At 69.1% G+C, this 57671-nt stretch carries 40 protein-coding genes, 3 pseudogenes and 1 riboswitch (1 of these 44 running past the window's edge); of the genes and pseudogenes, 14 read left to right on the plus strand and 29 right to left on the minus strand.

All coding sequences use genetic code 11. From position 1 onward, the window contains the following. Together ADL12_RS18570 and ADL12_RS18575 are read right to left on the minus strand one after the other, a co-directional pair. Positions 1 to 1584: hypothetical protein (locus ADL12_RS18570; protein WP_159053193.1), on the minus strand; the 1584-nt coding region annotated here is incomplete at its 3' end. 1202 nt (positions 1585 to 2786) lie between these two features. Further along, positions 2787 to 3370 (minus strand): annotated as a pseudogene (locus ADL12_RS18575) (thymidine kinase); the annotation flags it as partial. A gap of 132 nt (positions 3371 to 3502) precedes the next feature. Here ADL12_RS18575 and ADL12_RS52740 point away from each other — a divergent pair. Next, positions 3503 to 3601, plus strand: a pseudogene (locus ADL12_RS52740) (NUDIX domain-containing protein); the annotation flags it as partial. Between the two features lie 470 nt (positions 3602 to 4071). After that, positions 4072 to 4434: a helix-turn-helix domain-containing protein gene (locus tag ADL12_RS50535; protein WP_107119959.1), complete on the plus strand. Its 363-nt coding sequence runs from the start codon at positions 4072 to 4074 to the stop codon at positions 4432 to 4434. Positions 4435 to 4491: 57 nt separating this feature from the next. Here ADL12_RS50535 and ADL12_RS18580 read toward each other — a convergent pair whose 3' ends face one another. Then, positions 4492 to 11472 carry a polymorphic toxin-type HINT domain-containing protein gene (locus tag ADL12_RS18580; RefSeq protein WP_079052120.1) on the minus strand — a complete coding sequence of 2327 codons (6981 nt, stop codon included), beginning with the start codon at positions 11470 to 11472 and terminating at the stop codon, positions 4492 to 4494. 109 nt (positions 11473 to 11581) lie between these two features. Further along, complete coding sequence (locus tag ADL12_RS18585) at positions 11582 to 15193, minus strand: LamG-like jellyroll fold domain-containing protein (protein WP_425265114.1); 3612 nt, start codon at positions 15191 to 15193, stop codon at positions 11582 to 11584. A 386-nt stretch (positions 15194 to 15579) separates the two neighbouring features. On the opposite strand from ADL12_RS18585, the gene ADL12_RS18590 reads away from it, so the two are divergent. Further along, complete coding sequence (locus ADL12_RS18590; RefSeq protein ID WP_244187940.1) at positions 15580 to 16029, plus strand: low molecular weight phosphatase family protein; 450 nt, start codon at positions 15580 to 15582, stop codon at positions 16027 to 16029. A gap of 20 nt (positions 16030 to 16049) precedes the next feature. Beyond that, positions 16050 to 16632 (plus strand): annotated as a pseudogene (locus ADL12_RS50540) (FAD-dependent oxidoreductase). 1019 nt (positions 16633 to 17651) lie between these two features. Here ADL12_RS50540 and ADL12_RS18600 read toward each other — a convergent pair. After that, a complete protein-coding gene (locus tag ADL12_RS18600; RefSeq protein WP_062703784.1) occupies positions 17652 to 18980 on the minus strand; it encodes a class I SAM-dependent RNA methyltransferase in 1329 nt (442 codons plus the stop codon). A gap of 144 nt (positions 18981 to 19124) precedes the next feature. Beyond that, complete coding sequence (locus tag ADL12_RS18605) at positions 19125 to 21173, minus strand: APC family permease (protein WP_062703785.1); 2049 nt, start codon at positions 21171 to 21173, stop codon at positions 19125 to 19127. Between the two features lie 640 nt (positions 21174 to 21813). On the opposite strand from ADL12_RS18605, the gene ADL12_RS18615 reads away from it, so the two are divergent. Both ADL12_RS18615 and ADL12_RS18620 read left to right on the plus strand, forming a co-directional pair. Then, positions 21814 to 22485 (plus strand): potassium channel family protein, encoded by a 672-nt coding sequence (locus ADL12_RS18615; RefSeq protein ID WP_062703787.1) that lies wholly within the window; start codon positions 21814 to 21816, stop codon positions 22483 to 22485. Then, positions 22485 to 23162 (plus strand): potassium channel family protein, encoded by a 678-nt coding sequence (locus ADL12_RS18620; RefSeq protein WP_062703788.1) that lies wholly within the window; start codon positions 22485 to 22487, stop codon positions 23160 to 23162. Before ADL12_RS18615 ends, ADL12_RS18620 begins: the two co-directional genes overlap by 1 nt. Positions 23163 to 23317: 155 nt before the next feature. Here the strand turns inward: ADL12_RS18620 and ADL12_RS18625 are convergent, their stop codons facing one another. From ADL12_RS18625 to ADL12_RS18660, 8 genes are all read right to left on the minus strand, one after another. Then, positions 23318 to 24043, minus strand: coding sequence for a DUF3159 domain-containing protein (locus ADL12_RS18625; RefSeq protein ID WP_062703789.1), 726 nt, complete (start codon positions 24041 to 24043; stop codon positions 23318 to 23320). A gap of 3 nt (positions 24044 to 24046) precedes the next feature. After that, entirely contained in the window at positions 24047 to 24445 is a 399-nt protein-coding gene (locus ADL12_RS18630; RefSeq protein WP_062703790.1) for an OB-fold nucleic acid binding domain-containing protein, read from the minus strand. Positions 24446 to 24523: 78 nt separating this feature from the next. Then, on the minus strand, positions 24524 to 25240 hold the full coding sequence (locus ADL12_RS18635; RefSeq protein ID WP_062703791.1) for a response regulator: 717 nt from the start codon (positions 25238 to 25240) through the stop codon (positions 24524 to 24526). Further along, a complete protein-coding gene (locus tag ADL12_RS18640) occupies positions 25234 to 27588 on the minus strand; it encodes a sensor histidine kinase (protein WP_062703792.1) in 2355 nt (784 codons plus the stop codon). The genes ADL12_RS18635 and ADL12_RS18640 overlap by 7 nt, the downstream gene beginning before the upstream one ends. Positions 27589 to 27727: 139 nt before the next feature. Continuing rightward, a complete protein-coding gene (locus tag ADL12_RS18645) occupies positions 27728 to 28894 on the minus strand; it encodes an alginate lyase family protein (RefSeq protein WP_062703793.1) in 1167 nt (388 codons plus the stop codon). Between the two features lie 159 nt (positions 28895 to 29053). Next, positions 29054 to 29812, minus strand: a complete 759-nt coding sequence (locus ADL12_RS18650) for a DUF3710 domain-containing protein (RefSeq protein ID WP_062703794.1) — start codon at positions 29810 to 29812, stop codon at positions 29054 to 29056. A 1-nt stretch (position 29813) separates the two neighbouring features. Beyond that, positions 29814 to 30374 (minus strand): dUTP diphosphatase, encoded by a 561-nt coding sequence (gene dut / locus ADL12_RS18655; RefSeq protein WP_062703795.1) that lies wholly within the window; start codon positions 30372 to 30374, stop codon positions 29814 to 29816. Continuing rightward, positions 30371 to 30955 carry a PaaI family thioesterase gene (locus tag ADL12_RS18660; RefSeq protein WP_062703796.1) on the minus strand — a complete coding sequence of 195 codons (585 nt, stop codon included), beginning with the start codon at positions 30953 to 30955 and terminating at the stop codon, positions 30371 to 30373. The genes dut and ADL12_RS18660 overlap by 4 nt, the downstream gene beginning before the upstream one ends. 58 nt (positions 30956 to 31013) lie before the next feature. Here ADL12_RS18660 and ADL12_RS18665 point away from each other — a divergent pair, with 58 nt between their 5' ends. After that, positions 31014 to 31475 (plus strand): DUF3093 domain-containing protein, encoded by a 462-nt coding sequence (locus ADL12_RS18665; RefSeq protein WP_062703797.1) that lies wholly within the window; start codon positions 31014 to 31016, stop codon positions 31473 to 31475. A gap of 120 nt (positions 31476 to 31595) precedes the next feature. Here the strand turns inward: ADL12_RS18665 and ADL12_RS18670 are convergent, their stop codons facing one another. The 4 genes from ADL12_RS18670 to ADL12_RS18685 form a co-directional block, all read right to left on the minus strand. Next, positions 31596 to 32519, minus strand: a complete 924-nt coding sequence (locus ADL12_RS18670) for a hypothetical protein (protein ID WP_062703798.1) — start codon at positions 32517 to 32519, stop codon at positions 31596 to 31598. 13 nt (positions 32520 to 32532) lie between these two features. Next, on the minus strand, positions 32533 to 32829 hold the full coding sequence (locus tag ADL12_RS18675; protein ID WP_005481602.1) for a DUF4193 domain-containing protein: 297 nt from the start codon (positions 32827 to 32829) through the stop codon (positions 32533 to 32535). A 405-nt stretch (positions 32830 to 33234) separates the two neighbouring features. Then, complete coding sequence (locus ADL12_RS18680) at positions 33235 to 34482, minus strand: sensor histidine kinase (protein WP_062703799.1); 1248 nt, start codon at positions 34480 to 34482, stop codon at positions 33235 to 33237. Positions 34483 to 34488: 6 nt separating this feature from the next. After that, positions 34489 to 35142 (minus strand): response regulator transcription factor, encoded by a 654-nt coding sequence (locus ADL12_RS18685; protein ID WP_007385219.1) that lies wholly within the window; start codon positions 35140 to 35142, stop codon positions 34489 to 34491. 416 nt (positions 35143 to 35558) lie between these two features. Here ADL12_RS18685 and ADL12_RS54995 point away from each other — a divergent pair, with 416 nt between their 5' ends. Continuing rightward, positions 35559 to 35732: a hypothetical protein gene (locus ADL12_RS54995; RefSeq protein WP_164904867.1), complete on the plus strand. Its 174-nt coding sequence runs from the start codon at positions 35559 to 35561 to the stop codon at positions 35730 to 35732. Positions 35733 to 35808: 76 nt separating this feature from the next. Here ADL12_RS54995 and ADL12_RS18690 read toward each other — a convergent pair whose 3' ends face one another. Next, complete coding sequence (locus ADL12_RS18690; protein WP_062703800.1) at positions 35809 to 36624, minus strand: inositol monophosphatase family protein; 816 nt, start codon at positions 36622 to 36624, stop codon at positions 35809 to 35811. A gap of 8 nt (positions 36625 to 36632) precedes the next feature. Next, a complete protein-coding gene (locus ADL12_RS18695; RefSeq protein ID WP_062703801.1) occupies positions 36633 to 37760 on the minus strand; it encodes a ferrochelatase in 1128 nt (375 codons plus the stop codon). A gap of 204 nt (positions 37761 to 37964) precedes the next feature. Between ADL12_RS18695 and ADL12_RS18700 the strand changes: the two genes are divergently transcribed. From ADL12_RS18700 to sepH, 3 genes are all read left to right on the plus strand, one after another. Next, positions 37965 to 39203: an MFS transporter gene (locus ADL12_RS18700; RefSeq protein WP_062703802.1), complete on the plus strand. Its 1239-nt coding sequence runs from the start codon at positions 37965 to 37967 to the stop codon at positions 39201 to 39203. Then, entirely contained in the window at positions 39163 to 40482 is a 1320-nt protein-coding gene (locus ADL12_RS18705) for a D-arabinono-1,4-lactone oxidase (RefSeq protein ID WP_062703803.1), read from the plus strand. Before ADL12_RS18700 ends, ADL12_RS18705 begins: the two co-directional genes overlap by 41 nt. A 463-nt stretch (positions 40483 to 40945) precedes the next feature. After that, entirely contained in the window at positions 40946 to 41983 is a 1038-nt protein-coding gene (sepH, locus tag ADL12_RS18710) for a septation protein SepH (RefSeq protein ID WP_062703804.1), read from the plus strand. A 107-nt stretch (positions 41984 to 42090) separates the two neighbouring features. Here the strand turns inward: sepH and ADL12_RS18715 are convergent, their stop codons facing one another. Next, positions 42091 to 42942, minus strand: coding sequence for a sulfurtransferase (locus ADL12_RS18715; RefSeq protein WP_208614564.1), 852 nt, complete (start codon positions 42940 to 42942; stop codon positions 42091 to 42093). A 296-nt stretch (positions 42943 to 43238) separates the two neighbouring features. Between ADL12_RS18715 and ADL12_RS18720 the strand changes: the two genes are divergently transcribed. Further along, positions 43239 to 44042, plus strand: coding sequence for a VOC family protein (locus tag ADL12_RS18720; RefSeq protein ID WP_062703806.1), 804 nt, complete (start codon positions 43239 to 43241; stop codon positions 44040 to 44042). Between the two features lie 56 nt (positions 44043 to 44098). Here ADL12_RS18720 and ADL12_RS18725 read toward each other — a convergent pair whose 3' ends face one another. From ADL12_RS18725 to ADL12_RS18740, 4 genes are all read right to left on the minus strand, one after another. After that, complete coding sequence (locus tag ADL12_RS18725; RefSeq protein ID WP_062703807.1) at positions 44099 to 44746, minus strand: thymidine kinase; 648 nt, start codon at positions 44744 to 44746, stop codon at positions 44099 to 44101. Positions 44747 to 44815: 69 nt separating this feature from the next. Next, a complete protein-coding gene (locus ADL12_RS18730) occupies positions 44816 to 46009 on the minus strand; it encodes an alkaline phosphatase family protein (RefSeq protein ID WP_062703808.1) in 1194 nt (397 codons plus the stop codon). 1 nt (position 46010) lies between these two features. After that, complete coding sequence (locus tag ADL12_RS18735; protein WP_062703809.1) at positions 46011 to 46598, minus strand: DUF5998 family protein; 588 nt, start codon at positions 46596 to 46598, stop codon at positions 46011 to 46013. Positions 46599 to 46650: 52 nt separating this feature from the next. Then, on the minus strand, positions 46651 to 49497 hold the full coding sequence (locus ADL12_RS18740) for a bifunctional acetate--CoA ligase family protein/GNAT family N-acetyltransferase (RefSeq protein WP_062703810.1): 2847 nt from the start codon (positions 49495 to 49497) through the stop codon (positions 46651 to 46653). Between the two features lie 178 nt (positions 49498 to 49675). On the opposite strand from ADL12_RS18740, the gene ADL12_RS18745 reads away from it, so the two are divergent. Then, complete coding sequence (locus ADL12_RS18745; RefSeq protein ID WP_062703811.1) at positions 49676 to 49957, plus strand: HPr family phosphocarrier protein; 282 nt, start codon at positions 49676 to 49678, stop codon at positions 49955 to 49957. Between the two features lie 168 nt (positions 49958 to 50125). Here the strand turns inward: ADL12_RS18745 and ADL12_RS18750 are convergent, their stop codons facing one another. The 4 genes from ADL12_RS18750 to ADL12_RS18765 all read right to left on the minus strand — a co-directional run bounded on the left by ADL12_RS18750 (position 50126) and on the right by ADL12_RS18765 (position 54983). Further along, a complete protein-coding gene (locus ADL12_RS18750; RefSeq protein ID WP_062703812.1) occupies positions 50126 to 50821 on the minus strand; it encodes a GntR family transcriptional regulator in 696 nt (231 codons plus the stop codon). A gap of 211 nt (positions 50822 to 51032) precedes the next feature. Then, positions 51033 to 51818 carry a M23 family metallopeptidase gene (locus ADL12_RS18755; protein ID WP_062703813.1) on the minus strand — a complete coding sequence of 262 codons (786 nt, stop codon included), beginning with the start codon at positions 51816 to 51818 and terminating at the stop codon, positions 51033 to 51035. A gap of 13 nt (positions 51819 to 51831) precedes the next feature. Next, positions 51832 to 52026, minus strand: a riboswitch (cyclic di-AMP (ydaO/yuaA leader). 213 nt (positions 52027 to 52239) lie between these two features. Further along, the gene (locus tag ADL12_RS18760) at positions 52240 to 53628 is read right to left on the minus strand and encodes a M16 family metallopeptidase (protein WP_062703814.1); all 1389 of its coding nucleotides are present in this window, start codon (positions 53626 to 53628) and stop codon (positions 52240 to 52242) included. Next, positions 53625 to 54983 carry a M16 family metallopeptidase gene (locus tag ADL12_RS18765; protein WP_062703840.1) on the minus strand — a complete coding sequence of 453 codons (1359 nt, stop codon included), beginning with the start codon at positions 54981 to 54983 and terminating at the stop codon, positions 53625 to 53627. The genes ADL12_RS18760 and ADL12_RS18765 overlap by 4 nt, the downstream gene beginning before the upstream one ends. Before the next feature lie 475 nt (positions 54984 to 55458). Between ADL12_RS18765 and ADL12_RS18770 the strand changes: the two genes are divergently transcribed. Further along, positions 55459 to 57671, plus strand: the 5' portion of a protein-coding gene (locus ADL12_RS18770) for a DNA gyrase/topoisomerase IV subunit A (RefSeq protein ID WP_062703815.1). The gene runs 244 nt beyond the window's last position; the window shows 2213 of its 2457 coding nt (coding positions 1-2213); the start codon lies at positions 55459 to 55461; its stop codon lies off the right edge, out of view.

A 57671-nucleotide genomic window follows, 5' to 3' on the forward strand; every position in this document is an offset into this window, starting at 1 on the left:
CACGACGACTCGGCTGCCAATTAGGAATTGCGAATGATCGCTCCGTAGGGAATCGACAGCGAGGTCGTCCGTCGGGAGGCACCAGCACCACACCGCACGCCCGGTGCTGCGCATACGGTCGATGACCTCGCCTGGGTGCCGACGGTCAGGTTGATCGTTGTAGTTGTTCGTGCCACGGTCACCCGTGAGCTGGCCGTTGATCACCAGCGGGTAGGCGCTGCGTGCCGCAAGTTCCCGGGTAGCCGCGCCCGGCTCTCCCTTCGCCACCTCTTCGAGTGCAGCTTGGGCGAGCTCCTCCGTTCCGCGGAACGTGGCCTCCCAGTCCTTGGCCAGCTCGCCCGGGAACGCCGACTTCAGGTACTTCCGCATCCGTTCCCGCTTACGGGAGTCCTCTTCGGAGACGGAGCGCATGACCAGGGAGGAGGCCACGTCGAGCAGCAGCTTGGTTGTGATGTTCTTGCGGGTGCTCTGTCCGGTGATCGCGATCCGAACGGCGGAGTGGATCGACTGATCACGTTCGGCGAAGAGCCGAACGATCGCCGCCGCTCGGACGGACGGATCGGCGTTGAATCCAGCGGCCTTCGCCTGGTCAGGGGTGAGGGCGCCACGAAGCCAGTCGGCTTTGGCCGGAGTGATCAGTTTCCGCCGCTCGATCTCGTCCACCACGGCGTCGGCGAGGGCCTCGTTTTCCGCGGCCTCACCCCACGGCTTGGGGGAGTCTACGTGCCGGAGTGCGACCAACGACTTCACGGCAACGCCGAAGTCGGTAGTAGTGCCATCGTGTGGCTCGAAACCAACGAGCAGCAGCGCCGGGAGCCGTTCGCAGCGCACGGTGACCGCCACCTCGGGGTCGACCTGTGCCGGGTCGCCCGCGGTCGTGATCGCCTCGTTCAGCTTGCGGATGTGGGCGCGCAGCTTCGCCGTGTCCCGAATGTAGGGGACGTCGGCGGACCTGAGATCGAGCAGGTCGTGGGCGCACGTCACGCGGCTCGACCCCTCGACGGTGACCGGAACCGTCACCCCGGGTGTGTTGTCCTCGTGCTGGAAGGCCGTAGCGGCGAGCCACACCTCCGTCATCACGCCCTGGTGACGGAGGGACTCTCGCCAGTCGTTGTGGTCGAGCACGTACTCCTTGGCCAGTTGTGCCGCCCACGCGAGGTGTTCCTGGTTAGCGAGCCGTTGTACGAGTTCCGGGCGCTTCCCGGACGCCGCGATCGGCTCGGCCAGCGGGCGAAAGCGCGTGCTCTCGCCAGTACCGATCAGGTTCGACGCCGGGTGCCGCCGCGACGGACCGATCCGCGGGTTCCGCGGGTCCGGGATGATATGGCGCGCCCATACGTCAGCCCGGATGGCCAGGATCACGCCGCCGGGCACCCGCAGCCGCTCGGGGGACTCCGCCGCCCTGCGAGCGATGGATGGGTCGACGACAGCTTGCGCAAGGGCCATTGCGGCGGACTCGCCCATGGCGAAGTGCTCGATGAGTTTGTCGGCCAGCTTCCGTGTCGCGGCCGCCAACGCAGGCATCGGCAAGGCTTCGACGGGGCGGGGCAACACCGTCTCGCCCGAGGTGGATGATGACTCCATCAGATGGTCTCCGATCTTCGTCCCGGTGTCCGTCCGGGAACGCACCCGGACGCCGTGGTCGTCCAGGGAGATCGGTCACGCTGTTTCCCGTTCTCCCCCTCGGCTCGCCCGGGTAGGACCCGATGTGTCCGAGACGGCATCAGCACGCTCGACCGCATTTCCGAGACGTACCGGCGCCGACCGCCGGCGTTGCCGCCCACCGCCCCCATGGCGAAGGTGAGGAGCTTGAGTCCGCTGATGTGACTGCGCGAAAGACGCTAGCAGCGAGGTCGACATCTCATCAGAATTCCTCTTTTCTATGCCCGTTGACACTAGAACTGTGCTAAGGCGTGCGCTCGAGCAGGGCTTCGCCCAGTCACGGGCCGACTCATCGAAGGCGTCAGCCCAGGACGGCCGACTTCATCACCATGCGCGAGGGATCAGCAGCCCGTCGGTTCCGCCCCCGGCGCGAGCGGCGCCAACCGAGACCGTCCCTCCACCCTCACCGTGGCACAAATACGCAGGTCAGCGCCGTGCGCACGACCAGCCATGTTTTGTGGCTCCTGTCGGGGACTCGAACCTACGGCCAAGCCCACTACGGCAAGTCATAAGTCGCCGCCACGGTGACCCGCCCTCCGCAAAACCGCTGGTCGCCCCCGTTCCCATCTGTTGGGTACCCCGCCGAGGGTTCGAACCTGCGCAACGCCCGTCTTCTGGCACCCCGGCACGCTTCGAGCTCAGAGCGAAACGGTCGCCGTCACCACCAACGACCCACCCCCGACCGGCGACGATCCGGCTTCCCATGTTTTGCGGCTCCCGCCCAGGACTCGAACCTGCGGCCAAGCGCCATCGGCCTACCGCTTCAACTGGACGACCGTCTGGATCACCAGCTGCCCACCCCCAACCGGCGGCTTCCCTCGTTCCCATGTTCTGGGTCCCCCGCCGGGGATTCGAACCTGCGCGGTCACCGGGATGGCGTTCCCGCACCGGCACCCCGGCGGGCACCGAGCTCAAAGCGAAACGGCCCGCGTCACCACCAACGACCCACCGGTGACCAGCGACGATCCGGCTTCCCATGTTTTGCGGCTCCTGCCAAGGACTCCAACCTGCGGCCAAGCCCCCTTCCCGAACCCACGGCCCAGAGCCTCCCGCTCCCCCATGGCCAGCCCGGCCGACAAGCAAGTCGACGCACTTCTCGCCGGCCAGAGGTCAACTGGCGGTGACGGCAGCACGTCCGGCGACAGCGCCGCTGCCCGCGCCGTGGCGCTCGTCATCCGCCGGCGGTGATGACGCCGACAGGGCACCTCGTACCCGACCTCCGCCGCCGATAGAGACACGTCGCCCACGACGACCTGCTCCCCCTCGACGACCATCTCCCCATCACCGTGCGCGCATTGTGCGTGGCCCGAGCACCGCACCAGCACATCGCCTCGACCTGCAAAGTCTCCAGGCGATCGGCAAGTTCGATCAGACGCTGGGAGCCAGGAAAAAGCCTCGTCCGGAAGTCAGTGGTGATGCCGAACGCGAAGACGTCCAGCTCCAAGTCATCCACGATCCGGGCCAGTTGATCAATCTGCCCGGACAGCAGGAACTGGGCCTCGTCCACAATCACATAGTCGACCCGGCCACCCCGAGACAACTCCTCCACCACATATCCGTACGGATCCAGCCCCGGCCCAGCCTCCACCGCGTCGGTCACCAGCCCCAGACGCGACGACAACTTGCCCTCACCCGCACGGTCATCACGCGTAAAGATCAGACCCTGCAGACCACTCGCCGTTCGATTATGTTCGATTTGTAGCGCCAAAGTCGTTTTGCTTGACCATCCACCATCTACTGATCTTTCAGAATGAGGCCAGCTGGCCCGGGATGGTGGCGGGTGTGCCGCAAGTCGTGCACCCGCTTGCCGAGCGGTGACGCGAAATCCTCTGGGCTGACGTATTTGTACGAGGAGACCGGCGTGACCGTGAAGCCCGAGGTGCTGAACGTAGCCCATGTCATCCACAGCGCCTGGGGCGCCGAACGGCTTCCTCACGGCCTTCGCCACCCGTAGCTTGACAGCGGTCCTGAAGTGTCCCTCGATGGCTAGGGCCGACCGCGGGCCCAACAGATGACATCCAATGCTGCAGCAGTCCTGCCGGGTAAGACATCGAAGCTCCCGGCGGACACGTGTGATCTTGGTCGAGAACCCATCTACCAGGAGCTTCGTCGTTGCGCAGGACAGTCCAACTCGCAGTCAGGGACCGCCAGCTTGAAAAGGGCTCACTGACAGGTCGAAGCCGATCAGAGACGTGACCTTCCGTGAGGACGCTGTTGCATCCGGCCCCGGAACGCACCCCGGACGCTGGCAGCCTTGACCAAAACCGCCGAGGCCGCCGATCACTACCGGACTCAACCTCATCGCGCCCACCAGCCGAGCAAGATCGCTCCTTGCGATGCCCCACACCCGACCCCACCCTGCAAGTCGAACACTGCCCGCAATCTCCGTCACATTAGTAGGCTGTGAGGATGACTAATCAGCCTAGTTTTTCGAGTATCTTGCGTGGCCTGATGGAGACCCGTGGACTGTCACCCCGGGCAGTCAGCCGAGCCTCAGCGCGTGCCGAATCGACCATTCTGCAATTGCTCCATGAGCGCATTAAACCAACACCGGAAATAGTGAAAGACATCGCACCGGCACTGCAGATGCCAGAAGCCGATTTGCTCACAATCGCCGGCCTCCCAGCGACGCCTATCTCAAACCACCCCGAACCCTACCGCAATACGGCCGAAATTGGCGAGCTGGTCTCGATCGCTGGCTCGCTAACGACCGCGCAAGTCCGGCAATTGCTTGAGCTAGCCCGCAAGATCAAGAACGACGACCACAGTTGAACACTCTACTGCTCCCGCTCGCCCAGTTGGGCGAGCGGGAGCAGTAGGAAGTGGGACTCACTTAAAAGCGAAAGGATCCCAGCTCGCTCCACCCGTGTTGAAGCCATTTCCATTCAGAGCATCTCGCGCCACCGACTCCATCCCAGACCCATTAGGCCTGTAGTGGCCAGAGAAGTTGTCGAGCCTAACAATGGACCCGTTCGATACGTCGAATGTTCCCGCCATCGCCACAGGCTTTCCTCCGGAGAGGCTCGTGTGCCCGGGAAACACGCCGCTGTCATAGACGCTCTCATGAAACGCCCTCACTGAACCTCCCGGCATCACCACGTAATGGTAATTGCCGTCCTGGAGGTTACCTCCCCTAGTCAACATTGCGCCCGCGGGCAGGGGGTCCTGCGGAGTCGTATCCGTACCGCGACGCCCGGCGACATATGTTCTGGTCATACCTGTGCTTGGTCCGCAGGTATTGTGCACAAGTACAGGCGTCCGGCCAGCCAGCACGTAGTACGTGTGGAGGTCGTCGACGGTGAGGTTGTAGGTGCGGGCGTGCTTGGTGAAGGGTTTGTTGGCGGTGACGATGACAGTGTCGCCGTCGTCGGTGCGCAGGGTCATTCCCGGTTCGAGGTTATCTGCTTCGACCCAGCGCCTCTCTGAAGGTGACCAGAAGGGGTGCTCGTGGGTTGCCGTCAGTTTTTCAATGCCATCCTCGGTGGCGATGGACAGCGTGTTGAAGTGCTTGTCATCTTCGGTGCGGATGAGCCGGGTGACCTCTCTGGGGCCGGTTTCCCCAGTCTTTGGATCCGTTGCAAGGACTTTGTCGCCAACCTTGATGTCCTTGATGGCCTTTGTCTTCCCGTCGGCAAGCAGCACGTCCGTGTCGCCAAGGAAGCAATTGCAGCCGTACGAACCTCCCCCTACACCCAGAGCTATCAACTCAAGAGCCTGGCGCATGGAGCTGGCAGTGAATTCCTCCCAAGTCGCCTCTGATGCGCATGCCTTTGCGTGTTCGAGGCAGTATGTCGCCGCTATTCGCTTCGCACCGTCCACATCATCGTGGCCAAGCAAGTAGCTATATGCCGCCCGGCACCCAGCTCGCCCATAACAGGCCATGGACAGTCGGTCGCCCTCTCCCACCTCGGTTGCCCAGAAGTCGCCAGCTCCCGATGTTCCGCTGCCGTAGGCGTAGAAGTAACTCAGCAGGGCGTCGCGATCATCTGTCTGCGGTCCAATCTCCAACAAACGCTTTTCAACTGACTCGCCGCAGCCACTGTTGCAGGGGTAGTACGGGCGCGGCTTGCTGTAGTCGACGGCTTCGTTGGGACGTCCGTTGCCTGGTGTTCCGTCAGGCCGCGTGGGGCAGGCCGGATACTCACCACCGCAGGCGAGGCCGAGGCCGCTGGGGTCGCTGAACGTGAGGGGGTTGTTGGCGCTGTAGCCGTAGCCGTTGAGTGTTTGGGGTTTGTCGGTCTCGAGGAGTGGGTCGACGCTGATGAATTGGCCGATGGCGGGGTCGTATTGGCGTGCGCCGATGTGGGTGAGGCCTGTGGTGATGTCGTTGGTTTTACCGAGGAATCCCTTGTCGTCGGGCCAGGGATTTCCGGTGGGCTTACCACGCTCGGCGCCGAAGGGGCTCAGGTAGCGCTTGCTCGGGGTTTGGGTGTTGTCGGCGGTGATGGCCAGGGACTGGGTGCCGTGGTGGTCGCCGGCGAGGTAGGTCAGCTTGTTGGCGCCGGTTGCGTTGGAGCGGACTGCAGCCGACCCGTAGTAGCGCTGGGCCCACAAGGTGCCATTTGCCCTGAGGTGCAGTTCCGTTGTACCGGCGTAGAGGACACGTTCTCCGCCCTGGGCGGTGCGGACGAGGATGGAGCCGTCAGGGCCGTAGAGATAGTCGGTGGCTTTGCCGTCTTCAGTTAGCTTGGCGAGCTTGCCCTCTTCGGACCAGACAAGCTCCTGCGTCTTGTTCGGGCCGGGGCGCCTGGTGGTGTTGCCGGTGTCGTCGTAGCTGTAGGTGCGGTCGGGGTTGGTGCAGTCGGCTTTGGTACTGGTGCCGGTGAGAGCGTGCGGCTGGGTTGCTTTCTCGTGGCAGTAGGTGGTGTTGGTGTTGCCGGTGGCCTTGTGTGTGGTCTCCAGGCGACGCTGGCCCGCGCTGGTGTACTCATACGAGGTCCAGTACGGGGCCGGCCCGGACAGGCTGGCGGCGCTGCGGGGATCGGAGCACTTCTGCGAGCTGGGGGTCCAGGCTTCGGTCAGGCGGCGGTGGCCGTCGTAGGTGAAGCACTGGGTTTCCGCGCCGCCGCCGAGGGTGGAGGTGTCGGCGATGGAGGTGACGTTGCCGGCCTGGTCGTAGCTGTAGTTGAGGTCCTGCAGCGGGCTCGGGTGAGCCTGGGCGTGGATGTAGCTGCGGGTGACGCGCCCGGTGCCTTCTTCGAATGTGTTCGCGAGGTAGCTCTTCTTGGTTTCCTCGTTGTTGGCGGTGCCCAGGGTTCGCAGGTCGGCCTGGCCGAGCGCGGTGTAGTGGGTGTCGAGGATGTAGCCGGTGCTGCCGCCGAGTGTGGTGGGCTGACCGAGGCCGTTGTAGCCGTACTCGACGATTTCGGAAGGCAGTCCACCCAGGGCGGGTTCCTCAGTGTTCTGGAGGGTTCCGTCGATGTTGTAGTAGCTGGTGTATTCCAACGTCTGCGGGGCTCCTGCCTCGACGAAGGAGTCGTTGGCGGGCAGGTCCAGCTTGGTGGCGGTGGGTCGGTTGAGGCTGTCGTAGGCGGTGACTGTCTGGGTGTAGGCCTGGCCCGCCTTGCCGCCGACGTAGCGCGTGGAGGTGGCCGGCTGTCCCTTGCCGTTGGGGACGGTGTCGTAGGTGTAGTTGGTGAGCTGGGTGGCGTCCGACTTTGAGCCCGCCCAGGTGCCCTCGATGCGGCCGATGGCGTCGTAGTCGGTCACGACCGACTTGCCCTCGGCGTTAGTGGTCTTAATGGCCTGGTCGAGAATGTTGTAGTCGGTGTCCGTGGCGCCCGTATCCGGATCCGTGGCTTTGTCCAGTCGCCCGTACAAATCGTAGGTGTAGCCCCACTCGGCCTTGTCGGGGCCCGTGATCGTCTGCGGCTTGCCGTCCAACGTGAAGCCGAACTTCGTGGAGGTATAGGTGGCACCGAGACCGTCGCCGTAGTCGCTGTCGGCAGGGTTCTTGCCCGCATACTCGCGGGTTTCTACGGTGCGCCCGAGGGCGTCAGTGATGGTCCGGGCGGCCGATCCTCCCTCGAGCGCCGAGGTGGCGGTGGAGTCCCCGGTGTAACTGGTGGACGTGGACCACTTCTTGACGCCCATGACCAGCAGGCTGCTGGTGACCGGGCGGCCTGCGCCGTCGAAGACAGTCTCGGTCTGGTTGGGGGCCTTGCCGTAGGCGGCGCGGGCATACTTGCCGTTGGGCGTGCTGAGGATGTCGAAGATGTCCGCGTGCGTCTCGTAGGCCAGACCGCGGGTGTCGTAGCGGGTGTCCGTCAGTAGCCGGCCGCCCTGTGGGGTCGGGGACTGGGTCTGCAGCGGCCGCAGCAGCGCGTCATAGATTGCGTAGCTGGTGTTGTAGGTGGTGCCGTCCTTCTTCAGGGCCGAGCTCGACACCCAGGACTGGCTCTTGTTGTCGATGTGGTAGGCGAACTTGCTGTTGGGGCTCTGGGTGCCGCTGTCCCGGTTGGGCAACCACACGTCGGTGAGACGGCCGAGAGCGTCGTAGGCGAGTTGCGTCTTCTTCGTGTTCGCGTCGAAGCTGCGCAGCACCAGACCACGGCGCGCATCAAGGTAGCTGATGCCCTTGAAGCCCTTGGCGTCCGTTGAAATGGTCTTCGTCAACGGGCCGGCAGTGGCGGGCGTGTAGGCGGTGGTGGCGGGAGGGATGGTGCTGTCGGCGCCGCTCACACTGGTAGTACGGCCGAGTTCGTCGTACGCGGTGGCGGAGACCTTCTGCCAGGTGACCGCGGCGGTCGAGCTGTAGGCCTTGGCGCGACCGGTCCAGGTGGCCAGGCCCTTGGTCGGCTTCATCGTCGAGGAGTACGCGAGGTTGTCGTACGCGGTGGCGGTGTCCGACAGGACATCGCCACGCTCGGCGTCGACCGCCGGCAGGGCGAGGTCCGCGTTAGCCACGGCGCAGGGCTTGCCGACGGTGCGTGAGCGCGAGACCAGGCTGGTCAGCCCCGCCTCGTCGTTGCGGGCATACCAGGTGACCTGGCAGGTTTCGTCTCCGGTCTTGGCGTCGTCACCGCGGTCTTCGACCTTGTTCGCCATCCCGTAGTCGTCGTAACTGGTGGCCACAGTGTGGGCGCGCCACTTCTTCGCGGCGGTCAGATAGGTGTGGGTGGTGGTCTGTTTGGTGCGGACGTAGCGGGCTGCGTGGTCGGCCGCATCGGGCACGGTTTGGCGTGCGGTCTCCTTGGACCACGGCTCGTTCACCTGCGCGCTGATGGCGGTAGCACCGTCGTAAGTGACCTGCTGGCGCAGTTGGCCGGCGTACTGGTCGCTGTCGGCGATCCCGGCGACGCCGAGGGAAGGCGCCGCGAGAGGAGCGAGGGTGACAGAGCGGGTGGTGCCGTCCTTCTTCTTGTCGCCGTCCATGCCCTGCATGAACAGCGACACAGCCTTGGAGCGGGTGGTGCTTTCGGCACCCGTGTACGCAGTCACCTGCCGGTAGCCGCGCCAGTCCGACCAGGTCCGCTCGTCCTTGGGGGTGAACGGGTCGTCGCTGTGATGCCAGGCCGCACCAGAGTAGTCGTAATGGTGCTCGACTGCCTCGTTCTGCGCGGTCGGGTCGGCCACGGTGACGGCCAGGACGCGGTACTTGTGGAACCAGTCCACCGATGCGTTCTCGGCGCCGTTGATGTTCCAGTACTGCGGATAGCAGGAGCGGGTGTTGGTGTCCTCCGGTGCGGTAAGGACTTCGCTGCGCTTGCACTCCGGGGACGACAAGTTGACCGTTGTGATGGCCCCGGTCTCCGAAGTGACGGTGGAGATGCGGTGCCGCTTCATCGGCAGGATGTGATCCGTGCCGTCCACCCGGTTCGGCCGCAACTGGTACGTGAACGAGATCGGGTTGACCGTGATATCAGTGCCGGCCTTGGCCGTCCGTTTGATCGATTCCAGGACCAGCACGTGGTCGGAGGTGTCCCCGATGTCGCCTGCGTCCTTGTAGTCCTGGCCCAGCGTCCAGGAGTCCACCGGGTCGTAGGCCTTCGCGGTGGCGTTCCAGGAGTAGGTGTTGATGCCTGTCAGCCGCTTGCGGGAGAAGAAGGACGGGCCGGATGCGTTGCACTCGGTGTCACCATCCGAGCAGATCGCGTCGAACGGGACGTCCGGCCAGTTCTTGGCCGTGTCCTTGGTCAGCTCGGCGCAGGCGCCGACGGTGCAGCGTTCGGCGTGGTCGAGGGTGACCCTTGCGTCGGCGTCGTCGGTGAACAGGGCGCCCTTGCGCAGCCCGTACTTGATTTCCTTGAGGTAGCCGCCGCGGGTGTAGGAGGCGTTGGCCGTGGTCGCCTTGTTCTTCTTGTAGTGGTTGGATTCCTTCGTGTACCAGTAGGTGGAGACGTTGCCGCTCGTGTCCTCGACGGAGTCGAGGTTCCACCGCCAGGCCTGGGTCAGCGCCCGGTCGGCGAACGCGTCGCCCTTCTCATAGCCCGGCTCGCCACTGTCGTCGCCGAACACCGGCACGGTCCAGGCGGAGTTGGTACGCTGGTCCGTCGCGCCGTCAAGCTTGTTCAGGCCGAAGACGTACTTGATGCCGTCCCCGGTGATGACGGTCCAGTACTCGCCGTCCTTGCCGGTGTCGCCCTCGTCCCCGTTGTCAGCCCCGGTGGAGCGGGTCACCTTGGAGGCGTCATCACCGGAAAGACGCCACACACTGTCGCTCACCTTGATCAGACGGTTTGACTTGCCGTCCAGGACCAGCTGGGCGTTGTCGTATTTCCAGCAGCGGTCGTACGTGTCCGCGTGGCCGTCCTTGTCGCAACGGCCGTAGCTGCGTTCGATGTAGGAGTCCGAGATGCTGAAGCCCTCGCCGACCGCGCTGCCCTGGTTGTTGGTGGTGGCGGTGCGTCCGTCGATGCTGCCAGAGTCATACGACAACGACACGCCAGGAGCGGGCCCAGCCGCCGCGGGCGGCAGGGTGAAGTCGTAGGACCAGGTGAACGAGCCGGAGCTGCCGCCCGCCTGCCAGGCTGCCGAGTTTGACAGGGCGGTGGCGGAGTAGTCGCCCGTGCCCTTCGGATTCTGGCCACTCACGGCCGCGGCGGTCACCGCCAGCACCATCGCATCCGAACCGGCTGACGCCTGCTGCGACGACTTGCCTACTTCGGCTGCGGGGAGTGTCACCTGCGCCGAGACACGCTGCTCAACGACATCATTGGCCGACTTCAGCGGGGTCTGCTCGCGGCATTCGGGCTTCTCTGGCGTGGTGAGGACGCACGCGGGCAGCTGCACCAGGTGCAGGCGCTCGGCCCAGCCGCCGCCCACTGCGGAGGCGAACTGACCGTAGCCGACCTGAATGTTGGCCGGGCCTGCTTCGTCGGCGGTGGCGGTCAGCAGGACGCCGATGAGGCCGGCCTTGCGGGCGGCCTTCTGGTCCAGGACGGTGATGCGGGCCTGACCGTCGGCAGCCTGTGCCTTCTTGCTCGTCTTGGGATTCAGGGTGACCGGCATGCCGCTCGGTGTGGCCTTGATCGCCTGGGCGCCGGCCAGGTCGAGGGTGGCGGTGCCCTGCTTGGGCCAGGTGGCCTTCTGCTCCTGGCGAGCCTCGTCTCCTTGGGCATCATTGGCCCTGCGGTCCTTGGCGACCTTGGCGCGGGCCTCCTTGGCACCCAGCTCGTCCATCACCTTGACCTTGGTGACACGCTGCTCAGGCAGGTCCGGCTTGCCCAGCCCCTTGTCCTCGGCCACCGCCACGGTGGTCTGGCCCACCGGGGCCAGCAACGCGGCCGCCAACGTGGTCACCACCAGGGTGCGGCCCCAGCGCCAACTCTCCACTCTTCGGCGCCTTGAGGTGCCTATGCCAAACGCCATCAGATCTGCCCCGCCCAGTTCATGAAGAAGGAAAGTGACTCAAGTCGTGTACGCGGCCTACAGCGGCCATGGGGTGGGCCGGGCTTTCGCCCGGCCCACATGTCGCAGGTCAGTCGCCGACGTGGGCGTCGATCTGCTCGGAGCTGGCCATCGCACCGGCCCACAGCCGCACATCGGAGATCCGGGCCGGTAGGTGGTGCTTCAAGGTGCCGCCGTCGAAGGCCGCACCGATGGCGAAGTCGCCGGTGCCGAGCTTGACGCTGTAGGCGGTGTCGTCGCCGTTTTGGTTGTGCCCCAGGTAGAGGCTGATCGTGCCGTGCAGCGAGTCGTAGATTCCGGTGAGCCTGACAGGACTGTCCAGGGCGGCTACCTCGTCGGAGACCACGGAGCTGAACGTGCCGTCCGCGTTGAGCCGGCCGAAGTGCCACCGGCCCGAGGGGGTGACCTTTTGGATGTCCTCGCCGGTGTCTGGATCGGGGACGGTTTCGGTCTTCTTGTCGGTCATCTTGAACCACAGGCCCCAGGCGGCGCCGTCCGTGGTGCGCTGGCCGAGGACTTGACCGATGTAGCCGACGTCCTTGGTGGCGAGCTGCGCGCTGTTCAGCCTGACCGAGGTGGACACGGTGAACGCCGCATGGTCATACACCAGCGGGCCAGGCGCAGTTGCCGCGCCGTCGACGCCGTTCAGCACGATCTCCCCACCGCTCAGTGAGGCTCCGCCCTGCAGGGTCAGGTTCTTGCCGTAGCCGGAGGTGGAGTCCGCCACGGTGGTGCCGCTGCCGCGCGAGGCGTCCCAGTCCGCCACCAGCTCCACGCCGGCGAATTGGGCCGAGGTCTGCAGTTTCGCCTCGTCGTCGATGAGTTCGCTGGACAGGGCCCGCTGCCAAATCGCGACCTCGTCGATGGAGCCAGGGAAGTAGTTGGTGTAGCTGGTGCCACTGGCGCTCTGGAGGCGGCCGAACTGCAGTGGCCCGTCGGAGGCAATCGTCTTGGACACCGCCACCGGGTCGCTCTGTCGGCGGGCGTCCACGTAGAACGCCAGCTGCCCGGCGTCCGGGTCGTAGGTGGCCGCGAGATGGGTCCAGACGTTGGGCTGAGCCTCGTACACCGAGTACCTGCCGGTGAAGCTGGTGGAGTCGGCGTTGCGTACGCCGAAGTACCACTTCTTCTGTGAGGCGATGTACCACAGCGCGAACGGGTTGCCGTCCGAACCCTTCTGCCCCAGCACTGCCGCGTCCTTCGCCATCGAGTCCAGGCGCACCCAGGCGGAGATCGTGTAGGCGGCGCGGGGCTCGAAGACAGGGCCGTTGGTGGCGGCATTTCCGGTGCTGCCGTTGAGGGCGAGGCCCTTGTCGGTGATCACGTCCGTCAGCGGAAGCCCTTCTGCGTCATGCGTGATCTGCCCGCGCCGGCCCCGGTCGTCACGGACCGCACCGCCCGCCAGCGTCGCGTTGTGCCGCGTGGTGCCGCTGGCCGTCCCCGTGTCGATCGCCGCACCGCTGGCTTCGTCAAATCGCCAGCGCCCGAGGGGCCCTTCACCCGAGTTGACCAGGAAATCCACGGTACTCTGCGCGCCGGGCCTCCCCTCTTCTACGTTGTCGACGGCCCGGACGTAGATGCGGTACGTACCTGAGCGCGGTGGTGTGAACGTGGCAGATTTCAATGTGGTGCGGGTCCAGGCGGCCGCAGACGACATCTTGTACTCGTACTCGTAGGCGCCCACGTTCGTGTCCCCGCTGCCCGGTGCGAAGGTGAACGTCGCCTTCTGTCCGGGGCCTCCCTTGGCCGCGCAACTGTCCGGCAGGCACGGGGTGTAGGGGGCACCGAGGGTGACCTGGGGGGCCTTGGGGGCGGTCTTGTCGACTTTGAAGTAGCAGCCGGTGGTCGATGGGCCGGACAGGTGGCTCTTGCCGCCGTTGTAGTACGACTGCACCCACGCCCGGTATCGGTACAGCTTGGCCTCGGACAGTGTCGACCAGGTGATCGTTTGCTTCTTGCCGTCGCCGGCATACGCGTCGCCCGAGGGCCGCACGTCACCATTGCCGGCAGTCGTGTCCGACCAGGTCTTGTCGGTGTTCTGCTGATCCAGATCGAAGAAGATCTTCAGCTGGGCCTCCCGCTCACCACCTGGCTTGGTCTGCGTGGTGGCCGCCAGGGCGGGGTTCGGAGAGGAGACGATCGCCGGGTCGGATGCGTCTGTCTCGCACACCGTGCCCGTCCCGGTGACCAGGCCGACACCGGTGGGCTTGTCCGGCAGACCGACGAAGTTCACCTCGAGGACCGCATCGTTGCGGAATCGCTTCCACGCCGAGGTGTCCGTCTCGTCGTGCGCCTTGATCATCAAGGTGAGGTTCTTGAACTTGCCTGCCGCGAAGTCCCGCACGGTCGGGGTCAGGTTCTCGTTGGACTCCGCGGGGTTGTCGTTGAACTCGATCGGCGCGTCCGGAGAATCCGGATCACACAACGAGCCCCGGCCCGCCGACACATGCTGGTCCCCCATCGTGTCCCAGCCGCCGGGACGTGAACTCCAGGTGGTGGCGGAGGAGATGTTGTCGCTGGTGCGGATCAAGTCCACCCAGCGCGGGTCGCACTGGAACGCCCAGGGTTCGGTCACCCGGAACGTGGCGTCCAAAACCTTCTTGCCTTTCAGCGCGGCCGGGGAGAACTCGAAGTAGAGCCGCTGCACATAGCCTGGCCCGCAGTAGTAGTTGTTCCAGGTGCCGCATTTGCCCGCGCCCTTGCCCAGGTTGTCCTCGCCGTTGCCCCAGGCATAGTCCTCGTAGCCGTCCGAGCGCAGCAGAGTGCGCTCGGATTCACTCCACGTGATGCTGGGGTCGATGAACAGCGGGTACGCCGACGCGGACGTGCCGGTCAGCATCTTGGTGTCCGGCACGATCTCCAGGGAGCCCTCGTCGACCTGCACGTCCATGGGGGACACCGCATCACCCTGGCCGGGCTCCAGTCCCTTGCCCGACGGGGCTGCTTCCGACGGGTCCGACGGTTGGTCGGTCTCGGCCAACGCGCTCTTGGCCGCCGCGGTCGGGGGCTGACGGGCGTCTTGGCCGGCCGAGTCCCACATCTGGGCCCGCGGCGCCTTGAACACCGCCTGGCCATCGCCGTCCACGGCGGCCAGATTGCCTGCCGCGCCCTCCCGCACGTTCAGGCCCGCGGTCTTCAGCCCGAAGGTGAGCTTCTTCAGTTCCTCACTCGCCGCGGCTTGGGGGGTCTTCACCACCAGCACATGCTGGAAGCTCTCCACCGTCGCGGTCACCTTCAGGTCGACGCCCGGGAGGATTTCGGGGTAGAGGGCGCTGGCGCCATCCAGCTGCGGTGCGGGCAGCTTGCCCGGCCACTTCAGCTCCAACGAGCGGCCCCGGCTGGCGATCCGCGCCAGCGGATCACCATCGCCACCGCCGGAGAACACCATCTGCGGTGCCGCCGCCTTCGGGGCCACCGAACCATCCCCGCGCTTTTCCAGCGTCGCGTCCGGCGCTTGCCAGCCCCCACCGGGCTTGGCCACCCGCACCGGAACCGAGGACTCGCGCAGCGTGAATGAAAACCCGTCAGGGTTGGCGAGGACAGTCGTGCGCTCAGAGCGCTCGCTGGCCACCTCGACCTGTGTGCCGGAGGCCTGCGCCTCGGCCAGCGCCTTTTGCCCCTCCGAGAGCCCCGGAGCTTCCACCGCCGTGGCCGCCCCAGCCGAGCTGACCGGCACCACCACTGCGGAGACGAGTACCGCAAATACAGCAGCACCCTCCCAAACTCCACGTCTGGCACGTCTTCCACTCAGACGCCCCACAAGATCCGTCCGCCCCACGAGCTGAACCCCGTCCCCCGAGTCACAACATCTTCAAAGAGTGAAAGCGATTGAATGCACATGACTGACCACCGTCAAGGGTTGCGTCCACTTACAGCCGAACTCTCAGACCCGGAAGACCACACGACAACAGAGTGTTCAAGGAAACAACGGCAGGTCAGCTACCCAGCAGAACCGACATATTCAGGGGTAATTCAAGCCACCATTGACCCACTCTCACGGGAGGCGAACCGACCTCCGCCCGGCGCACCGAACGCACAGTCTGCGCACAGAATGGTCACAAGCCGCCGATGTCGACGTCAGGTCGCCTATGCACCGTCCCCGACCAGCGGACGGCGACTCCGCGTGGGCGACGCGACCCTCGGTCGCGCCACCTGGTCTGCCACATCGTCGACTTCCAGCGGCGTGCCGGTCTCGACGGCATGGACGAGACCGAGTATGCCCGCACCGACGGCGCGGCCGTGAACCCGACCGCCGTCGAGGCCATGCGCGAGGTCGACATCGACATCTCCGCCGAAGTCCCGAAGATCCCGACCGTGGACACGGTCAGGGAGTCGGACGTCTGCATCACCATGGGCTGTGGCGACACCTGCCCGGTCTTCCCCGGCAACCGGTACCTGGACTGGCAGCTGGAGGACCCGGCGGGCCAGGGCGTCGAGGCCGTGCGCCCGTTCCGCGACGAGATCAAGGTGCTGGTCGAAGGCCTCATCAAGGAGATCGCACCGGGGCTCCAGGCATGAGCACGACCACCGACACAGCCATGGAACCGGCCGCTAACATCCGCAACGTCATCATCATCGGCTCAGGGCCGACGGGCTACACCGTCGCGCTCTCCGCGGCTCTCGCGCCAACCTCAAGCCTCTCGTCCTCGTCGGCGCGATCTTCGTCGGCGGTTCGCTGACGACCACTACCGAGGTCGAGAACTTTCCCGGCTTCCCCGAGGGTGTCCAAAACCTCGAACTCATGGAGACATGCGCGCCCAGGCCGAACGCTTCGCCGACGACAAGATCTCCTTCGCCTTCGACGGTAAAATCGCTGAGAGCAAGGAGATGGGCGGCATACTCGGGGGCGTCGCCCTGCGCGACGTCTTCACCAGCAAGACCCGCGACGTGACCGGCCTGTTCATCGCGATCGGCCACGACCCGCGTACCGAACTGCTCACGGGCCAACTGGAGCTGGACGCCGAGGGCTATCTGAAGGTCGCCTCGCCGTCGACCCGCACGGACATTCCTGGCGTATCCGGCGCAGGGGACGTCGAGGACCACACCTACCGTCAAGCCATCACCGCAGCCGGCTCCGGATGCGCGGCGTCGGCTCGATCCAGCCCGACAGCAAAGAGATAGCCACCCAGTCCACCGAAGGCGACAACGGCTAGGGCTGCCCCGCCCCACGCCCAAGTTCGACTTGCCATCGGAGCATTATGGGCGGCACACCATGATCAAGACGATAGGAAGGGGTCACCGACACCAACGTTCGCTCCCCCTCAATCGACGTTGCTTGGAAGGCGGAGAGCTGGGGCCACCGCTGAACTCGGCGCGCTTTCCGCCACGAACAGCAGGGTCAAACCCGCGGCCAAGCGCCACCGTCTACCGACTCAACCGGACGACCGTCTGAATCCCCAGCTGCCGGCCCGCGACCGACGGCTTCCCCCGTTCCCATGTCCTGGGTCCCCCGCCAGGGGTTCGCACCTGCTACCGCTCGCTCGGCACCCCGCCTGACGAGCCAAGTCACGCCCCGCCGGCCGCTCCCCTATTTCACAACCGTTGCACAATCACGCAGGAACTCCCGGGAACCCGCAGGTAGAAGCGGGAACCTCCTCCCAACAAGAAATGGCCCTGACCCGGGCAAACACCCAGGTCAGGGCCACAAAAGCAGACGAGTCGGGCTGTACGCCGGGTTCAGTCCGAGACGGGTCCCCAATGCCAGGCGCCGGGATGTTGCGCATCACGGTCAAGTCAGCGGACGAGGCGGCCGCCATGTCAGGCATGGTCCCGAGCCGACACGCCTCCACCCTCGCCCTGAACCAAGATCCGGACCATAGGCGACCCGGCGTCCGCCGCCCAATCTCCACATCTCGCATCGGCACTGGCCAGAGACACGCCGACGGTGTACCACCAACAGACGAAGAAACCTGGGCTGCGCAAGTGGATGAGCATCACCGCTGGGCGCCGCGAAACTCTCTACGACGGTGCTTGACCGGACTACGCATCAGGTGGCTTGACCAGCGACGCAGCATGCCTGACACACCATCAGAACGAGCGTCAAATGAGCGTCAAGATGCCTCGGAGAGCGTCATTTCAGCGTCATGATATCGCCCGTAACGCCCACACCGCGCATCATGCACACCACTCGAACCCGCAGGTCAGACGACCTTTCCGGCCGGTTCAAGGATCGCGACGCATTCCACGTGGTGGGTCATCGGAAACAGATCGAACGCCCGCAACATCCGCACCCGATACCCCCCATCCCGGAAGTACCCCAAGTCCCGCGCCAACGCCGCCGGATCACACGCCACATACGCGATCCGCCGCGCCCCCAGCGACGCAAGATGCGCGACCGTATTCCGTCCCGCCCCGGCCCGCGGCGGATCCAGCACGATCAGGTCCACCTCGGAGATACCCGTACGCGGCAGCACCGTCTCGACCTTGCCCTGCTCGATGCGTACCCGCTCGAAGCCGGCGAGGTTGTGCCGGGCGTCCTCCACCGAGCGCTTGCCGGACTCGATGCCGAGGACCGCGCCCTTGTCGCCGAGCCGGTCGGCGAGCGCGCCCGCGAACAGGCCCACGCCGCAGTACAGGTCGAGCGCCATCTCGCCCTTGCGGGGCAGCAGGCCCTGCATGACCGCCGTCACCAGGGTGTCCGCGGCCTTCGGGTGGACCTGCCAGAAGCCACCGCTGCCCACCCGGTACGTACGGCCGTCCGCGCGCTCACGCACGAAGGGGCGGCCGTGGACGCGGTGGGTCCCGCCGTCCTTCTCGCCGACCCGCATCACGGAGACCGGCTTGTCCAACTCCACGATCGGCAGCCGCGCCCCCGGCTTCGGGGTGAGGATCACCTGACGGTCCTGCGAGCCCGTCGCCGCGATCGCCTCGACCCCCGCCATGCCGGTCCAGTCGCGCTTCTCGATGCCCAGCTCGCTGACACCCTCGGCGGCGATCATGCAGTGGTCGATCGGCTCCACCTCGTGCGAGCGGTGCCGGCGCAGTCCGGCATGGCCGGCGTCGTCCACCGCGTACTGCACCCGCGTCCGCCACTGCGGCACCTGCCCGGCCGGCAGCTTGTCGCCCTCGGCCGGCATCACCGTGCCGTCCCAGCCGACGTCCTCCGGCGTCAGTCCCGCGAGCCGCTGAAGCTGCTCGGCGATGACCTCGCCCTTCATCCGGCGCTGCGCCCCCGGCTTGGCGTGCTGCCAGTCGCAGCCGCCGCAGCGGCCGGGCCCGGCGAAGGGGCAGGGAGCCTCGATGCGGTCCTTGGACGGTTCCAGCACCTCCACGGCGTCGGCGCGCAGGAAGCGATCGCCCTCCTCGCCCTCGGTCACCCGTACCACGACCTTCTCGCCGGGCAGGGTGTGCCGGACGAACAGCACCTGGCCGGCGTCGGTGCGGGCGATGCAGTGCCCACCGTGGGCGACGGGGCCGATCTCGACCTCGTACTCCTCCCCCACCAGCGACTTCTTCGGTTCTGCCTGCATGGTGGGGTGACTCCAGATCGAGAAGGGATACGGCCCTGAACGGCGCGCGAAGGGTGGGCAGGAACCCGGTCCGACCGGCGGTCCATCAGGGCCCGACAACAGCCCACCAGTCTACGTGCTCCCCGCCGCGCCCCGAGCCTTCCGTCAGCGCTGGGCGTCCTGCTCCTTCGCCCGCGCCTCGGCCGGCCCGCGCCGCACCGCACCCGGCGCGTTCCACTCCTGCCGCTTGCGGGCCCGAACCTTGGCCGCCTCGGAGGACTGGAGCTGGTACGGCACCGAGGTCACCATGATGCCCGGCGTGAACAGCAGCCGGCCCTTCAGCCTCAGCGCGCTCTGGTTGTGCAGCAGATGCTCGTACCAGTGGCCGACCACGTACTCGGGGATGATCACGGACACGGCATCGCGCGGGGACTCCTTGCGCAGGCTCTTCACGTACTCGATGATCGGCCGCGTGATCTCGCGGTACGGCGAGTCGAGCACCTTCAGCGGGACGTCGATGCCGCGCCGCTCCCACTCCTCGCGCAGCGCCTTGGTCTCCGCCGGGTCGACGTTGACGCTGAGCGCCTCCAGGGTGTCCGAGCGCAGCAACTTGGCGTAGGCCAGGGCACGCAGGGCCGGGCGGTGGATCTTGGAGACCAGGACGACCGAGTGCACCCGGGACGGCCGTACGCTGTCGTCGCTCGGGCCCTCGGGGGCGGCGAGTTCCTCGGAGACGTGGTCGTAGTGGCGGCGGATGGCCGTCATCGTGACGTAGAAGATCACCATGCCGAGCAGGGCGACCCACGCCCCGTGCGAGAACTTGGTGACGAGGACGACGACCAGGACCAGTCCGGTGAAGAAGGCGCCGAAGGTGTTGATCGCGCGGGAGCGGATCATGTGGCGGCGCTTGGCCTGGTCGGTCTCCGTGGCCAGGTGGCGGTTCCAGTGGCGGACCATGCCGGTCTGGCTGAGCGTGAAGGACACGAACACGCCGACGATGTACAGCTGGATCAGCCGGGTGGAGTCAGCACCGTAGACCCACACCAGGAGGATGGCCGCGCCCGCCAGGAGCACGATGCCGTTGGAGAAGGCGAGCCGGTCGCCGCGGGTGTGGAGCTGGCGCGGCAGATAGCGGTCCTGGGCGAGGATCGAGCCGAGCACCGGGAAGCCGTTGTAGGCGGTGTTGGCCGCCAGGAACAGCACCAGGGCGGTGGCCGCGGCGAGCACGATGAAGAAGAAGCTGCCCTTGCCGAAGACGGCCTCGGCGACCTGGGTGATCACCGGGTTCTGGACGTAGCCGGCGCCGACCGCGACACCGTCCTTCAGCAGGTCGACGGCCGGGTTCTCGGCCATGCGGACCTTGGTCGCCAGGGCGAGCCCGATGATGCCGCCGAACATGGTGACGGCCAGCAGGCCCATCATCGCGAGCGTGGTCGCCGCGTTCTTCGACTTGGGCTTGCGGAAGGCCGGGACGCCGTTGGAGATCGCCTCGACACCGGTGAGCGCGGCACAGCCGGAGGAGAAGGCCCGCAGCAGGAGGAAGACGAGCGCGAAGCCCGCGATGCCCTGGTGCTCCGCCTTGATCTCGTACGACGCCGTGGGCGCCCGCATGGTGTCGCCCAGGACGAGCCCGCGGAACGCGCCCCACGCGATCAGGGTGAAGACGCCCGCGACGAAGACGTACGTCGGGATCGCGAAGAGGTTGCCGGACTCCTTGACGCCGCGCAGGTTCATCAACGTCAGCAGCACGATCACGCCGACCGCGCACTCGACCTTGTGCTCGACGACGAACGGGACCGCGGAGCCGAGGTTCTCGATGCCGGAGGAGATCGAGACGGCGACGGTCAGGACGTAGTCGACGAGCAGGGCGCTCGCGACCGTCAGACCGGCCTTGGGTCCGAGGTTGGTGGTGGCCACCTCGTAGTCGCCGCCACCGCTGGGATAGGCATGGACGTTCTGCCGGTAGGAGGCGACCACGGTGAACATCAGCACCACGACCGCGACCGCGATCCACGGGCTGAAGTGGTACGCCGACACGCCCGCGATGGAGAGGACCAGCAGTACCTCTCCGGGCGCATACGCCACGGAGGACAGCGGGTCGGAGGCGAAGACGGGGAGGGCGATGCGCTTCGGCAGGAGCGTTTCCGCAAGCCGGTCACTGCGCAGCGCCCGCCCGATCAGAATCCGCTTGGGCACGTCGGTCAGTTTGGACACAACAGAGAATCGTAGGCCCCCGGCCTGGGACGGAGCACATCCGGGTGAAAAGACGCGCGGCGCCGGGGTGAATTCCGTGCCACGCACGCGCCGGGCGCCGGCCTCGCAGGCGTCCCCATGCCTCCATGACCTGCGTCGGTACGCTCATCACATCCGGGAGCCCTCATGTCGCAGACGACCGCTCAGCTCGTCGGTGCCCTCGTCTCGCTCGCCGGACTCGCCGCCCTGGCACTGGCCAGCCTCCGCAGCTTCAACCGCCGCTGACCGCCCTGCCGGCCTTCGCCCCTCACCGGACGCACTGGTCGGTGTGTCCGACCCTGACGTCGTCGGGGCCTCCTCCTCAGCCGGCGCCAAGGTGATCCAGTGGCCATGCACCGGGGCAGCCAGACACACCGTCGCCCCGGTGCGGAGCGGCCTGCTGCTCACCATCGCCTCAACGTCCGACCGCTCCCTCGTGGTTCACGGCCGTGAACCCACCATCGCGTACGCAGATGAAGTCATGGACGCTCTTGCCGCATAAGCTCGTGTCTGGCAACACCCCAAGCTGTTGGCTCGTTGTTGCCTGGCAGACTTAGAGAGAAGAGTGATCAGGGTGTTTTCGCAGGTCAACGGGATGACTAGGACTGCGGGGTAGAGCTAGGTGCACATCGTCATCATGGGTTGCGGAAGGGTGGGCTCCGCTCTGGCCCAGACCCTGGAGCAACAAGGGCACACGGTCGCCGTGATCGACCAGGACCCCACGGCCTTCCGCCGGCTGGGCCCCGGGTTCGGCGGCCGCCGGGTCACCGGCGTCGGCTTCGACCAGGACACCCTGCGCGAGGCGGGCATCGAGGAGGCGGGCGCCTTCGCCGCCGTCTCCAGCGGTGACAACTCGAACATCATCTCCGCGCGCGTGGCCCGTGAGATGTTCGGCGTGGAGAACGTCGCGGCCCGGATCTACGACCCCCGCCGCGCCGAGGTCTACCAGCGCCTGGGCATCCCCACCGTGGCCACGGTCCGCTGGACGGCCGACCAGATGCTGCGCCGTCTGCTGCCCTCGGGCGCCGAGCCGCTGTGGCGGGACCCCACCGGCGGCGTCCAGCTCGCCGAGGTGCACGCCTCCGCGGCCTGGGTCGGCCACAAGATCAGCAAGCTGCAGGAGGAGACCGGCGTCCGCGTCGCGTTCCTCACCCGGCTCGGCGAGGCGATCCTGCCCACGTCGCAGACGGTGCTGCAGGAGGGCGACCTGGTGCACGTGATGATGCGCACCGACGAGGTCGACAAGGTCGAGGCGGCGTTCACCAAGGGTCCCGAAGAGGAGGGCGGTCACTGATGAGGGTCGCCATTGCCGGTGCCGGCGCGGTGGGTCGCTCCATCGCGGGCGAACTGCTGGAGAACGGCCACGAGGTCCTCCTCGTCGACAAGGCGCCGACCGCCATCTCGGTCGAGCGCGTCCCGCAGGCGGAGTGGCTGCTCGCCGACGCCTGCGAGATCACCTCCCTGGACGAGGCGGCGCTCCAGCGCTGCAACGTCGTGATCGCCGCGACGGGCGACGACAAGGTCAACCTGGTCGTCTCCCTGCTGGCGAAGACGGAGTACGGCGTCCCGCGCGTCGTGGCCCGCGTGAACAACCCCAAGAACGAGTGGCTGTTCAACGAGTCCTGGGGCGTGGACGTGGCGGTCTCCACCCCGCGTCTGATGTCGGCCCTGGTCGAGGAGGCGGTGAGCGTCGGCGACCTGGTCCGCCTGCTCCGCTTCAGCCACGGCGACGCGAACCTCGTGGAGCTGACCCTGCCGGAGGAGTCGGCCCTCGCCGGCACCCAGGTCGGCGACGTGGAGTGGCCCCAGGACACGTCCCTGGTCACCATCATCCGCGGCAACCGCGTCCTGACGCCGTCCCGCGAGGACTCCCTGGAGGCAGGCGACGAGCTTCTCTTCGTGGCCGCCCAGGCGAGGGAGGAGCAGCTGGAGGATCTGCTGTCGGTGCGACGCGAGGACACAGCGAGCTAGCCGCTTCGCGCGATACGACGAGAAGGGGCGCCCCGAAATTTCGGGGCGCCCCTTCTCACCAGCCTGTCCGGCGCTTGAGGACAAGGCCCGTTCAGGGCCGAAGCGGGGGTCTGGGGGCGGCAGCCCCCAGTTGACGGCAACGACGACGCCGGGTACTACTCGGCCGACCGGCCGGCAGCCTCCCGCTCAGCCTTCTCCGCCGCCTCCATCTCCGCGAACACATCGATCGGCGCCGGCGCCTTCGCCAGGAACACCCACGTCAGCCACACGGCCAGCAGGAACGGCGGAATCTTCAGCGCGACCAGCACCCACCCCAACTGCGTCGTGTCCGCCCACCAGTACAGCGGGAAGAGAATCGCGCACTTGGCGAGCAGGATCAGCCCCCAGGCCCAACTGGCCTTCGCATACGCCTTCTTGCGTCCGGGGTTGCGCTTGCGCCAGGAGAGGTTCTCCTTGAACACCGGGCCGAGGATCAGCCCGATCAACGGCACACCGCACAAGGTCGTGATGATGTACGCGAGCCCCAGCCCCAGCGTGTAGAGCATGCCGGGCAGGTAGAAGTCCTTCGCGTTGCCGGTCATCATCGCGAACACGACACCGAAGGCAACGCCGAAGACACCGCTGAACGCGTGCTTGACGGTGTCCCGCATCACCAGGCGCACCACCACGAGCAACAGGGACACCCCGAGCGCGGCGATGGCCGACAGGTGCAGGTCCTTGTTGATCGTGTAGATGGTGACGAAGAGCAGACCGGGCAGCACCGTCTCGATCATGCCGCGCATGCCGCCGAAGGCCTCGAACAGCGCGGCCTCCGTCACCGCCCGGGCTGTCTGCTCGGCGTCTGCGGTGGTGTCTTCAGTCGGCTTGTCGAGCGACGTCACCGGCTACTCCCGTCCGAGGGGTCTCAGTTCGTATTTCGGGTTGAACAGCACCCGGCGGCCCCGGCTCATGGAGATCCGGCCCGATGCGATCAGCCGGCGCCCCGGCTCTATCCCGACTATGGAGCGCCTGCCGAGCCACACCACGTCCAGGGCGGCGGAGCCGTCGAACAGCTCGGCCTCCAGGGCCGGGACTCCCGCACGCGGCCGCAGGGTGACCGTGCGCAAGGTACCAGTAACCGTCACGATCTGTCGGTCATGGCAGTCACCGATCCTGATGCATCCGGCCGTCTCGGCGTCCTCGCGCAGCTCCTCGGACTCCAGGTCCTCCTGCGACGAGGAGAGCCGGTCGAGCATGCGCCGGAACCGGCCCACCGACTTTTCGGAACGAGGAACAGCACTCATGTCTTGAAGACTACCGGGGTGCACCGACACTCTCGTACCCCCCGGTGCCGACCCCCGAACCAGCCCCCTGTGACCAGCTCACTTCTCAAATCGGTAGCCCATCCCCGGCTCCGTGACGAAGTGCCTGGGATGCGAAGGATCGGCCTCCAGCTTCCTGCGCAGCTGGGCCATGTACACCCGCAGATAGTTCGTCTCCGTCCCGTACGACGGCCCCCACACCTCCTGCAACAGCTGCTTCTGGCTGACGAGCCGCCCGGTGTTGCGGACCAGCACCTCCAGCAGATGCCACTCCGTGGGGGTCAGCCGTACGTCCCTCCCGTCCCGGTTGACCTTCTTCGCGGCCAGGTCCACGGTGAACTCCTCGGTCGCCACCATCACGTCGTCCTCGCCGCCCCCGGTCGGTTCGGCCCGGCGGACGGCGGCCCGCAGCCGGGCCAGCAGTTCGTCCATGCCGAAGGGCTTGGTGACGTAGTCGTCGGCGCCCGCGTCCAGCGCCTCGACCTTCTCGTCGGAGGAGTGCCGGGCGGACAGCACCAGGATCGGCACCCGGGTCCAGCCGCGCAGCCCGCGGATCACCTCGACGCCGTCCATGTCGGGCAGACCGAGGTCGAGGACGACCACGTCGGGGTGGCGGGTGGCGGCGAGCTCGAGGGCGGTGGCCCCGTCGTGGGCCGCGTCGACCTCGTACTTGCGGGCCTTGAGGTTGATCACGAGGGCGCGCACGATCTGCGGCTCGTCGTCGATCACCAGCACCCTCGTGGGGGCCTGGGGGGTCCCCCCGGTCGGGCTCAGCATGTGGTCTGCCTTTCAGGTTCCGCGGGGCGCTCCACAGACGCGTCCCCCTCTTCGAGAAGCTCCGCGCGTGCTTGCGCCGCCCGGAGAGTGAGGACCGTGGTGAGGCCGCCGCCGGGCGTGTCCTCGGCGTTGAGGGTGCCGTTCATGGCCTCGTCGGGGACGCCCGGGCCGCGGTCGGCGACGCGCACCTCGACCCGTTCGGCGATGGCGCTCGCGGAGACGAGGACGGCGCTGCCGTCCGGGCTGTACTTGACGGCGTTCTCGACCAGGTTGGCCACCGACCGTTCCAGCAGCCCAGGGTCCACGGCGACCATGGGCAGCGTCTCCGGAATGTCCAGCTCCGCGCTGGCCTCCGGCACCCCGCCGAGCGCCATCGGCACCACCTCGTCCAGGTCGATCTCCCGGATCAACGGCGTCACCGTGCCCGTCTGCAGCCGCGACATGTCGAGGAGATTGCCGACCAGATGGTCGAGCCGGTCGGCACCCCCGTCGATGCCCTCCAGCAGCTCGGCCTCGTCCTGCGGCGACCACGCCACGTCGTCGGACCGCAGCGAGGAAACCGCCGCCATGATGCCCGCAAGAGGCGTACGCAGGTCATGGCTCACCGCGGCCGGCAGCGCCGTCCGGATCCGGTTGCCCTCCGCCGGCTCCTTGGCCTGGTCGGCCTCGCACTGCAGACGCTGCCGATCCAGCACCACCGCGGCCTGCGCGGCGAAGGCGGCCAGCACCCGCCGGTCCTCGGCGGGCAGCACCCGGCCGGCCGGCGCGAGCGCCATGTGATCGCCGACCGGCACGTCCACGTCCGCCTCCTCCGGCCGCTCCGGCGCCCGCCCCGGGCCCACCCGGCCCGCACACATCCACGGATCGACATCGCTCTGCCGCTCCAGCAGCAGCGCCGACTCCATCCCGAACGTCTCGCGCACCCGCTCCAGCAGCTCCTCCAGGCCGGTCTCGCCGCGCAGCACGTTCCCGGCCAGGAAGGACAGGATCTCCGACTCCGCGCGCAGTCGAGCCGCCTGACGGGTCCGGCGGGCCGCGAGATCCACCACGGAGGCCACCGCCACCGCCACCGCCACGAAGACGAAGATCACGAGCGCGAGCAGGTTCTTCGGGTCGGCGATCGAGATGCGGTGCAGCGGCGGTGTGAAGAACCAATTCAGCAGCAGCGAGCCGACCGCGGCCGAGGCCAGCGCCAGCAGCAGCCCGCCGAGCAGGGCCGCCGCCACCGTCGACGTCAGGAACAACAGCATGTCGTTCGCGAGACCGAGGTCGGCGTCGATGTCGGTCAGCAGCAGGGTGAGCAGCACCGGGCCGCCGACGCCGATGAACCAGCCCCACACCGTCCGTGAGCGGCCGAGGCTCGCTCCCCGGGCCACCGGCAGTCCCCGCCCCTTGGCGGCCTCCTCATGCATGACGATGTGGACGTCGAGGCCGGGGCCCGAATCCCGGGCGACCGTGGCGCCGACGCCCGGTCCGAGGACGTACTCCCGGCTCTTGCGGCGCGAGGAGCCGAGCACGATCTGGGTGGCGTTCACCCCGCGCGCGAAGTCCAGCAGCGACGCCGGGATGTCGTCGCCGACGACGTGGTGGAAGGTGCCGCCCAGGTCCTCGACGAGAGTGCGCTGGACGGCCAGTTCCTTGGGTGAGGCGGAGGTGAGGCCGTCGCTGCGGGCGATGTAGACGGCCAGCACCTCACCGCCGGCGCCCTTCTCCGCGAGCCGCGCGGCCCGGCGGATGAGGGTCCTGCCCTCCGGGCCGCCGGTCAGCCCGACCACGATCCACTCCCTCGATGCCCGGATCCTCTGCACCTGGTGATCGCTGCGGTACTGCTTCAGATACTCGTCGACCCGGTCCGCCACCCACAGCAACGCCGGCTCCCGCAGCGCGGTCAGGTTCCCGGGGCGGAAGTAGTTCGACAGGGCCGCGTCGATCTTGTCCGGCTGGTAGATGTTCCCGTGCGCCATCCGCCGCCGCAGCGCCTGCGGCGACATGTCGACCAGCTCGACCTGATCGGCCCGGCGGACCACCTGCCGGCGCTTGGCGTTGCGCGATCCGGGGATGTTGGTGTGGGCCGGCTCGTCGACGAGCGCCACCTGCGGACGCCGCGCCAGTACGGCGTCGACGTCCATCTCCGTGAAGACGGCCCCTCGGTACCCGAGCTCGTTGCGGGTGATCTGCTCCAGCCCGTGCAGCAGCACCTCGGTGCGCGCCCGCTCATGGTGCTCCACCAAGGCGACCACAAAGTCGGTGCCCCGCTCGACACGGCGGTGCGCCTCGGACAGCATCGCGTACGTCTTGCCGACGCCCGGTGCCGCACCGAGGTAGATCCGAAGCTTGCCGCGTCCCATGGCCCTATTGTCTTCCGGTCCCACTGCTGCCTGCGCAGCGTCGACCTTACGGCCAATAATCGCGACAAATGGGGCCGGGTACGGCGGCGGGAGCGTCTTTGACGCAACCCTGACGCCCCCGCCGTCGCACCGCCCCGCCTCAGCCGGGGTTGTCGCCGTGGGTGAGGGTCTCCCAGGCCACGAAGAGGTTGTTGCTGCCGGCCGGGCGGTTGCGGTCGGTGAGCGTCTCGGTGTTGGTCATGGCGTGGCCGAGACGGTTGGCCAGGGCGTTGTGCCCGACCTCGGTGACCGGACCGAGCCCGAGCTTCGGCGAGCCGCCGCACAGCCAGCTCGGCGCGGCCGTACCCAGCTCGTACTTGGCCTGGAACCCGAGCGCCTGTCGCAGCCGCTCGCCGACGTCGGTGCCGTACAGGTCCTGCCCCTGGATCCGGCTGGTCTCCGCGACGTGCGAGACGGCCGAGATGCCGTACCCGGTGTGCGTGAGGTCGCGGCAGGTCTCCTGAGTGAGACCGGTGACGAAGGTGGACTGCCCCTGCCAGTACTTGACGATCTTGTCCCGGGTGTCGAGGTTCTGGCTCGGCACGGTCTTCGGCAGGTCGCCGTCGGAGGACAGGTAGACGTAGGCGGCGGTGCGGGTGCGGAACTTCGCCATGGCCTTGTCGTACGACGTCTTGTCCTCCAGGAAGACGGAGATGCCGACGGCGGCCTCCATCATCGACAGCTCCCAGTTGCCGTTGGAGTTCGAGCCGTTGATGATCTCGGGCAGATAGACGTTGCGGAGCATGGTGGCGAACCGGCCGGAGTTGGCCCAGCTCCCGGTGTACGTGTACTTGATGATCTCGGCGGCCCTGGGCCAGGAGGAGCCGGCCCAGCCCGCCTGCAGGGGCGCGTTGCTGTTGGTGTGGTCCTTGATCACCGCGGACCAGGCGTCCATCAGCTCGATGGCCTTCTTCGCGTGCCGCTCGTCGCGGGTGACGTACCAGGCGAGGGCCTGGGTGTAGGCGGCTATTGCGTCCTCGCGCTCGTCGGTGCAGCCGTAGTTGGGGTTCGAGTACGAACCGCACTCGACGACCGCGCGGGGCTTGGGCGTGCGGTTCAGATCGGCGTACTTGCTCGCCATCATCCGGTCGAAGGCGCCCTTCCAGGGCTGGGCACCGGCGTTGACCTGGGAGCGGGCGAAGTCCAGCTGGCCCTTGGAGACGGTGACTCCGGGGTGAACGAAGGTGACGGGAGCGGCGTCGGCGGGCCAGGCAAGGACACCGGCGACGAGGGCGGCCGCGGCCGCGAACAGTGCGGTTCTGCGCATACGTGGGGGCCTTCCGTTCTCGTATGTGAACGTGAAGCGCCTTTATGAACAGACGCGTTGGCCGGAGACGGTAGGTACAGACCAATGCCCCGTCAAGAGTTCACGCACGAGAAAGGGCCGCACCCCGTGTGGGATACGGCCCTGATGTTTCTACGTTGTTCAGCGCACCTCAGTGATCTCCGGCCCGCGCTGGAGCTGGCCCATGCCGCCGGAGAAGCGCGAACCCGCCTCCTCCTGCTGGACACCCTCGGGAATCATCTGGGCGTCGTTCGGCAGCTTCAGGACGATCGGGTCACGGGGGGCCATCGGGCCTTCGCCGCGGACCACGACCGTGTCCCGGAAGATCTGCTCGAGCAGGCCGGCCGCCTGCGGCTGCACCGCGCCCTGGCCCGAGATCACACCGCGCAGGAACCAGCGGGGACCGTCCACGCCGACGAACCGCACGACCTGGAAACCGCCCGTGCCGTCCGGCAGCTGAACCGGTACCTGGGCCCGCAGTTCCCAGCCGAGCGGGCCCTCGACCTCGTCGATGATGCCACCCTGCTGGGTGATGCCGGAGCCGATCTCCTCGCGCACCTCGCCCCAGATGCCCTCGCGCTTGGGGGCGGCGAAGGCCTGCAGCTGGATGGCGCTGTCCCGCAGCACGACGGTCGCCGCGACGATCGCGTCGCCCGCGACCTCGACACGCAGCTCCATGCCGTCGACGCCCGGCACCAACAGGCCGCCCAGGTCCACCCGGCCCTCGCCGGGCTCACGGATCTCTGAGCTGTCCCAGGGCCCGTCGGGCCGCGGTTCCGGCTCGAGCCGTACGCGCTCGCGCGTGCCGTCGTCGTCCGCCTCAGTGTCGATGTCGACGACCTGCTCGGGCTCGCCGGCCGCGTCCTCGGCGGCACCCTTCTTCTTGCGACGTCCGAACACGTCACTGTCCTTCCCGGTCGGATACGACCGAAGCGTATCGATTCCCACCCGTAGTGCCGCCATCGGCGGCCTCAACGCTTGTCCCGCTTGTGCCGTCCACCGCGGCATGGCCGCCGGTGGACCCGAAGCCCCCCTCGGCCCGTGCCGAATCGGGAAGCTCCGCGACCTCCTGGAAGCGAACCCTCTCGACCTGCTGGACGACCAGTTGGGCAATCCGGTCGAAGCGCTCGAACCGCACGGGCTCGTGCGGGTCGAGATTCACCACGATCACCTTGATCTCCCCACGGTACCCGGCATCAACCGTCCCCGGGGCATTCACGAGGGCGACACCGAGGCGGGCAGCGAGACCGGATCGCGGGTGCACGAAGGCCGCGTACCCCTCCGGCAGGGCTACAGACACCCCGGTGGGCAGTACGGCCCGCTCCCCCGGCTTCAGCTCACAGGCCTCGGTGGTGCGCAGATCGGCTCCGGCGTCACCGGGGTGTGCGTACGTCGGAAGCGGTACGTCGGGGTCGACGCGCCGGATCAGCACGTCGAGTTCTCGACGGGGCTCACGGCTCACGGGTTCACCTCGAAGGCACGGGCACGCCGGACCTGGTCCGGGTCGTTCATGGCGGCCCGGATCTCCTCCGGGCGGCCGTTGTCGATGAAGTGGTCGACCTTCACCTCGATGAAGAGGGCGTCGGCACGGACGGCGACGGGCCCGTCGGGGCCGCCGATCCGTCCGGTGGCGGTCGAGTAGATCTTGCGGCCCGCCACCGCCGTCACCTCGGCCTCCAGATACAGCACCGTGCCCACCGGAACGGGCCGTACGAAGTCGGTCTCCAGCCGCCCGGTCACGGCGATCGTGCGCAGCAGCCAGTTGAGCGAGCCGAGGGTCTCGTCGAGGGCGGTCGCGAGCACGCCACCGTGCGCGAGCCCGGGCGCGCCCTGATGGGCGGGCTGCACGGTGAACTCGGCGGTGATGCTGACGCCGTCACCGGCCCGCGCCTGAAGGTGCAACCCGTGGGCCTGCTCACCACCGCAGCCGAAACACTCGCCGTAGTGCGCACCGAGAAGCTCCCCGGGTGCGGGAGCATCGGGGTGACGGGCCGGTTTCACGGCGTCGGCCGGAGGCTTGAGAGTTGCGGAAGTACCACTCACAGCCGCAGACCTTACCCGCGCGTCGGCAGGTTCCGGACACCGTGCCAAGCTTGGCTCCATGCAGCTCTCCGCCGCCCCCTACGAAGAACGCCTGACCGCCCCCCGCTCGTGGTGGCTGATCTCGTTCCTGGTCGGGGTCTCCCTGGCCCTGATCCTCCTGCCGTTCGGCACGCTGCCCCTGCTCGCCGGGCTCGTCGGCGGCACCGCCGCGGCAGCCGTCATGGCCAGCTCGTACGGCTCGGTCCGCATCCGTCTGGTGGGCGACTCGCTGATCGCGGGCGAGGCGAGGATCCCGGTACGGGCCCTGGGCGAGGCACACGTCCTGGACCCCGAGGAGGCCCGCGCCTGGCGCACCCACAAGGCCGACACCCGAGCCTTCCTCCTCCTGCGTGCCTACATCCCCACGGCCCTGCGCGTGGAGGTCACGGACCCCGAGGACCCGACCCCGTACCTGTACCTGTCGACCCGCGAGCCGGAACGCCTGGCGGAGGCGATCAAGGCCGCGAAGGCCTCGGTCTAGCACACCCGAGCGGGCCTTCACCGGCCTGGTCAAGACTTGTGCTCGCCGTGGCAAAAACTTCGCGGCGGCATGCCGAAAGGGCCTCTGGGCGGCCGCCGTACCGGCCCCGCTGGCGGGATCTCAGCCGCCCCCGAGCCTCTTGCGCCCGCGCATACGCCCCACGTCTCCCATGTCCAGCGGCCTTGCCGGGCGCTCCAGCGGGGGCAGTTCCGGCAATTCGTCCCACGGCACCTGGATCTTCCGCAGGTCCGTCCGAATCCGTGCCGCGAGTCTCTTGGTGTCCCGGCGGTTCATGACCGCGCCCACCGCGGCCCCGACCATGAAGGGCATGAGGTTCGGCAGATTCCGGACCATCCGCTTCATGATCTGCTGACGCAGCTCCCGCTTCATCTGCCCACCGAGAGCGGCGTTGACCGTCGCCGGCTTCATGGGGTCGATGCCGCGCTCCTCGGACCACGAGGACAGATACGCGGTACTGCGGTCTTTCAGATTGCCGGGCGGGCGTACGCCGTACACCTCGTGCAGCTCGGCGATCAGTTTCAGTTCGATGGCCGCGACGCCGGTGATCTCGGCGGCCAACTCCGTCGGCATCGCGGGCGGTACCGGCAGCATCGCCGCCGCACCGACTCCCGCGCCGACCGTCGCGCTCGCGTTCGCCGCTCCCGCGACGAGCTTGTCCGCGATCTGCTCGGGCCCGAGCCCCGGGAAGTGCCGCCGAAGCGTCGCGAGGTCCCGTACGGGGATCCGCGGGGCGTTCTCGATGATCCGGTCGGTGAGGTATCCAAGACCCGCTCTGGCGCGGCTGCCGCCCTTACGGACGCCTTCCCGGGCCTTCTCCCGGATCACCGCCGCCCGCCGCCGGACGACGGGTGCGGGAACCTCCGTCGGCTCCGAGAGGTCAGCCCCGGACATCGGTTCGAGCGAGGCCCCCGTACCGGATGAGCCCCGCTCGTCGTCACGCGCGCCGTAGGGGCCGTCGGACGGCCCTTCGTCCACTCCCGACGGTCGGGAGCGGCGCTTCCAAGGTGGGGTCGAGCCAGTCATGCCCGACCCGACCTCAGTCGCAGTCGCGGCAGATCGGCTGACCGTTCTTCTCCCGGGCCAGCTGGCTGCGGTGGTGCACCAGGAAGCAGCTCATGCAGGTGAACTCGTCCTGCTGCTTCGGCAGCACCCGGACGGCCAACTCCTCGTTCGAGAGGTCCGCGCCGGGCAGCTCCAGGCCTTCGGCAGCCTCGAACTCGTCAACGTCCACAGCGGACGTCGACTTGTCGTTCCGCCTGGCCTTCAGCTCTTCAAGGCTGTCCGAGTCGACGTCGTCGTCGGTCTTGCGTGGGGTGTCGTAATCCGTTGCCATGTCGCTCTCCCCCTCTGGGTGTCTGCGGTGTCTCCAGCGCACGTAACGCGTGAGAGGCCGGACTTGTGCCCGACCCGAGGCGGAGATTTTGCCTCACATCAAGGTCTGTTACTCAATCGACACCCAACCGGACTCCTCAAGAGTGATCGGCTTGGATGGCGAACGGGACCGTACACGGTCCTAATGCCGCAGTTCAAAGGCGTCTCACCGTGTACTTCCCGTGATCAAGACCCCCGAAAACCCGGATTTTCCCGGCTTTCCGGCAGTCCGCATGATCACTGAGAGTAGATGGCCAGAAAATCGCCCTTGTGATCGATCACACACGGGGTTGCTCGCCGAGTGCCCAGAAAATTCCGCGCAAAGCGAACATCCCCGAATGTCCATCGAGTGTCGGCGCACATGATCTCAGATCGGCAGCGTGACCCGCATCACGAGCCCTCCGCCCTCGCGCGGTTGCGCGGAGATGTGTCCGCCGTGCGCCCGCGCCACGGACCGCACGATGGACAACCCCAGGCCGACGCCCTTGTCGCTGCCCGTGCGTTCCGTACGCAGCCGTCTGAACGGCTCGAAGAGGTTGTCGATCTCGTACGCCGGCACCACCGGCCCGGTGTTCGACACGACCAGGACAGCCTGCCCGTGCTGGACCTCTGTGGTGACCTCGACCCAGCCGCCCTCCGGGATGTTGTATCGGACGGCATTCTGCACCAGGTTCAGCGCGATCCGCTCCAGCAGCACGCCGTTGCCCTGGACGACCGCGGGCTTCTGCTCGCCCCGGATGACCACGCCCTTGGCCTCCGCCTCGGCGTGCACCTGGTCGACGGCCTGCTCGGCCACCTCCGCGAGGTCCACCGGTTTGCGTTCGACGATCTGGTTGTCGCTGCGGGCGAGCAGCAGCAGACCCTCGACGAGCTGCTCGCTGCGCTCGTTGGTGGCCAGCAGCGTCTTGCCGAGCTGCTGGAGCTCCACCGGCGCGTTCGGGTCGGAGAGGTGCACCTCGAGCAGTGTGCGGTTGATCGCGAGCGGGGTGCGCAGCTCGTGCGAGGCGTTGCCGACGAAGCGCTGCTGGGCGGTGAACGCCCGCTGCAGCCGCTCCAGCATCTCGTCGAAGGTGTCGGCGAGTTCCTTCAGCTCGTCGTCCGGGCCGTCCAGTTCAATACGGCGGGACAGGTCCGAGCCCGCCACCGCGCGCGCGGTGCGGGTGATCCGGCCCAGCGGCGACAGGACGCGGCCGGCCATGGCGTAGCCGAAGGCGAAGGCGATGACGGCGAGGCCGAGGAGGGCGAGGAGGGAGCGGCTGAGGAGATCGTCCAGCGCCACCCGGCGCTGTTGGTCGATACAGGCGCTGATCGCCTCGTTGAACTGGGAGAACGTGGGGGTGTCGGACTTGATCGCGGGGCAGTTGTCGCTGGTGACCGAGAGCTGGTTGGCGTCGACGATCTTGAACGGCGGTTCGTTGCCCGTGTTGATCGCCTGTGCAGCCAGCAGGTAGATGATCGACAGCAGCAGGATGCCGGCGATCAGGAACATGCCGCCGTACAGCAGCGTGAGCCTTATCCGGATGGTGGGACGCAGCCACGGGAAGGGGGGCTCCACTCTCCGGGGGTCCCAGGTGGGCTTGGGGGGCGCCTGGGGAGGCGCGGGAGTCGCGGCCATGGCCGATCAGATCCGGTAGCCGGAACCGGGCACGGTGACGATCACGGGTGGCTCCCCCAGCTTGCGGCGCAGGGTCATGACGGTCACCCGCACCACGTTCGTGAACGGGTCGGTGTTCTCGTCCCAGGCCTTCTCCAGGAGCTGCTCGGCGGAGACGACCGCGCCCTCGCTGCGCATCAGCACTTCCAGGACGGCGAACTCCTTCGGCGCGAGCTGCACCTCCTTGCCGTCCCGGAACACCTCGCGGCGGTTCGGGTCCAGCTTGATGCCGGCGCGCTCCAGGACGGGCGGCAGCGGCACGCTCGTACGGCGGCCGAGGGCACGCACGCGTGCCGTCAGCTCGCTGAAGGCGAAGGGCTTGGGCAGATAGTCGTCGGCGCCGATCTCCAGCCCTTCGACCCGGTCGCTGACGTCGCCGGAGGCCGTGAGCATCAGCACGCGGGTGGGCATGCCGAGTTCGACGATCTTGCGGCAGACGTCGTCGCCGTGCACCAGCGGGAGGTCGCGGTCGAGGACGACCACGTCGTAGTCGTTGACGCCGATGCGTTCCAGGGCGGCCGCACCGTCGTACACGACGTCGACGGCCATGGCCTCCCGGCGCAGTCCGGTGGCCACCGCATCGGCGAGCAGTTGCTCGTCCTCGACGACGAGTACGCGCACGTCGCTTGTCCTTCCTGTGTCCACCCGCGTAGCGCTTGTCTCGCGCACGGGCAGGGGTTCTGGTCGGGTGTCTTGGCCTCCATCCTGCCCTTTTCCGCCATAAGTCGGCGGTAAGACGGGTGAGCGGGCCATGCAGGACGGGTGTGCAGCCCGGGAATGCGAGATTTTCTCTTCCGGTTGAGGTTTCCGTGGAAGGGAGCGGGGGGAGGACGGCTTTACACCCCGCGATCACGCTCTGCTCGTGCCGCACCACCATGCGGTACGAATCGATCCGCTTTCCGCAGAGCGGGCGTGGGTGTCCGGCACCGTCGCCGCCCGGCAAGGGCAGCGCTGGGCACCTACCGAGACGTGATCGCCCCTTCCGAACGGCACACCCCCGTGCCACCGACCCACGACCCAGGACGAGGGGGCGCAGCATGGACGCATTCACCGCAGGACTTCTGCAGCGCATAAGGGCGACCGAGTCCGACCTGACGCGGGCTCGTGACGAGGGCGACGACTTCCTCGTCGAGGTGGAGCAGGGCGAGCTCGACGACCTGCGCCGCCTCGCCGCCGAGCACGGTGTGGAAGTCGGCGCGTCACGCGTCTGACGAGTACGACGACGGGGCCCCGGCGAATCCAGCGCCGGGGCCCCGTCGCGTGCCCTTGCCTCGCGTGCTCCTGCGCTCAGTCGTGCCAGGCGCCGAAGTCCTCCAGGAGCCGCTGGAGGGGCTCGAAGACTCCCGGGGTGGCCGCCACCGCGAGGTCGCGTGACGGGCGCTCTCCGGGGCGTCCGCCGGTCAGGGCGCCCGCTTCCCGTGCGATCAGGTCGCCCGCGGCCACGTCCCAGGCGTTGAGGCCGCGCTCGTAGTAGCCGTCGAGGCGGCCCGCGGCCAGGTCGCACAGGTCGATCGCGGCAGAGCCGCCGCGGCGGATGTCACGCAGGAGGGGGATCAGCCTCTGCGCGACGTCGGCCTGGTGGGTGCGGACCTCGGTGACGTAGTTGAAGCCGGTCGAGACCAGGGCCTGGTCCAGGGGTGCGGTGGGGCGGCAGCTGAGCCTGCGCTCGCCGTCCCGGAGTCCCGTGGCCCAGGCGCCGCCGCCGCGCACCGCGTGGTACGTCTCACCGCGCATCGGGGCCGCAACGACCCCGACGACCGTCTCGCCGTCCTGCTCGGCGGCGATGGAGACGGACCAAGTCGGCAGCCCGTACAGGTAGTTGACCGTGCCGTCGAGCGGGTCGATCACCCAGCGGATGCCGCTCGTGCCCTCGGTGGAGGCGCCCTCCTCGCCGAGGAAGCCGTCGTCCGGGCGGTGCTCGGAGATCAGGTCGGTGATCAGCTTCTCCGCCGCGATGTCCATCTCGGTGACCACGTCGATCGGGCTCGACTTGGTCGCGGCGACCGCGAGGTCGGCCGGGCGGCCGTCGCGCAGCAGCTCGCCGGCGCGGCGGGCGGCCTCCCGGGCCAGCCTGAGCAGTTCCGAGTGCAAGGGGTCGGTCACGGGGCTCCTCACGCGTAGGGGCTGTCGGCGCCCGCAGCGGCGGGCTTGGGGGCGCGAGCCGGGCAGCAGCCGACCGGGCAGAGGTTGTGGTCGGCGCCGAGCGCGCCCAGAGCGCAGGGCGTGACCTCCTGACCGCGCTCCACGGCGGCGCGCTCCAGGACGAGGTCGCGGATCGCGGCGGCGAACCGCGGGTCGTCTCCGACGGTGGCCGAGCGGCGCATCGGCAGGCCCAGCTCCTCGGCCTTGGCCTTGGCCTCCGTGTCGAGGTCGTAGAGGACCTCCATGTGGTCGGAGACGAAGCCGATGGGGGCGATCACGACCGCCGGTACCCCGGCCGCGTGCCGCTCCTCGAGGTGGTCGCAGATGTCGGGCTCCAGCCACGGGATGTGCGGGGCGCCGGAGCGGGACTGGTAGACGAGCTGCCAGGGGTGGTCGACGCCGGTGCGCTCGCGTACGGCGTCGGCGATCAGCTGCGCGACGTCCAGGTGCTGCTCGACGTACGCGCCGCCGTCGCCCTGCTCCTCGACCGGGCCGGAGCTGTCCGCGGCTGCGGTCGGGATCGAGTGGGTCGAGAACGCGATGTGTGCGCCGTCCCGGACGTCCCCGGGAAGGTCGGCGAGGGACTCGACGACTCCGTCGATCATCGGCTCCAGGAAGCCCGGGTGGTTGAAGTAGTGCCGCAGCTTGTCGACCTTCGGCAGCTCCAGGCCCTCGGCCTCAAGGGCGGCGAGCGAGTCGGCGAGGTTCTCGCGGTACTGGCGGCAGCCCGAGTAGGAGGCGTAGGCGCTGGTGGCGAGGACGATGATGCGGCGGCGGCCGTCGGCGACCATCTCGCGCAGGGTGTCCGTCAGGTACGGCGCCCAGTTGCGGTTGCCCCAGTAGATCGGCAGGTCCAGGCCGTGCTCGGCGAAGTGCTTGCGCAGGGCGTCGAGCAGGGCGCGGTTCTGGTCGTTGATGGGGCTGACGCCGCCGAACAGGAAGTAGTGTTCGCCGACTTCCTTCAGGCGTTCCTTGGGGATGCCCCGCCCGCGGGTGACGTTCTCCAGGAACGGGATCACGTCGTCCGGGCCCTCGGGGCCGCCGAAGGAGAGCAGGAGCAGGGCGTCGTAGGGGGTGGCATCGCGCGCGTCTGGCATGGGTCGATCCTGTCATTCGGTACTGACAGCCGGGAAACGGCGGGGTGACCACCCGGGTTCCCGGTTCGTCCGGCCAGGTGCGTCAGGGTCACCTAACTCGTAAGCTGTGACGGCTGTGCACGCGCCTTACTGGGTCGCTCTGAGCCGCCCTGAGTCGCCCCTGAGCCGCGCAGTCCCGCCACTTCCGCCTGACCGGAGACCCCCGTGCCGAGCCCCTACCGCGCCCTGTTCGCCGCCCCCGGCAGCAAGGCCTTCTCCGCCGCAGGCTTCCTCGGCCGGATGCCGCTGTCGATGATGGGCATCGGCGTGGTCACGATGGTCTCCCAGCTGACCGGGCGCTACGGCCTCGCCGGCGCCCTGTCGGCCACGATCGCGCTCGCCGCGGCGGTGGCGGGCCCGCAGGTCTCACGCCTGGTCGATCAGTACGGGCAGCGGCGGGTGCTCCGTCCGGCGACGCTGATCTCGCTGGCGGCAGGAGCCGGCCTGCTGTTGGCCGCGCACTACCGGTGGCCGGACTGGGTGCTGTTCGTGGCCTGCGTCGGCATCGGCTGCGTGCCCAGCGTCGGGGCGATGATCCGCGCCCGCTGGGCCGCGCTGTACCGAGGGACGCCTCAGCTGCACACCGCGTACTCCTTCGAGTCCGTGATCGACGAGGTGTGCTTCATCTTCGGGCCGATCATCTCCATCGGCCTGTCCACGGCGTGGTTCCCGGAGGCCGGGCCGCTGCTCGCCGGCTGCTTCCTGGCCGTCGGCGTCTTCTGGCTGACCGCACAGCGGGGCACCGAGCCCGCGCCGCATCCGCGCGAGCGCCAGGGCGGCAGCTCGGCCCTGCGCGCCGCGGGACTGCAGGTCCTGGTGGCCACCTTCGTGGCGACCGGAGCGATTTTCGGGTCCGTCGACGTCGTCACCGTGGCCTTCGCGGACGAGCAGGGGCACAAGGGCGCCGCGAGCGTGGTCCTCGCGCTGTACGCGGCGGGCTCCTGCGCGGCCGGCCTCGTCTTCGGGCTGATGCGCTTCACGGGGGCGCCCGAACCTCGCTGGCTGCTGGGCATATGCGCCATGGCCGTGAGTATGATCCCCCTCCTACTGGTCGGAAACTTGCCGTTTCTGGCCGTGGCGCTGTTCGTTGCGGGCATGGCCGTCGCTCCCACGATGATCACCACCATGTCCCTGATCGAAGAGCACGTACCACGCGCGCAACTGACCGAGGGCATGACCTGGGTGAGCACCGGGCTCGCGGTCGGGGTCGCGCTCGGGTCCTCCGTGGCCGGCTGGGTGATCGACGAGGCCGGTGCGGGTGCCGGGTACGGGGTTCCGGCGGTGTCCGGGGCCGTCGCGGTCGCGGTGGGTTTCCTGGGGTATCGCCGGCTCAGCAGGCCGGCTCCGCGTCGGGGAGGCACCGTTGAGCAGCACAGCGAGCGGCAGGAACGGCACGTGGCGTAACTGGGGCGGCAATGTCGCCGCCCGCCCCGCGCGGGAGGTCGCTCCGGCCTCCGTCGAGGAGCTGTCCGCGGCGATACGCCGGGCCGCTGAGGACGGCCTGAAGGTGAAGGCGGTCGGCAGCGGACATTCCTTCACGTCCATTGCCGCCACCGACGGCGTGTTGATCCGCCCTCAACTGTTGACCGGCATCCGCAACATTGACCGGGACGCCATGACGGTCACGGTCGAGGCCGGTACGCCGCTCAAGAGGCTCAACATGGCCCTGGCGCGCGAGGGCCTGTCGCTCACGAACATGGGCGACATCATGGAGCAGACGGTCTCGGGCGCCACCAGCACCGGCACGCACGGCACGGGCCGCGAGTCGGCCTCGATCGCCGCCCAGATCAAGGGACTGGAACTGGTCACGGCCGACGGCTCGGTGGTCACCTGCTCCGCGAAGGAGAACTCGGACGTCTTCGCAGCGGCCCGCATCGGCCTCGGCGCCCTGGGCATCGTCACCGCGATCACGTTCGCCGTGGAACCGATCTTCCTGCTCTCCGCGCGCGAGGAGCCGATGCCGTTCGACAAGGTCCTGGCGGACTTCGACGAACTGTGGGCCGAGAACGAGCACTTCGAGTTCTACTGGTTCCCGCACACCGGCAACACCAACACCAAGCGCAACAACCGCAGCGCGGGCCCCGAGAAGCCGGTGCCGCAGCTGCAGGGCTGGTTCGAGGACGAGTTCCTCTCCAACGGCGTCTTCCAGGTGGCCCAGTGGGTCGGCCGCGCGGCGCCCGCCACGATCCCGGCGATCGCCCGGATCTCCAGCAAGGCGCTGTCCGCGCGGACCTACACGGACATCCCCTACAAGGTCTTCACATCACCACGCCGGGTGCGCTTCATGGAGATGGAGTACGCCGTTCCGCGCGAGGCCGTCGTCGAGATGCTGCGCGAACTCAAGGCCATGGTCGACCGCTCCGGTCTCAGGGTCAGCTTCCCCGTCGAGGTGCGCACCGCCCCGGCCGACGACATCACGCTGTCCACCGCCTCGGGCCGCGACAGCGCCTACGTCGCCGTCCACATGGCCAAGGGCACGCCGTACCAGCAGTACTTCACCGCCGCCGAGCGCATCTTCACCGCGCACGAGGGCCGGCCGCACTGGGGCAAGGTGCACACGCGGGACGCCGAGTACTTCGCCCAGGTGTACCCGCGCTTCGGCGAGTTCACGGCGTTGCGGGACCGGCTCGATCCGGACCGCCGGTTCCAGAACGACTACCTGCGCAGGGTGTTGGGGGCGTAGCCCTAGATCGGCTCGATCCAGCCGATCGCCCAACTGCGCAGCCAGGAGAGGTGCAGGCGAAAGCATCAGTTCCGTTTCCGACGTTTGCGTGAAGTACGCCACGTACAAGATCGGACAACCGCTCAACGGACGGCCGAGTCCCACCCCTTGCCAGAAGTTGAGCGGCGCGCCAATCCACGCACGTGGCCCAAATGGAGTACTGTTGCGAGCCCTGGGTCCGGTCTCCCGCCAGGGCGTCCGTGGCCTTCAAGGACCGCCGTGAGGGGGCTAGTTGCACAGGGTGACGGAGTTGGTCACTTAGCGTTGCGAACAGGTAACCGTGCCATAACGGCGATCCAGGGCCCGTGCCCGACACGCCGGGCAACTCGGCAAGGTTGTGGCAGGCTGCACCCGGGCAGGCCACACTCGACTAGCGGAAGCAGCGACGCACGTGACGTCGGCAGGCACCACCCGGGAGGTCCCCATGCCCGAACTGCGTGTCGTGGCCGTCTCAAATGACGGCACACGGCTGGTGCTGAAGGCTGCCGACGCAACGGAGTACACGCTTCCGATCGACGAACGCCTGCGCGCCGCCGTGCGCGGCGACCGTCCCCGCCTCGGCCAGATCGAGATCGAGGTGGAGAGCCATCTCCGCCCCCGCGACATCCAGGCGCGTATACGCGCTGGTGCGACCGCGGAAGAGGTCGCCCAACTCGCCGGCATCCCCGTCGACCGCGTACGGCGCTTCGAGGGCCCCGTGCTCGCCGAGCGCGCCTTCATGGCCGAGCGGGCCCGCAAGACTCCCGTCCGCCGACCCGGCGAGAACGCCGCCGGGCCGCAGCTCGGTGAGGCCGTCCAGGAGCGGCTGCTGCTGCGCGGTGCCGACAAGGACACCGTCCAGTGGGACTCGTGGCGCCGGGACGACGGCACCTGGGAAGTGCTGCTGGTCTACATGGTGGCGGGCGAACCGCACTCGGCGAGCTGGACTTACGACCCGCCCCGGCGGCTCGTCCAGGCCGTCGACGAAGAGGCGCGCTCGCTGATCGGCGAGTCCGACGACCTCGCCGCGCCGGAGCCCAGCTTCCCGTTCGTACCGCGTATCGCCCGGCTCCCGCGCGAGCGTGGGATGGACCGTGCGCTCGAGAGCGCACGGCCGAGCCTGCCGGCCCAGGCCTCCGAGCCTGTCGAGGAGACCACGGAGGAACGGGACTCGCTGACCAGCCTGCTGGAGGCGGTACCCAGCTTCCGGGGCGACCTCGTGGTCCCGGAGCGCCCGGCGGAGCCGGACACGGAGGAACCCCCCGCCGAACCGGAGGCGGAGGAGCCTCCCGCCCCTGCCGCCTCGGCAGGTTCCGCCTACGCGGACGTCCTCATGCCTCGCTCTGTCGGCAGCCACCGTGACCGCCTCATCGGCGCCACGGACCGCCAGGCCGAAGCGGACGGCGTCCGCCCCGGTCGCCGGGCCGCCGTCCCGAGCTGGGACGAGATCGTGTTCGGGACGCGCAGGAAGAAACAGGAGTAGGCAAGCAGGAGCAGGGCATCAGGAGCGGTCAGTCGTACGGCTGTCGATCCGCCCGTACGAGGACGAGGGCCGCGCTGGTCGCAGCGCGGCCCTCGTGCTGCGACCGCCTACTGCGGATCCGGCCCCACAGCCACCGGTCGGGTCGGATCCGATGACCACTCCGACCATGAACCGACGTACAGGGCCGCCGGAATGCCCGCTACCGCCAGGGCCAGAACCTGGTGGGCGGCGGAGACGCCCGAACCGCAGTACACGCCGACCTCCGTACCCTCGGACGCGCCCAGCGCCTTGAAGCGCGCCCCGAGTTCCTCGGCGGGCAGGAAGCGGCCGTCCGCGCCGACGTTGTCGTTCGTGGGGGCGGACACGGCGCCCGGGATGTGGCCGCCGACCGGGTCGATCGGCTCGACCTCTCCGCGGTACCGCTCCCCCGCTCGCGCGTCCAGGAGTACGCCCGACCGGGCGAGCGCAGCGGCGCCATCGGCGTCGAGAAGGCCCGTCGCCCCCGGCGTCGGCTCGAAGTCGCCCTCCGCCGCAGTCGGTACCGACGTCTCCAGCGACCCCTGCCAGGCCGGCAACCCGCCGTCGAGGACCCGCACGTCCGGGTGACCCGTCCAGCACAGCAGCCACCACGCCCGGGCCGCCGCCCAGCCCTGCCCGCCGTCGTACACGACCACCGGCACCGACGACGACACGCCCGCCCGGCGCATCGCCGCGCCGAATTCGGCCAAGTCCGGCAAGGGGTGACGGCCGCGCGAACCGGGCGCGGAGGCCAGCTCCCGGTCCAGGTCGACGTAGACCGCGCCGGGGATGTGCCCGGCCCGGTACGCGGTCCGGCCGTCGAACGGCGGCTCACCGGCCGCCTTGGCCACGGTCAGCTGCCAGCGGACATCGAGCAGCACCGGCGGGTTCTCGCCCGCCAGTTCGCTCGCGAGTTCGGATGCGGAGATGATGGCGTTCATGGCCACCATCCTTGCGCACGGGGTGGCCGCGTCGCCCGGCTCCGGTTACTCTGCCCGCCGGACAGGCCCGATCACGAGGCGTACGGGATCGGGCACATGCTGTACAGCCGATCGACATCCGTCGGCAATCGCACGGAAACGGGCGGTAAATCGCACACCGGGCATCCTCCGGGCACCGGCCGTCGTGCGGCGGCGTGCCCGCAGCGCGCGCGGCCACCGGTGGTGCGAGCATCGGCTCGGGGGTCCGGACCACGGACGCGACGCGGCCAGCACGAGAGGCCGAGGAGAGAGTGACGATGACCGAGGCACGGGGGTCGGCCGGCCCGAACGGCGCGACGCACGCCCGGCACGCGCCCGGCACGCCCTGCTGGGTGAGCCTGATGGTGCACGGACTGGCCGCGACCCAGGAGTTCTACGGAGCGCTGTTCGGCTGGGAGTTCCAGCCCGGCCCCCAGCAACTCGGCCCCTATGTGCGGGCCCTGCTCGACGGCCGTGAGGTGGCCGGCATCGGCCAACTGCCGCCCGACCGCCACCTCCCCATCGCCTGGACGCCCTACCTCGCCTCGGACAACGTGGACCTGACCGCCGAGACGGTACGGCTGTGCGGCGGCACGGTCGGCGTGGGGCCGCTGGACGCCGCCGAGGCCGGCCGGTTGGCGATCTGTTCCGACCCCTCCGGCGCTGTCTTCGGCCTCTGGCAGGCGGCGTCCCACCTCGGCACGGACATCACGGGCGTGCCCGGCACCCCCGCCTGGAACGAGCTGCTGACCTTCGAGTCCATGAACGTCGCCAAGTTCTACGAGACCGTGTTCGCCTACGAGGAGGAGCCGGTGGTCTCCGCCGACTTCGACTACGTCACCCTGCACATCGACGGCCGGCCGGTCGCCGGCATCCACGGCGTCGGCAACGCCCTGCCCCGCGACCGGGGCCCGCACTGGATGACGTACTTCGAAGTCGCCGACGTGGACGAGGCATTGGACCGGATCGTCGACCTCGGCGGCCATGTCCTCGAAGCGGCCCACGACAGCGCCCACGGCCGCGTGGCGACGGTGGCGGACCCGGAGGGGGCCCGGTTCTCCCTGATCCAGAATCCGCGCTGACGGCGCTCAAGGACCGCTTGAGGCCGCCGGTCCGGAACAGCCGAACAGGGCCGCGCTCAGGCCGTCTGCACGGGCAGGACATCCGGAGACAGCGCCGCCGCCCGTGCGCTGGCCGCCGTCATGCGGCGCCGGTGGTGGCGGCGGCACAGGACCTCGTAGCCGACGGCGTCCGCCTGGTTGACGTCGCCGACGACGACCTGGGCGCCCTCGACGACCATCTCGCCGCCTATCGTGCGGGCGTTGTGCGTGGCGCGGGCGCCGCACCAGCACAGGGCCTCGACCTGGAGCACCTCGACCCGGTCGGCGAGTTCCACCAGGCGCTGGGAGCCGGGGAACAGCTTGGTGCGGAAGTCGGTGGTGATGCCGAAGGCGTAGACGTCGAGGCCCAGGTCGTCGACCACGCGCGCGAGTTGGTCGATCTGATTCGGCGCGAGGAACTGAGCCTCGTCGGCGATGACATAGTCCGCGCGGCCTCCCTGGGAGAGATGGTCGACGAGGTACGCGTACAGGTCCATGCCGTCCTCGACCTCCACCGCGTCCGTGACCAGGCCGAGCCGCGAGGAAAGCTTGCCCTCGCCCGCACGGTCGTCGCGCGTGAAGATCATGCCCGCGAGGCCACGCGCCGAACGGTTGTGCTCGATCTGGAGAGCCAGCGTCGACTTCCCGCAGTCCATCGTTCCGGAGAAGAACACCAGCTCGGACATGGTGAGTTGAGCACCTTTCGGCGAAGAGATCGGTCGGGAGGACGACGTCCGGCGATGACGTGCAGGGCGTCAGGAGCGTACTTCGAGCAGGGGGACCAGCTGCTCGGCGGGGGTCATCGAACCGTGGTTGCCGACCATCGCCGACTCCTTCGGCTCCCGCTCGGACGCGATGATCAGGACGTCGTCCCGCGCGGCCGCGACCACGTCACCGATCCGGTCGTACACGCGCTCGTCGATCTGCGGCCCGAACCAGCCCGCCGCGATCGCCTCGTCCCGGGAGGCCACCCAGAACTGCTCGCCGAGCACCTCGCGCCAGCAGGTCAGGACGTCGCCCGCGGCGCCGGGCACCGCGTAGACGTGCCGCGCCCGGCCCTCGCCGCCCAGCAGGGCGACGCCGGCGCGCAGTTCCCAGTCCTCGTCGAAGTCGATGCGGTGCTGCTCGTCGAAGGGCACGTCGATCATGCCGTGGTCGGCGGTGACATAGAGCGCGCTGCGCGGCGGCAGCTGCTCGGCGAGGCGCTGGACGAGCCGGTCGACGTACATGAGCTGGCCGCGCCAGGTGTCCGAGTCGACGCCGAAGCGGTGGCCGGCGCCGTCCAGCTCGGCGTAGTACGTGTAGACCAGGGAGCGGTCACCCGCGGCCAGTTGCTCGGCCGCGAGGTCCATCCGGTCCTCGCCGGTCAGCCGCCCGTGGAACGTGCCGCCGCTGAGTGCGACCTTGGTCAGCGGGGTGCTCTGGAAGGTGGGCGACGACACCTGGGCCGCGTGCACGCCCGCCTGGTGCGCCAGCTGGAAGACCGTGGGATACGGCTGCCAGACGCGCGGCGGCGTCCACGGGTTCCAGCGCAGCTGGTTCATCAGCTCGCCGGTCTCCGGGTTGCGCACGGTGTACCCGGGCAGACCGTGCGCGCCCGGCGGCAGGCCGGTGCCGACGGAGGCGAGGGAGGTCGCGGTGGTCGCGGGGTAGCCGGCGGTGATCGGGCGCCCGGTGCCGCCGCGCGAGCTGCTCAGGAGCGAGGTCATGAACGGCGCCTCGTCGGGGTGCGCCTTGAGCTGCTCCCAGCCGAGGCCGTCGACCAGGAACACGCAGTTGCGGTCGGTGGCGGTCAGCTCGGGGATCGAGGCGGTCATCTCCGGTACGGCCATACCGGCGGCCAGGGTGGGCAGCAGATCGGCGAGTGAGCCGCTGCCGTACTCGGGGGCGGGCGCGGAATCGACGGCGAGAGGTTCCGGGTGGGAGTCCCAGGCGGTGGACTGGATCATCTCAGCGGGCGACGTCCGCCGTCGCCTCGGAGAGCGACTGCGCGAAAACGAGCGCCTGGCGCACCGTCTCCGGGCCGTCACCGGCCTCGCTGACGCGCAGGCTGAGGTCGTCCGCCGTCGAGTTGCCCGTGTAGCCGTGGTCGGCCTCGCAGTTGGGGTCGCCGCAGGCGGCGGGCTCCAGGTCGATCCGGGAAACGGCGCCCCAGCCGATGGTCAGCACGACCTCGCGGGGCAGCGTGCCCGGCTGGTACTGCTCCGGATTGGCGACCACACGGCTGACCACGACCGACGAGATCCGGCCGAGCTTCACGGACTCCGTGGACGTCGTGGCGTACGGCGTCGGGGAGGTGCTGTCGGCGGCCTGCTCGTCGGTGTGGCTGACGATGAAGCGGTTGTGGGTGAGGACGAGCACCGTCACGTGCCGCCGCACCTCGTTCTGGTCGAACGTCGTCTCCTGATGGACCAGGTACGACCGGATGGGCTCGCCGCCCACAGCGGCCTCCACCGCCTCGGCCACGAGGGCCGGGTAGTAGCCGCTGCGCTCGATCGCCGCTCGCAGCCCCTGGGTCGTCGTACTGGTCTTGGCCATGACGCCCATCCTACGGGGGCCCACCGACTGCGAGGCACCGCTCGCGGCGGTCTCAGTAGGTCGGGAGGGTCCTTGGCCCGAGGTCGTCGCGGGCGGGCGGTGGTGCGAGGCGTACCGAGGCGCCGAGCACGCTCAGGCCGTGGGTGGCGACGACGACCGGCTCCAGGGTGGCCGCGACGACCTCCGGGTGGTCGTCGACCAGCCGCGACACCCGCAGCAGCAGCTCCTCCAGGGCAGGTGTGTCGACGGGCGTGGAGCCGCGCCAGCCGAACAGGAGCGGTGCGGTCCGGATCGAGCGGACGATCGAGGTCGCGTCGCGGTCGGTGACCGGGATCAGCCGGTGCGCGGTGTCACCGAGCAGTTGCGAGGCGGCCCCGGCGAGCCCGAAGGACAGCACGGCACCGGCCGCCGGGTCGATCACGGCCCGTACGACGGTGTCGACGCCGCGCGGCGCCATGCTCTGCACGACCGGCCGCAGCTCCTGCGGCCTGCCGAACAGCTCGGTCAACTCGGCGTACGCCCGCCGCAGTTGCTCCTCGTCCGCGAGATCGAGCCGTACGCCGCCGAGGTCGGCGCGGTGCCGCAGATGCGGGGCGGTGGCCTTGAGGGCGACGGGGTAGCCGAGGGTGTGGGCGGCCTCGGCGGCCGCGTCCGGGGTGGGGGCGTGCAGGGCGCGGTGCACGTGGATGCCGTACTTGCCGAGCAGGTCGCAGGTCTCGTCCGTGCCGAGTGTGAGCCCTTGCCCGCGCGCGAGCAGCCGGTCGATCAGCTGGGCGGCGCCCTTCTCGTCGATGTCCTCGTACTCCGGCACCTTCCCGGGGTCGGCCGCCTCGCGTCGCCACTGTGAGTACTTGACGGCTTCGGCGAGGGCACGGACGGCGCGTTCGGCTGCGGGGTAGGCGGGGATGAGGCGAGGGGTGTTCTTCGAGGTGTCCGACTGCTCGGGTGGTGTCTCGGCCGGGAAGTCCAGCGGGCGGAACGGGTGGGGGCGGAGCGCGTTGCCGGGCGCCGTCCTGCCCGCCTGGGGTGCGGTGCTCGCCGCGGCCGACAGGGCCTCCGCCAGACCGCCCAGCTCCACGTGCACCACCAGCACCGGCTTCCCCGGCACCCCCTCGGCCGCCGACCGCAGCGCCTCTGCCAGCTCCGCGTCCCCCGGCGACACCTCCCCGATCGCCGGAATCGCCGTCACCACCACCGCGTCGCAGGTGTCGTCCGCCAATGCGCGCGACAACGCCGCCCGGAAGTCCGCGGCCGACGCCGCCGTCGTCAGATCCAGCGGTGGCAACGGCCGCAGCCCCTCGGACAGGCACGCGTCGTACGTCAGCAGCCCCAGCGACTCGGAGTTGCCCAGGATCGCCACGCGCGGCCCGGCCGGCAGCGGCTGGCGCGCGAGCAGCAGCCCCGCGTCCACCAGCTCGGTGATCGTGTCCACCCGGATGACCCCGGCCTGCCGCAGCAGCGCGGACACCGTGGCGTGCGGCAACCGCGTGGCCCGCACCGCGTGCCCCTGTGGCGCCGCGCCACCGTGCCGCGCCCCCTGCACCACGACCAACGGCTTCGCCGCCGCCGTACGCCGCGCGAGGCGGGTGAACTTGCGGGGGTTGCCGATGGACTCCAGGTACATCAGTACGACGTCGGTGTCCGGGTCGTCGTACCAGTACTGCAGGACGTCGTTGCCGGACACGTCGGCCCGGTTGCCGGACGAGACGAGGGTCGACACACCCGTGACCCCGGTGACCCCGCCGCCGCGCCGGTGCAGCCGGGACAGCAGCGCGATCCCGATGGCCCCGGACTGCGCGAACAACCCGATCCGGCCCGGGCGGGGCATCTCGGGCGCCAGTGAGGCGTTCAGCCGTACGTCGGCGGAGGTGTTGATGATCCCGAAGGCGTTCGGCCCGATGATGCGCATGCCGTACGCGCGCGCGTGGCGTACGAGTTCGCGCTGCCGCTCGCGCCCGTCGGGCCCGCTCTCGGCGTACCCGGAGGAGACCACGACCAGCCCCTGCACGCCGTGCTCGCCGCACTCGGCGACCACCTCGGGGACGTACTCGGCCGGTACGGCGACCACCGCGAGGTCGACGGGCCCGTCGATGTCCTTGACGGACCGGTGCGCGGGCACGCCGTCGAGCTCCTTGAGGTCCTCCGGGAACGCCTTGTTCACTGCGTACAGCCGCCCCGTGAACCCGGCGTCCCTGATGTTGCCCAGGACGCTGCGGCCCACCCCGCCGGGCGTGCGGCCGGTGCCGATGACGGCGACGGAGCCGGGCACCAGCAGCCGCCGCACGGACCTCGCCTCGGCGCGCTGTTCGCGCGCGTACTGCACGGCGAGCGAGCGGTCCGTCGGCTCCAGGTCGAACTCCAGGCGTACGACGCCGTCCTCGAAGCTGCGCTTCTGGGTGTACCCGGCGTCCGTGAACACCTTGATCATCTTGCTGTTGGCGGGCAGCACCTCGGCGGCGAACCGGCGGATCCCGCGCTCGCGCGCGACCGCGCCGATGTGTTCGAGGAGGGCGGAGGCGACGCCGCGTCCCTGGTGGGCGTCCTGGACCAGGAAGGCGACCTCGGCCTCATCAGCGGGTGCCGACGCGGGCATTCCGTCGGCGCCGATCCGGTCGTAGCGTACGGTTGCGATGAACTCGCCGCCCACTGTGGCCGCGAGTCCCACCCGGTCCACAAAGTCGTGGTGCGTGAAGCGGTGGACGTCCTTCGCGGACAGACGCGGGTAGGGCGCGAAGAAGCGGTAGTACTTCGACTCGTCCGACACCTGCTCGTAGAAGCTGACCAGGCGCTCGGCGTCATCAACGGTGATGGGGCGGATGCGCGCGGTGCCGCCGTCGCGCAGCACCACGTCGGCTTCCCAGTGGGCGGGGTACTCGTGCCGGTCCGAGGCGCTCTGCATGGGGCCCAGAGTACGGCTCGCGTCCGACAACGGCGCGAGGCAGTCTGTGGAGGACGTATGTCGGGTCGAGGCCGCGACCCGACGGTCACCTCGGGAGGGGCGTTTTGTCCCTCCCGGCATGCTTCACGGGTGTGGGAAACTGGTCTAGACAACCCTGAACACCGAAGGGCAGCATCACATGGCTGAGCGCCGCGTCAACGTCGGCTGGGCCGAGGGCCTTCACGCCCGCCCCGCTTCCATCTTCGTCCGGGCCACCACGGCCGCAGGTATCCCGGTGACGATCGCCAAGGCCGACGGCAACCCCGTCAACGCGGCCTCCATGCTGGCTGTTCTGGGCCTGGGCGCCCAGGGCGGCGAGGAGATCGTCCTCGCCTCCGACGCCGAGGGTGCGGACGTCGCCCTCGACCGCCTGGCGAAGCTGGTCTCCGAGGGCCTCGAGGAGCTTCCCGAGACGGTCTGAATGACCTGAGCGGCACTCCCGAACAAGCGGTGAAGCCGCGTCTGCCTATCCGGCCGACGCGGCTTCGCTGTTTTCGGGCAGGCGACCACGGAATTCACGGCGGACCTGAAAAAGGGCAGCGGAAATTCTCCGCCGCCAAATATCTCCTCTTTGTATACGGCGCCCGTGTTAATGCCGCAGACTCGGCATGTTTACGGGATGTTGCGAATTCCTCACACGCTCTGCGCGATCACCGCCGGAGCCGAACCGCAGCCGGTGCGCGGCAATCGCGCGCTCGGTGTGCAGCGCCGTGATCGCGCGGGCGCGATCACTGTCTCCGCGCGCCACCGCGTCCACGATCGCGCCGTGCTCGGTCCAGGACTCCGCAGGGTTGACTGGCGACTCCACCGCGTACATCCAGGCGATCTTGTGGCGCAGCTGGGTCAGCATCGAGGTGAGGGCGGGGCTGCCGCAGGCCTGGGCCAGCGTCTCGTGGAACCAGCCGCCCAGGGAGCGCAGATCCTCGCTGTTCCCCCGCCTGGCCCGCTCCTGCCCCAGCCTGACGAGGCCGCGCAGGACCTTCAGATGGGCCTCGGTGCGCCGCTGGGCGGCCCGGGAGGCGCCGAGCGGCTCCAGCAGGGTGCGCATCTCCAGCAGGTCGGCGGCCTCCTGCTCGGTCGGTTCGGCGACGCACGCGCCCGCGTGCCGCCGGGTCACCACGAAGCCCTCCGCCTCGAGGGTGCGCAGGGCTTCCCGCACGGGGACGCGGGAGACGCCGTAGCGGCGCGCGAGGAGTTCCTCGGTGAGCCGGCTGCCGCGCTCGTAGACACCGGCGACGATGTCGTCCCGGATCGCGGTGCATACCGAGTGCGCCGGAATACGCATGACCGACCTCCGCTTTAATCCCCGTGAAACGTCGACGAATGACGTGTGTTCAGTGACTCTATTGCAACCGGCTGGAATTTCCGATGGCGGGTCGGAATCCATGGATATTTTTTGGACAGCCGGTCGTCCGAAACGCCGAAAGCCCCGGCTCGGGGAGCCGGGGCCGGAGAGGCGGAGCTTGCGTCGTCAGACGTTGACGGAGCTCGCGTCGTCAGACATTCACGCCGTGCGAGCGGAGGTAGGAGGCGGGGTCGATGTCGGAGCCGTACTCCGCCGTCGTGCGGGCCTCGAAGTGCAGGTGCGGTCCGGTGACGTTGCCGGTGGCGCCGGACAGGCCTATCTGCTGGCCGGGGGTGACGGCCTGGCCCACCGAGACACCTATGGACGACAGGTGGCCGTACTGGGTGTACGTGCCGTCGATCATCTTGATCACGACTTGATTGCCGTACGACCCGCCCCAGCCGGCCTCCACGACGGTGCCGGAGCCGACCGCGTGGACGGAGGTGCCGCTGGCGGCGTGGAAGTCGATGCCCGTGTGGCTGCCGGAGGACCAGACGGCACCGCCGGTCTTGTAGCCGGTGGAGATGTACGAGCCGGAGATCGGGGCGACGTAGGACAGCAGGCGCTTGCGCTCGGCCTCGCGGGCGGCGCGCTCCTTGGCCTCGCGCTCCTGCTTGGCCTTCTCGGCCGCCTTGTTGCGTGCGGCCTCCTCGGCGGCCTTCTTCCGGGCCGTGGCCTCCTGGGCGGCCTGCTCCTGAGCGGCGGCCTGGGCGTCGATCTGGTCGGCGATCGAGTCCTCGATGGTGACGACGGGGATGAGGCCGGTCTGCTCGACAGCGGGTTCGGCGGCGAGCGCCGGGGCGGCGAGGGTGCCCATGACGCCGGTGGCGGTGAGGGCGGCGACGCCCGCCGCACGGGCGGTGGTGCGCTCGAACCGGCCGGGGCGACGGTGCTTCCCGGTGGGACGGTTCTTCCCGGTGGCGCAGGTGAACGCCATGTAGTGGCTGATCCTTTCCTTCCTTCTCGCCTACCGGGTTAGCTGACGGGTTCGGAGCAGGAAGGTCTCCTACGGACCCCCTCGCGGCTGCGCGGGCGTCCGATTCACCCCAGGGACTTGGGCCCCTCCAGCCGCGAAGGCGGCGACAGGAGGGCGGGTCCCCGGCTCCCCTGGCTCGCGCCGTACGGGGACTCGGCGATGGCTGTCCGGTGCCGCGGACGCGGCGCACTGCCTGACGGACAGCCCGGAAGACGCTAAGCGGGACGACTTTCAATCCCCAAACGGATCACGACTTTTGTAGCGCATCCCACAGGCCAGACAGGCAACCTCTCCCCCAATTCGGGCATAAAGGGGCCCTGGCGACTCTTTCGTCACCAGGGCCCCTACGCGCGCGTGCCGCCGGCCGGCGCTGTGCCTGTCCCTACTCGGCTGCCACGACGGTGACTTCGCCGATGCCGAGGGCCTCGACGGGCTCCCGGATCTCGGCCGCGTCGCCGACGAGGATCGTCACCAGACGGTCCACCGGGAAGGCGCTCACGGCCGCGGCGGTGGCCTCGACGGTGCCGGTCGCGGCGAGCCGCTGGTACAGCGTCGCCTGGTAGTCGTCGGGCAGGTGCTGCTCGACCTGGTCGGCCAGCGTGTTCGCCACGGAGGCGGCGGTCTCGTACTTCAGCGGCGCCACCCCGACGAGGTTCTGCACGGCGAAGTCACGCTCGGCGTCGGTGAGCCCCTCGCCGGCGACCCCGCGCAGGACCTTCCAGAGGTCGTCCAGAGCCGGACCGGTGTTCGGGGTGTCGACGGAGCCGCTGATGGCGAGCATGGCCGCGCCCGTGCCGTCCGGGGCGGAGCGCAGGACCTGCCCGAACGCGCGGACACCGTAGGTGTAGCCCTTCTCCTCGCGCAGGACCTTGTCCAGGCGGGAGGTGAGGGTGCCGCCGAGGCAGTAGGTGCCGAGCACCTGCGCGGGCCACACGCGGTCGTGCCGGTCGGGGCCGATGCGGCCGATCAGCAGCTGCGTCTGGACGGCGCCGGGGCGGTCCACGATGACGACGCGCCCGGTGTCGTCCGCGGTCACCGGCGGGACCGGCCGGGGCTGGGCCGGGGAGCCGGTCCAGGCGCCCAGGGTGTCGCTCAGCAGGGCGTCGAGGTCGACTCCGGTGAGGTCGCCGACGACCACGACGGTGGAGGTGGCGGGGCGCACGTGCCGCTCGTAGAAGGCGCGGATGCCCGCGGAGTCGATGCCGGCGACCGTGTCCTCGGTGCCCTGGCGGGGGCGGGACATGCGCGAGGTGGCCGGGAACAGCTCCTTGGAGAGCTCCTTGGCGGCGCGGCGCGAGGGGTTGGCCAGCTCGTGCGGGATCTCGTCGAGCCGGTTGCGCACCAGGCGCTCGACCTCGGCGTCGTCGAACGCGGGCGCCCTGAGGGCGTCGGCGAGCAGGCCGAGCGCCTTGGGCAGACGGGAGACCGGCACCTCGAGGCTGACCCGGACGCCGGGGTGGTCGGCGTAGGCGTCGAGCGTGGCGCCGCAGCGCTCCAGCTCGGCGGCGAACTCCTCGGCGGTGTGCTTGTCGGTGCCCTCGGAGAAGGCGCGCGCCATGATCGTGGCGATGCCGTCGAGGCCCTTCGGCTCGGCGTCCAGGGGCGTGTCCAGGAGCACCTCGACGGCGATGACCTGCTGGCCGGGGCGGTGGCAGCGCAGGACCGTCAGGCCGTTGTCCAGCTTGCCGCGCTCGGGTGCCGGGAACGCCCAGGGCCGGGCCTGGCCGGCCTGGGGCTGCGGGTGGAACTCCATGCTGGCGAGCTCGGTCACTGCGCCGACTCCTCGTTCTCGTCGGTGGTCTCGGCGGCCTCGAGGTCGTCGGCCTCGGCTGCGGTCGGCTCGTACACGAGCACCGCGCGGTTGTCGGGGCGCAGGCGGGCCTCGGCGACCGCCTTGACCTCCTCGGCGGTGATGTCGAGGACGCGCTGTACGGCGGTGAAGGCGAGCTGCGGGTCGCCGAACAGGACGGCGTACCGGCACAGTTCGTCGGCGCGGCCGGCGACGGTGCCGAGCCGGTCCAGCCACTCACGCTCCAGCTGGGCCTGGGCGCGCTCCATCTCCTCGGCGGTGGGGCCCTCCGTCGCGAAGCGGGCGAGCTCCTCGTCGACGGCCGTCTCGATGACGGGGACCTCGACGTCGCCGGAGGTCTTCACGTCCAGCCAGCCCAGGGAGGGCGCCCCGGCCAGGCGCAGCAGGCCGAAGCCGGCCGCCACGGCCGTACGGTCGCGGCGGACCAGGCGGTTGTAGAGACGGGAGGACTCGCCGCCGCCGAGGACGGTCAGCGCCAGGTCGGCCGCGTCGCACGCGCGCGTGCCGTCCGTCGGGAGCCGGTAGGCGGCCATCATCGCGCGCGCGGGGACGTTCTCCTCGACGACCTCGCGCAGCTGCTCTCCGATGATCTCGGGCAGCGAGCCGTCGCGCGGCTCGGGCTTGCCGTCGTGGGCCGGGATGGTGCCGAAGTACTTCTCGACCCAGGCGAGCGTCTGCTCCGGGTCGATGTCGCCGACGATCGACAGGACGGCGTTGTTGGGCGCGTAGTAGGTGCGGAAGAACGCGCGGGCGTCCTCCAGGCTGGCCGCGTCCAGGTCGGCCATCGAGCCGATCGGCGTGTGGTGGTACGGGTGTCCGTCCGGGTAGGACAGGGCGGTGAGCTTCTCGAAGGCGGTGCCGTACGGGACGTTGTCGTAGCGCTGGCGGCGCTCGTTCTTGACGACGTCGCGCTGGTTCTCCAGGCCCTCCTCGTCGAGCGCCACCAGGAGGCTGCCCATGCGGTCGGCCTCCAGCCACAGCGCGAGCTCCAGCTGGTGGGCGGGCATGGTCTCGAAGTAGTTGGTGCGCTCGAAGCTGGTGGTGCCGTTCGGCGAGCCGCCCGCGCCCTGGACGAGCTCGAAGTGGCCCGTGCCCTTCACGCTCCCCGAGCCCTGGAACATCAGGTGCTCAAAGAGATGGGCGAGTCCGGTACGGCCCTTGACCTCGTGGCGGGAGCCGACGTCGTACCAGAGACAGACCGCGGCGACCGGCGTGAGGTGGTCCTCGGAGAGCACCACGCGCAGGCCGTTGGCCAGGCGGTGCTCCGTCGCGGTGAGGCCGCCGGATTGTGCCTCCGGTGTGGCCGTGTGACCCATGGGCAAGGTGTCCTTCCGGTCGTGCACTGCGTTGTGTCGAGCAGTTCGTGCTCAGTTCCTGCCACTGTATGCAGCGTCCGAAGGGTCGGCGAAGTTCCCGGTCGGAACGCCGCGTCCGTACGATGGTGAACACGAGCCGCGGACGCCGAACAGGACCCGCTCGGGCACAGCTCGCCGTCCCCTCGCGCCCGCCTGCTGCCGCGCGGCCTCGGGCGGTGCCTGCCGATCACTCCGGCGAGTGAACGGTGTCGCGGCGCGCGCTTGCCTTCGCGCAAACGCGGCCTCGACCAGGGCGGTTTGTACCACCTCCCGCCCCCCGGTCGCCGGGAGAGCCGGGCGTCGGCGACACTTCTCGGACGCCGGGCGGGAGCCCAACATCGGGTCCTGGTCGGTGGATGTCAGTGCCGCGGTCCACAATGGTCCGCGTCAGATCCCGCAAACGCTCGAGCGACGAGAACCAGAGGAGCCGGCAGCGATGGCCCGCCGCAGCACGAAGACCCCGCCGCCCGACGACTCGTACGAGGAGAAGATCCTCGACATCGACGTCGTCGACGAGATGCAGGGCTCCTTCCTCGAGTACGCATACTCGGTCATCTACTCGCGCGCCCTGCCGGACGCCCGCGACGGCCTCAAGCCGGTGCACCGTCGCATCGTCTACCAGATGAACGAGATGGGCCTGCGCCCCGACCGCGGCTTTGTGAAGTGCGCCCGCGTCGTCGGCGAGGTCATGGGTAAGTTGCACCCGCACGGCGACGCGTCCATCTACGACGCCCTCGTGCGCATGGCCCAGCCCTTCTCGATGCGCGTCCCGCTGGTCGACGGCCACGGCAACTTCGGCTCGCTGGGCAATGACGACCCGCCGGCCGCCATGCGGTACACCGAGTGCCGCGCCGCCGAGCCCGCGAGCCTGATGACGGAGTCCATCGACGAGGACACCGTCGACTTCACCCCCAACTACGACGGCCAGGAGCAGGAGCCGGTGGCGCTGCCCGCCGCCTTCCCGAACCTCCTGGTGAACGGCTCGTCGGGCATCGCCGTCGGCATGGCCACCAACATGCCGCCGCACAACCTCGCCGAGGTCATCACGGCCGCCCGCCACCTGATCCGCTACCCGAACGCGGATCTGGACGCCCTGATGAAGCACGTCCCGGGCCCCGACCTGCCCACCGGCGGCCGTATCGTCGGCCTCTCCGGCATCCGGGACGCCTACGAGACGGGCCGGGGCACGTTCAAGATCCGCGCCACAGTGTCGGTGGAGACCGTGACGGCGCGCCGCAAGGGCCTCGTCATCACCGAGCTGCCCTTCGCGGTCGGCCCGGAGAAGGTGATCGCCAAGATCAAGGACCTGGTCGGCTCCAAGAAGATCCAGGGCATCGCCGACGTCAAGGACCTCACCGACCGCGCACACGGCCTGCGCCTGGTCATCGAGATCAAGAACGGCTTCGTGCCCGAGGCGGTCCTGGAGCAGCTCTACAAGCTGACGCCGATGGAGGAGTCCTTCGGCATCAATAACGTCGCGCTGGTCGACGGCCAGCCCCTCACCCTGGGCCTCAAGGAGCTCCTGGAGGTCTACCTCGACCACCGCTTCGAGGTCGTACGGCGCCGCAGCGAGTTCCGCCGCGGCAAGAAGCGCGATCGACTGCACCTGGTCGAGGGTCTGCTCACGGCGCTGCTGGACATCGACGAGGTCATCCGGCTGATCCGGTCCAGCGACAACTCCGCGCAGGCCAAGGAGCGCCTGATGGAGCGCTTCTCGCTGAGCGAGGTCCAGACGCAGTACATCCTGGACACCCCGCTGCGCCGCCTCACCAGGTTCGACCGTATCGAGCTGGAGGCGGAGAAGGACAAGCTCAACGCGGAGATCGCGGAGCTGACCCGGATCCTCGACTCGGACGCGGAGCTGCGCAAGCTGGTCTCCGCCGAACTGGCCGCGGTGGCCAAGAAGTTCGGCACCGAACGGCGTACGGTCCTGCTGGAGTCGGCGGGCACCCAGGTCTCGGCGGTGCCGCTTCAGGTGGCGGACGACCCGTGCCGGGTGCTGCTGTCCTCGACGGGACTGCTGGCCCGTACGGCGAACGGCGACCCCTTCGCGGAGGACGGCGACGCGAAGCGCTCCAAGCACGACGTGATCATCTCGGCGGTGCCGGCCACGGCCCGCGGCGAGGTGGGCGCGGTGACGTCCACGGGCCGTCTGCTGCGCATCAACGTCATCGACCTGCCCCAGCTGCCGGAGACGGCGGCGAGGCCGAACCTCGCGGGCGGCGCGCCGCTGTCGGAGTTCGTGTCCCTGGAGGGCGACGAGACCCTGGTCTGCCTGACCACGCTCGACGAGTCGTCCCCGGGCCTGGCGCTCGGCACGGAACAGGGCGTCGTCAAGCGCGTGGTGCCCGACTATCCGACCAACAAGGACGAGTTGGAGGTCATCACCCTCAAGGAGGGCGACCGGATCGTCGGCGCGGTCGAGCTGCGCACCGGAGAGGAGGACCTGGTCTTCATCACGGACGACGCGCAGCTACTGCGTTACCAGGCCTCGCAGGTCCGCCCGCAGGGCCGGGCCGCCGGCGGCATGGCGGGCATCAAGCTCACGGAGGGCGCGAAGGTCATCTCCTTCACGGCGGTGGACCCGGCGGTCGACGCGGTCGTCTTCACGGTCGCGGGCTCGCGCGGCACGCTGGACGACTCGGTCCA

The organism is Streptomyces regalis (assembly GCF_001509475.1).
In the GTDB taxonomy this organism is placed as follows: Bacteria; Actinomycetota; Actinomycetes; order Streptomycetales; family Streptomycetaceae; genus Streptomyces; species Streptomyces regalis.

Bases quoted from the DNA above. Each gene is read 5' to 3' on its own strand.
- ADL12_RS50535 (WP_107119959.1), top strand. From the start codon at position 4,072: ATGACTAATCAGCCTAGTTTTTCGAGTATCTTGCGTGGCCTGATGGAG.
- ADL12_RS18580 (WP_079052120.1), bottom strand. From the start codon at position 11,472: ATGGCGTTTGGCATAGGCACCTCAAGGCGCCGAAGAGTGGAGAGTTGG.
- ADL12_RS18590 (WP_244187940.1), top strand. From the start codon at position 15,580: ATGTCGACGTCAGGTCGCCTATGCACCGTCCCCGACCAGCGGACGGCG.
- ADL12_RS18600 (WP_062703784.1), bottom strand. From the start codon at position 18,980: ATGCAGGCAGAACCGAAGAAGTCGCTGGTGGGGGAGGAGTACGAGGTC.
- ADL12_RS18620 (WP_062703788.1), top strand. From the start codon at position 22,485: ATGAGGGTCGCCATTGCCGGTGCCGGCGCGGTGGGTCGCTCCATCGCG.
- ADL12_RS18630 (WP_062703790.1), bottom strand. From the start codon at position 24,445: ATGAGTGCTGTTCCTCGTTCCGAAAAGTCGGTGGGCCGGTTCCGGCGC.
- ADL12_RS18635 (WP_062703791.1), bottom strand. From the start codon at position 25,240: ATGCTGAGCCCGACCGGGGGGACCCCCCAGGCCCCCACGAGGGTGCTG.
- ADL12_RS18640 (WP_062703792.1), bottom strand. From the start codon at position 27,588: ATGGGACGCGGCAAGCTTCGGATCTACCTCGGTGCGGCACCGGGCGTC.
- ADL12_RS18645 (WP_062703793.1), bottom strand. From the start codon at position 28,894: ATGCGCAGAACCGCACTGTTCGCGGCCGCGGCCGCCCTCGTCGCCGGT.
- ADL12_RS18665 (WP_062703797.1), top strand. From the start codon at position 31,014: ATGCAGCTCTCCGCCGCCCCCTACGAAGAACGCCTGACCGCCCCCCGC.
- ADL12_RS18670 (WP_062703798.1), bottom strand. From the start codon at position 32,519: ATGACTGGCTCGACCCCACCTTGGAAGCGCCGCTCCCGACCGTCGGGA.
- ADL12_RS18675 (WP_005481602.1), bottom strand. From the start codon at position 32,829: ATGGCAACGGATTACGACACCCCACGCAAGACCGACGACGACGTCGAC.
- ADL12_RS18680 (WP_062703799.1), bottom strand. From the start codon at position 34,482: ATGGCCGCGACTCCCGCGCCTCCCCAGGCGCCCCCCAAGCCCACCTGG.
- ADL12_RS54995 (WP_164904867.1), top strand. From the start codon at position 35,559: ATGGACGCATTCACCGCAGGACTTCTGCAGCGCATAAGGGCGACCGAG.
- ADL12_RS18695 (WP_062703801.1), bottom strand. From the start codon at position 37,760: ATGCCAGACGCGCGCGATGCCACCCCCTACGACGCCCTGCTCCTGCTC.
- sepH (WP_062703804.1), top strand. From the start codon at position 40,946: ATGCCCGAACTGCGTGTCGTGGCCGTCTCAAATGACGGCACACGGCTG.
- ADL12_RS18715 (WP_208614564.1), bottom strand. From the start codon at position 42,942: ATGAACGCCATCATCTCCGCATCCGAACTCGCGAGCGAACTGGCGGGC.
- ADL12_RS18720 (WP_062703806.1), top strand. From the start codon at position 43,239: ATGACCGAGGCACGGGGGTCGGCCGGCCCGAACGGCGCGACGCACGCC.
- ADL12_RS18725 (WP_062703807.1), bottom strand. From the start codon at position 44,746: ATGTCCGAGCTGGTGTTCTTCTCCGGAACGATGGACTGCGGGAAGTCG.
- ADL12_RS18730 (WP_062703808.1), bottom strand. From the start codon at position 46,009: ATGATCCAGTCCACCGCCTGGGACTCCCACCCGGAACCTCTCGCCGTC.
- ADL12_RS18735 (WP_062703809.1), bottom strand. From the start codon at position 46,598: ATGGCCAAGACCAGTACGACGACCCAGGGGCTGCGAGCGGCGATCGAG.
- ADL12_RS18740 (WP_062703810.1), bottom strand. From the start codon at position 49,497: ATGCAGAGCGCCTCGGACCGGCACGAGTACCCCGCCCACTGGGAAGCC.
- ADL12_RS18745 (WP_062703811.1), top strand. From the start codon at position 49,676: ATGGCTGAGCGCCGCGTCAACGTCGGCTGGGCCGAGGGCCTTCACGCC.
- ADL12_RS18750 (WP_062703812.1), bottom strand. From the start codon at position 50,821: ATGCGTATTCCGGCGCACTCGGTATGCACCGCGATCCGGGACGACATC.
- ADL12_RS18755 (WP_062703813.1), bottom strand. From the start codon at position 51,818: ATGGCGTTCACCTGCGCCACCGGGAAGAACCGTCCCACCGGGAAGCAC.
- ADL12_RS18765 (WP_062703840.1), bottom strand. From the start codon at position 54,983: ATGGGTCACACGGCCACACCGGAGGCACAATCCGGCGGCCTCACCGCG.